Genomic DNA, 57,671 nt, shown 5'->3' on the forward strand with positions numbered 1-57,671 from the left:
ATTATCCAAGCAGCACGCACGCCGCCTACCTGGACACCACCCTGCAGGCCGCAGCCGAAGAAGCGGTGGCGTTCGACAACGGCCTGGGCGCGTTCGCTGCCGACGGCCGCGAATACCGCATCACCCTGGACCCGGGCACGGCCACGCCGGCGCCCTGGTGCAACGTGATGGCCAATGCGCACTTCGGCACGGTGGTCAGCGACAGCAGCCCCGGTTACAGCTGGGCCGAAAACGCGCACGAATTCCGGCTCACGCCGTGGCACAACGACCCGGTCGGCGATGCCTCCAGCGAGGCGTTCTACCTGCGCGACGAAGACACCGGCCAGGTCTGGTCGCCGATGGCGCTGCCGTGTCGCGGCAACGCGCGCTACACGGTGCGCCACGGGTTCGGTTACAGCGTCTACAGCCATATCGAACACGGCATCGGCAGCGAGCTGTGGGTGTTCGTCGATGTGGAACGGCCGATCAAGTTCAGCCATCTGCGGCTGAAGAATCTGTCCGGGCGCCCGCGCCGGCTCAGCGTGACCGGCTATGTGGAATGGGTGCTGGGCGACATCCGCACACGCTCGCAGTTGCATGTGGTCAGCGAGGTGGACCTGGGCAGCAGCGTGCTGACCGCGCGCAACCCGTACAACACCGAGTTCGACGGGCGGGTGGCATTCTTCGATGCCGATGCGCCCAGCCGCAGCATCACCGCAGACCGCAGCGAATTCATCGGGCGCAACGGCAGCCTGGCCGCGCCCGCAGCACTCGGCCGGCAACGCCTGTCCGGGCGCGTGGGTGCCGGCCTGGACCCGTGCGCGGCGATCCAGATTCCGGTGACGCTGGCGGCCGAGCAGAGCTTTGAAACGGTGTTCCGCCTGGGCGCGGCGGTGGATCGCGACACCGCGCTGGCACTGGCACGCCAGAGCCGCGGGGTTGCCGCCGCGCAAGCCGCCTTGCTGGCGGTGCGCGCGCACTGGCAGCAGGTGCTGGGCAGCGTGCAGGTGCGCACGCCCGACCCGGCGGTGGACCTGCTGGCCAACGGCTGGCTGCTCTACCAGACCATCGCCTGCCGGTTCCTGGCACGCAGCGGCTACTACCAGTCCGGTGGCGCCTACGGGTTCCGCGACCAGCTGCAGGACAGCATGGCGATGGTGCACGCGCAGCCGGCGCTGGCCCGCGCGCATCTGCTGCGCTGTGCTGCGCATCAGTTTGCGCAGGGCGATGTGCAGCATTGGTGGCATCCGCCGCAGGACCGCGGCGTGCGCACGCAGTGCTCGGACGATTTTCTGTGGTTGCCGCAGGCGCTGTGCCGTTATCTGGAGGTCACCGCAGATGCCAGCGTGCTGGACGAGCGGGTGAGCTTCATCGACGGGCGCGCCCTCAAGCCCGACGAGGAATCGTATTACGACCTGCCGCAGATCACCGGCAACGTGCAGTCGCTGTACGCGCACTGCGTGCTCGCCCTGCAACGCGGCATGGCACGGCTGGGCGAGCGCGGCCTGCCACTGATCGGCAGCGGCGACTGGAACGACGGCATGAACCGGGTCGGCAAGGACGGCAAGGGCGAAAGCGTGTGGCTGGGCTTTTTCCTCTACGACGCGTTGCTGCGCTTTTCCGCCGTGGCCGCACAACGCGACGATGCAGCCTTTGCGGCAACCTGCCGCACGCAGGCGCAGGCCTTGCGCACCGCGCTGGAACAGCACGCCTGGGACGGGCAGTGGTACCGGCGGGCCTGGTTCGACGACGGCACGCCGCTGGGTTCGAGCGATTCGGACGAATGCCGCATCGATTCGCTGTCGCAGAGCTGGGCGGTGCTGTCCGGGGCGATGGATCCTGCACGCAGTGCGCAAGCGATGGAGGCGATGCACCAGCAGCTGGTGGATGCGGACGCCGGTATCGTCAAGCTGCTGGTGCCCCCGTTCGACCGCACCGGGCATGACCCCGGCTATATCCGTGGTTACGTCCCCGGCGTGCGTGAAAACGGCGGCCAGTACACGCATGCGGCGGTGTGGGCGACGATGGCCTTTGCCCACCGCGGCGACAGCGCGCGCGCCTGGCAACTGGCCGGCCTGATCAACCCGATCCACCACGCCCGCGACGCGGCCGGCATGCAACGCTACAAGGCCGAGCCCTATGTGCTGGCCGCCGATGTCTACGCGGTGGCGCCGCACGCCGGCCGCGGCGGCTGGAGCTGGTATACCGGCGCGGCCGGCTGGATGTACCGGCTGCTGACCGAATCGCTGCTCGGCCTGCAGCGCCACGGCGAGCGCATGCACATCGTGCCGTGCATCCCGGCCGGCTGGCCGGGCTACCAGCTGCGCTATCGCTTCGGCAGCAGCACCTATGTCATCGACGTCACCCAGCGCCCGGACATCGAGGCGCGGCTGGAGATCGACGGCGTGACACAGGCCGAGCTGGCTTTCACCCTGGTTGACGACGGCGCGGTCCACGCTGTGGCACTGGACTGGCCGGCGGACGCGACATGAGCACACGCAGACATACCCATACCAGCCATCAACTCGCCGACCTGGGCAAGATGCTGTCGGTCTGGCCGCAGCGGGTGCGCGACCCCAGCCAGTTCTGGCCGCAATTCGATGCCTTGGCCAAAGGCATTCTCGACGAGGCGGACAAGTCGGACCTGCAGCGGGTGCAGCGCCGCCTGCGGCAGCTGCTGCACCGCCACGGACTGACGCGCGCGCAATAAGCGCGTCGGCAATCTCCACGGCGGCGGCTCGGTGGCGGCATCCATGCCGCCACACGATCCCGCAACCGGCGAGGACACCGCACCAGACAGGTGGTCGGCGCTCATCTGAAAGCTGTCTCTCGTGCGGTGCGCATCAGACGTGGAGCCGATGCTTCACGATTGAACAAGGCGCACCCAGCACTGCTCTTACTTTGCGTACCGACCATCTCGACTGGTCCTTGCCCGCTCACAGTCGCGGGACCTTACGCGGCATGGATGCCGCGTAAGAGCCTACAAGGACGTACTTGCGGCGTGTCCTGCGATGGTGGGCGGGCAAGGGCCCTGCAGCCACAGCTGCCGCATACAGCACTCGATGCCGTCATGATCGACTGCGCGCAGCCAGCACGCTTAGACTCCGCGTTTACACCTGCCAAGGCCGCTGGTGATCGATCTCAATGACATTGCGCTGTACGTGCAGGTGGTGCGCAGCGGCAGTTTTGCCGAGGCCGCGCGCCGCCTGGGCACCGCGCCCAACAGCGTCAGCCGGCGCGTGCAGCAGCTGGAAGCGCAGCTGGACACGCGCCTGATGCAACGCTCCACCCGCAAGCTCACCCTGACCGATGCCGGGCAGGCCTTTTACGAACGTTGCGCCGACGCGGTGGACGGGCTGACCTCCGCCGGGCAGAGCCTGGTGGCAGGTGGCGAGGAAGCGGCCGGCCTGGTGCGGGTGGCGGCGCCGGCGGATTTCCTGGATTTCTTTCGCGTTGAATGGGTGGGCGAATTTCTCGCCGCGCATCCGCGCGTGCGCCTGGAATTCGTGCTCAGCGACGCCAAGGCCGACCTGATCGCCGAGCGCATCGATGTGGCCTTCCGGGGCGGTGTGGTGACGGACCTGGGCTATGTCGGCCGCCAGATCCTGGCCGACACCAACGATGTGCTGGTGGCCAGCCCCGGCTACCTGCAGGCACGCGGCAGGCCGCTGCGGCTGGATGAATTGCCGCGGCACGACTGCCTCAGTTTCCCGCATCCGAGCGGGTACGCCACCTGGACCCTGGTCGGCCCGTCCGGGCTTGCCGAAGACGTCCAGGTGCAGGCGCGCATGGCTGCCACCACCGCCCGCGCGTTGCGGCTTGCGGCGGTGGCCGGGCTCGGCATCGCGTTGTTGCCGCAGGCGCTCACCTGGCCCGATATCCACGAAGGTCGCCTGACCGTGGTGTTGCCGGATTTTCAACGCAAGGGTCAGAGCCTGTACGCGCTGTATCCAAGCCGGCACCATCTGCCGCGCGCGGTGTCGGCGTTCATCCAGGCCGTGACGACGCGATTGAATGCGGCTGAATGCAAAGAGGTGACTGGCTTGGCGAACAGCGTCGCCATGCCGGGCGTGCGGTGAGCGTGGCGATGCGGAGTGCAGCGGTTTCAACGCCTTGATTCGATCCAGTCTTCGCACCGAGCATGCGCGCGAAATGTGGTCCATCCAGCGGCACGCTGTCCGCTCGATGCAGTGTCGGCACGTGTGAAAGATCGGCACCGTGCAAACGGATGACATGATTGCCAGCGCGGGCGATGCCCCCCGGCACGCATCGCCCGCCACATCACTCAGGCAGCAAGCCCATCGATCTGCTGCTGGGCGCTGGCAATCCCCGCCTGGCGGGCGTCTGCGCCAGTGGCCAGGCCTTCGGCCACGATGACCTCGGGGGCGTGCACGCCGACAAAGCCCAGCGCGGTGCGCATGTAGCTCTCTGCATGCTCCAGCGATGCCATCGGCGAGCCGGCGCCATAGAAGCCGCCACGCGCCACCAGCAGGATCACGCGCTTGTTGCCGGCCAGCCCTTCGGGCACGCCCTGCGCGTTGTAGCGGAAGGTCTTGCCGGCCACCAGCACCCGATCGATCCAGGCCTTGAGCTGGGTCGGGATGGTGAAGTTGTACAGCGCCACGCCGATCACCACGGTGTCGGCATCCAGGAACTCCTGCAGCACCGCCGCACTGGTGGCAAGTTCAGCGGCCAGTGCCGGGCTCTGGTCGCCGGTGGGATTCTGCTGGGCCGCCAGATGCGCGCCGGACAGATGCGCCAGCGGCTCGGCGGCCAGATCGCGGTAGGTCACCGCGATATCGCTGTTGCCGGACTGCAACCTTGCGACGGTGGCCGCCGAGAGCTGACGGCTGGCCGAGTAAGCGCCGAGGATGCTGGAATCGAGATGGAGCAGTTTCATGTCGGTACCTTTGGAAACGTGTGGGAGGTGAGGGATTCGGCGACGCGTGGCGCAGGCGCACACGCATCGACGTGGTGGAGGTGGTGATTGAGATGAGCTGCCGAAGGCGCGCCGGTTGGTAAGCGTCGGCAGTGCGTCGGTGTGGCTGGCAACCGGCGCGCTGTGCGCCGGCCACACGGCATGCATGGCCGGCCGCTGGCGTCGGGCTCAGGCCAGGCGGCCGCGCGCGCGCAACTGCTCGCCGATGCGGCGGATTTCCGCCTCACCCTGCGCCAGCGTGGCCTCGCTGGTGTGCACCGAGTAGTGGCCCATCACCAGCGCGTGCGGATGCTTGACCGCCGAGCCCAGTACGAAGGAGGTCGCCCCCACCGCCGCCACCTCGATGGCCTGCTCGGCATCCTTGAACACCGCCATCTGGCCGCTGCCGATGGTCTCGGCCGCCTCCAGCTGGCCGCCGTGCACCGCGATCCAGGCCACCGTGTGACCGGCCGGCGGCACATAGCGCCAGGTCTCGCCGCCGCGCAGCTGCACGCCCAGGTAGGTCATGTCGGCCGGCGCCGGGATCCTGCTTTCCAGCGCGCCGTAGCGACCCAGCAGCACCCGCACCGGGCCGGCTACCGGCACATCGTCGGGCGACAGATACAGGCTTTGCGCCGGGGCATTTTCTTCGCTGGCGGGCAAGGCGACCCACAGCTGGAAGCCCTTAACCGTGGCCTGGCCGGCCAGCCCACCGTCGTGCCAGACGCCGTTGCCGGCACGCATCCACTCCACCCCGCCGGTCGGCAGGATGCCCTGTTCGCCGGTGGAATCTTCGTAGCCCAGCTGGCCACTCATCAGGTAGGTGAGCGTGGCAATGCCCGAATGCGGGTGCATCCCCATCGGCGCACCGCCGATCGACGGCTCGACGGTGAACAGGTCCAGGAACACGAACGGCTTGACCAGCTGGCCCAGGTCGCCCGGGCTCATCAGCCGGGTGATCGGGCCGCGGGTGCTGCCGCGGGTGCGGAACACCACCGGGCGCGGCGCGCCCAGCTCGCTGGGCGTGTGCTGCGGCTGAGCGGGGTCGGCGGTCGCCAGTTGTGCGTGCATGCCAGATCTCCTTGCGGCGATGGTGGGGCGCGCGGCCCCGTGAGGCACACAGTAAAGATCCACCGATTGATGGACTAGCCGGAAGATGTGGAGTGGAGTCGTCCAGAAATCGCAGTAATCGCAGGCGGGCACTGCGGGGCACGCAACAAGGGCCCGGCGCGGCGCCCCGGGCAGCGGCAGGCATGGTGCGTCTTGCACCGCGCCTGCGGCAGTCTTCATGCCACGCCAACGACGGGTTCTTCACGCTTGCCACATTCTTCCGCTGGAGACCCCGATGATCCGCACCCTCGCCCCGCTCGCTGCCGTGTTGTTGCTCTCGGCCTGTGCCTCCAACCAGGTTGCGCAGGTGCAGCCCATCGACGGGGCCATCTCCGGCCAGTGCCATATCGACAAGGTGCGCGGCGCGGTCGGCCTGGCCGCTGCAGCGCAGACCATCGAACGGGCGCGTGTGGACAGCGACAGCCTGCAGGTCAGCGTGCGCCGCGGCGAACGCGCCACCGGCGGTACCACTGCCAGCGGCCTGGCCGACCCGGCCCAGGGCGCCAGCGAAAGCGGCGGCGATCACCTCACCGTCGAGACCGGCCCGAACAACAACATCACCGCGATCTACTGCGGCTAAGACTGGCCCCCGGCAGCGTGGCCGCCCCCCTCGGGCGGCCACGCGTAGCGCGCAGGCACCACGTTGCCTGCAACTGCCGGACCACGGCCCGACCCCACGCTGGCGAACCGGCCAACCGCACCGCTGGGCGCTATCCCATGGGCTGACGGAACTGGCGTTGGCCCAGCCGCCGGTGCGGCAGGCGGCAGCATGCCGCCATTCGTCGCCACGGCGCTGATCACGCCTAGTGGATCAGCAACGTGTTCGATGCGGCGGCCGGATGCAGGCATCTGCCTTGGTTGGCGCCATGGCCGCTCCCCAGGGATCGGCGCTCAGCGCGATCGCGCTGCCGGCCGTGGCGGCTGATCTCGCCCGGCCTGCAGTCCATTGCCAACACCGCACGCCGGATGACGACGCCAGACCATCGTGCGATGGCACGCGTCAATTGGACAGTGCGTGCAAATCGCCTGGATGCGCGCGTGCCTGCACACCCGAGCATGACCTGCCAGTTGTCCGGCGTGCACACGCAACGATGCGCCATCGTTGCTGTCGGTGCGCAGCGTCTGCACGATTGACGCGCTGTGCCCACCGCGCAGTTTGGCTGTCGCCACCTGTGCAATGCAGGCGTTTGTGCAAGCGCGGCGCACTGCACCAGGCCATCGCCTGCAGCGACGATCGCCCAGACACCTGCTCTTTGATGACGTCATCAGTGCAGTGCCCACGTGGCCTTGCCACGGCACCAATGCTGATAAGAACCTGAACTCTTGTGGCCGATTCGCAGTCAGGACAGACGGCGGACAGCGTCTTGCTTTAGCCTTGTTTTTCGCACGATCGCGCATTTGCACCGATATGCGCAGCTACGGTTTGAACGAACTCTTTCAATGTTGTGAGGATAGATGGCTCGTTCGTATATGACGTCGTTTTTTCGCGAATGGCTCACCGCACCCTGCTCCGTTGCCGCGATACTCCCCTCCGGACGCGCACTCGCCTCCGTCATCACATCCGAGTTGTCGGAACAGACCGGCCGCGTTCTCGAACTCGGGCCGGGCACCGGCGTGTTCACTCAGGCAATGATCGACAAGGGCGTGCGGGAAAAGAACCTCATCCTGCTCGAGTACAACGCCACCTTCTCCGCGTTGCTCAGGCAGCGCTTTCCACACGCACGCTTGCTGCAGATGGATGTTGCCGATCTCGAATCGGTACCCCGCATCGATGGAGCCTGCGTCGATGCCGTGGTCTGCGGCCTTGGCTTGTTGAACATGCCGGCGCATCAGGTGGCCGCGATCCTGCGTGGCGCCTTCCTACAGTTGAAGCCCGGCGGCCGGCTGTACCTGTTTACCTACGGATTCAAGTGCTCGGTTCCGGCGCAGATACTCGACGCGCTGGATCTGGAGGCCGTCAGGATCGGGCGCACCTACCGTAACGTGCCGCCTGCGACGACCTACCGCATCCAGCATCGCGCCTGTCGGCGATAGCCTCAGGCCGATGCTGCACGGCGCGGGCGCGCCCCGGCCGCCTTGCGCGGTTTGCTGCTGGTTTTGCCTGGCTTGCTGCGCGAGTCGGTCAGAAAGCGCAGCGTGGCCGCTTCCCACTGGCGCTCGCCGCGCACGCCGGTGGCCATGGCCTGCAAGTGGCCGGCACGCCAGCCTTCGAACACGCATGGGTCGATGTAGGCCTTGCGACACACCGAGGGCGTGTTGCCCAGCGCGTTGGCCACTTCGCGGATGACATCGTTCTGCACCTGGGTCAGCGCGCGTTCGCTCATGCGCTCGGGCAGTGGCAGGCGTGCCAGCCGTTGCAGCGCGGCCAGCGTGCCGCCCCAGGTGCGGAAATCCTTGGCGGTGAAATCCTCGCCCATCGCTTCGCGCAGGTAGTCGTTGACCTCGCCCGAATCCACCGGCTGCAGCTGGCCGTCGTCATCGCGGTACTGGAACAGCGATTGCCCCGGCAATTGCTGGCATTCGCGGATCAGTTTGACCAGCTGCTTGTCGTCCACCTCGATATCGTGATCCTGGCCGCTCTTGCCGCGGAACTTCAGCCGCGCACGTCCGCCGCGCAGGAATTCCATATGCCGGTTGCGCAAGGTGGTCAGCCCGTAGGAACGATTGCTGCGCGCATATTCAGCATTGCCCACGCGCACCAGGGTGTCGGCCAGCAACGCCACCACGATCGCCAGCACCTTCTCGCGCGGAAAGCCCGGCAGGACCAGATCGCGGCGCAGCCGGCGGCGTAGCTTGGGCAATGCCTGGCCGAAGGCGATCACCCGTTCGAACTTGCCTTCGCCACGCACCTGCGCCCAATCGGCGTGGTAGCGGTACTGCTTGCGCCGGCGCGCATCGCGCCCGGTGGCCTGCAGATGGCCGTTGGGCTTGGCGCAGATCCACACCTCGGTATATGCCGGCGGAATGGCCAGGGCGCGGATGCGCTGCAAGGTCTCCGCATCGGCCACGCGTTGCCCGTCTGCGCTGCGGTAACTGAAGCTCTTGCCGGCCTTGCGGCGGCTGATGCCGGGCTGCTGATCGTTGACGTAGGTGAGCCCGGCCGCGCGCGCGGTGGCCTTGGCCTGCGCGACCGCGGCCACGCTCGCCACCGCGGCCGTGGCGGCCACCGCGCCGGCGGCAACGGAGGCCAGCTTGCCGGCCGCACTGGCGGTGCCTGCGGCATTGCGAAGAACACGTTTGGCTTTCATTGCGCATGGATCGAAGGACAGGCGCCGATTGTTGGGCCGGGCGGGACTAGGCCGCGTCAACGCTGCGACAACGCCATGTGGGCAAGCGATGCCCGCGAGCGGGTTTTCTGCTTATGCTTGGGCTTCCCCTCATTGTGCTGGAGTTATCGATGCGCGCTGTCCTGCCTACCGCCCGCCTGGCTTGTACCTTGGTCGTGCTGGCGGCATTGAGTGCCTGCGGCTCGCCGCAACCGGACGAGCAGGAAGCCGTCTCCGCCAAGGCGCAGCAAGCCGCCGAACAAGCCGCCGCACCGGCACCGGCCGCCGCGCCCGAAGCGCCGCCGATCGGCAGCTGCGATGCCACCCAGGTGCAGTCGCTGGTGGGCCAGGCGCTGACCGACGCGGTGAGCGAACAGGCCCGCACCGATGCCGGCGCCAAATCGGTGCGCGTGCTCAAACCCGGCCAGATGACCACGATGGAGTTCAACGGCGAGCGGCTCAACCTGGAAGTGGATGCCAAGAACGTGATCGCCTCGGTGCGTTGCGGCTGAGCGCCACCTGGCGCCTGTTGGCGAACAGGCGCCGAGCTAGCTGGCACAAGGCCTCGCGGCCGCCCTCGTTGCAGCTGTAACGGTGTATTGCGGCACCGCATCAACTGTGGTCTAGTCGATTATCCGGTGACCTCTTCGAAACGCTCCACGGATCGAGCGCTGCAACGTCGTCGCCGCTCTCCCAGATCGCAAAGAGGCAGACATGGCCCCCCGCACTCGCCAAGGGCTCAACGACTACGGTCTCTACAACAGCGCGCGCGATGAGCGCGACGCCTGTGGTTTTGGCATGGTCGCCCAGTTGGACGACCAACCATCCCGCTCGCTGGTGGACACCGCGATTGCGGCACTCTCGCGCATGACCCACCGCGGCGGCGTGGCGGCCGACGGGCTCACCGGCGATGGCTGCGGTCTGCTGATCCGCAAACCCGATGCGTTCCTGCGCGGGCTGGCGCGCGACGCCGGCATCACCGTGGGCACGCGCTACGCGGCCGGCGTGGTGTTCTTGCCGCTGGACGAGGGCGATGCGGCGCGCTGCCGTGCCGAACTGGAAACCCAGCTGCACGCCGCCGGCGTGCAGTTCCGCGGCTGGCGCGTGGTACCCACCGACGACAGCGTGTGCGGCCAGCTGGCGCGCGACACCTTGCCACGCATCGAGCAGGTCTTCGTCGATGCCGGTGCCGAACAGAGCGAGGACGGCTTCACCCTGGCGCTGTTTCTGGCGCGCCGCCGCGCCGAACAGGCGCTGCGCGAGGTGGCGGACTTCTATGTCACCACCCTGTCGCCCAACGGCATCAGCTACAAGGGCATGGTGCTGCCGGACAAGCTGAGCACGTTCTACCCGGACCTGCAGCGCAGCGACCTGTCCTCCAGCGCAATCGTGTTCCACCAGCGCTTTTCCACCAATACGCTGCCGCGCTGGCCGCTGGCGCATCCGTTCCGGCTGCTCGCCCACAACGGCGAGATCAACACCATCGAAGGCAATCGCCGCTGGGCGCAGGCGCGCAGCAAGGTGTGGCAGACCCCGCGCTTCGATATCGCGCAGTTCGACCCGGTGATCTCCATGCACGGCTCCGATTCGCAGAGCCTGGACAACATGCTGGAGCTGCTGATCGCCGGTGGCATGGACCTGCTGCAGGCGCTGCGCATCCTGGTGCCGCCGGCGACCCAGTCGCTGGAGTTCAAGGACGCCGACCTGGCCGCGTTCTATGAGTTCTACGGCCTCAACACCGAGCCGTGGGATGGCCCGGCCGGCATCGTCGCCTGCGACGGCCGCTATGCCGCCTGCATGCTCGACCGCAACGGGCTGCGCCCGGCGCGCTGGATGCTGACCTCCGACCGCCATTTCCTGGTGGCCTCCGAGGCCGGCGTGTGGGAACTGCCGGCCGAGCGCATCACCCGCAAGGGCAAGCTGGGCCCGGGCGAGATGATGGCGATCGACCTCAAGCGCGGCGACCTGCTCGACTCGGACGCCATCGACCGCATCAACCGCGCGCGCGCCCCCTACAAGCAATGGCTGCAGCAGGGCGTGACCTACCTGCAGACCGAACTGATCGACCCCTCGCTGGTGGAAGAACCCTTCAGCGAGCAGACCCTGCGCAGCTACCACAAGCTGTTCCAGCTCAGCACCGAGGAAGTGGAGCAGATCCTGCGCCCGCTGGCCGAGACCGAGCAGGAAGCCACCGGCTCGATGGGCGACGACACCCCGATGGCGGTGCTCAGCCGCCAGACCCGGCCGCTGTACGACTACTTCCGCCAGGCCTTCGCGCAGGTCACCAACCCGCCGATCGACCCGCTGCGCGAAGGCATCGCGATGTCGCTCACCACCCAGCTCGGCAAGGAGACCAACATCTTCCATGCCGGCGCGGAGACGGTGAACCACGTCATCCTCAACTCGCCGGTGCTCAGCCAGCGCAAGCTGCGCCAGCTGCTGAAGATGGAGCAGTACGTCGAGCGCAACCGCCTGATCGACCTGTCCTACAGCGTGGAGGAAGGCCTCAAGGCCGGCCTGGAACGCATCTGCCAGGAAGTGGAAGCGGCCGCGCGCGCCGGTGCGGTGATGCTGTTGCTGTCGGACCGCTACCCGGTGCCGGACCGGCCGATGGCGCATGCGCTGCTGGCCACCGGCGCGGTGCATCACCACCTGTGCAAGGTGGGCCTGCGCTGCGACGTCAACCTGATCATCGAGACCGGCACCGCGCGCGATGCGCACCACATGGCCTGCCTGCTCGGCTTCGGCGCTACCGCGGTGTATCCGTACCTGGCCTACCAGACGCTGTTCGACCTGGGCCGGCGCGGCATCCTGCAGCTGAGCAAGGGCGGCGAGCAGTCGCAGATCGGCCGCCGCTACCGCAAGGGCATCTACAAGGGCCTGTCCAAGATCATCTCCAAGATGGGCATCTGCACCATCGCCAGCTACCGCGGCGCGCAGTTGTTCGAGATCGTCGGGCTGGACCCGGACGTGGTGGAGCTGTGCTTTGCCGAAACGCCCGCCCGCATCGGCGGCGTGGGCCTGGCGCGGCTGGACACCGAGGCGCGCGAGCTCACCGCACGCGCCTGGAACGACCAGCTCAAGCCGGAAGTGGGCGGCCTGCTCAAGTACGTGCACGGCGGCGAGTACCACATGTACAACCCGGACGTGGTCATGACGCTGCAGCGCGCCACCCGCACCGGCGATGCCGGCGACTGGCAGAAGTACGTCGACGCGGTGCATGCGCGCCCGGCCTCCACGCTGCGCGACCTGGTCCAGCTCAAGCGTGCCGCGACCCCGACCCCGCTGGACGAGGTCGCCCCCGCGGCCGATGTGCTGCGCCGCTTCGACACCGCCGCGATCAGCCTGGGCGCGCTGTCGCCCGAGGCGCACGAAGCACTGGCCATTGCGATGAACCGCCTGGGCGGGCGCAGCAATTCCGGCGAAGGCGGCGAAGACCCGGCCCGCTACGGCACCGAGAAGCGCTCCAAGATCAAGCAGGTGGCCTCGGGCCGTTTCGGCGTGACCCCGGAATACCTGGTCAACGCCGAAGTGCTGCAGATCAAGGTCGCCCAGGGTGCCAAGCCCGGCGAAGGCGGCCAGCTGCCCGGCCACAAGGTCAACGAACTGATCGCGCGGCTGCGCTACGCCAAGCCCGGCATCGGACTGATCAGCCCGCCGCCGCACCACGACATCTACTCGATCGAGGACCTGGCCCAGCTGATCTACGACCTCAAGCAGGTCAATCCGACCGCGCTGGTCTCGGTGAAGCTGGTGGCGCATGCCGGCGTCGGCACGATTGCCGCCGGCGTGGTCAAGGCCGGCGCCGACCTGATCACCGTGTCCGGCCATGACGGCGGCACCGGGGCCAGCCCGGTCAGCTCGATCCGCTATGCCGGCGTGCCATGGGAACTGGGCGTGGCCGAGTCGCACCAGGCGCTGGTGGCCAACGACCTGCGCGAGCGCACCATCCTGCAGACCGACGGCGGCCTGAAGACCGGCCTGGACGTGGTCAAGGCCGCGCTGCTGGGCGCCGACAGCTTCGGCTTCGGCACCGCGCCGATGATCGTGCTGGGCTGCAAGTACCTGCGCATCTGCCACCTCAACAACTGCGCCACCGGCGTGGCCACCCAGGACGAGCGCCTGCGCGCGAACTACTTCACCGGCCTGCCCGAGCGCGTGGAGCATTTCTTCCGTCTGCTGGCCGAGGAAGTGCGCCAGTGGCTGTCCTACCTGGGCGTGCGGTCGCTGGACGACGTCGTCGGCCGCACCGACCTGCTCGAACAGCTGGAGGTCTCGCCGCGTGCCGGGGTCAAGGTCGATCTGTCGCGCCTGCTCACCCATGCGCGCTACGACGGCAGCCATTGCGCGGCCCAGCGCCTGTACGAATCGCCCGACAGCCTGGCCACGCAGATGGACGGCCTGCTGGCCGATGCGATCGCCAACAAGACCGGCGGCGACCATCGCTTCCTGATCCACAACACCGACCGCTCGATCGGCGCGCGCCTGTCCGGCGCCATTGCGCGCGTGCACGGCAACCACGGCATGAGCGATGCGCCGTTGAACCTGCGCTTCCGCGGCACCGCCGGGCAGAGCTTTGGCGCATTCAACGCCGGTGGCCTGCAGCTGGAGCTGGAAGGCGAAGCCAACGACTATGTCGGCAAGGGCATGGCCGGCGGCCGGCTGGTGGTGCGTCCGCCGCGCGGTGCGCGCTTCGAGGCGCGCAGCACGCCGATCGTGGGCAACACCTGCCTGTACGGCGCCACCGGCGGCGAGCTGTTCGCGGCCGGCCGCGCCGGCGAGCGCTTTGCGGTGCGCAACTCCGGCGCGCTGGCGGTGGTGGAAGGCGCAGGCGACCACTGCTGCGAATACATGACCGACGGCGTGGTGCTGGTGCTGGGCAAGGTGGGCCTGAACTTCGGCGCCGGCTTCACCGGCGGGCTGGCCTATGTGCTGGATATCGAACGCGACTTCGTGGACCGCTACAACCACGAGCTGATCGACATCCACCGTGTCTCCGCCGAGGGCTTCGAGAACCACCGCCAGCATCTGCACACCCTGATCAGCCGCCACCGCGAGCTGACCGGCAGCATCTGGGCGCAGCAGATCCTGGACGAGTTCCGCGACTACATCGGCAAGTTCTGGCTGGTCAAACCCAAGGCCGCCAGCATCGAGTCGCTGACTGAGTCGCTACGGCGCGCCGCCTAGTCGTGCTCCCCTCTCCCGCTTGCGGGAGAGGGGTCGGGGGTGAGGGCCGGTGGCCCGCAACCTTCATCCGCCCCTTCGGGGCACCTTCTCCCGCACGCGGGAGAAGGGAATCAGCCACGGATTTCTTTTATGAGCCGCAAGCAAGCCTTCCAATTCCTCGACCTGCCCCGGACCATGCCCACGCGCATTCCGGTGGAGCTGCGTACCTCCGGTGACTGGGGCGAGTTGTACGGCAAGTTCGACAAGGCCGACGCGCAGTACCAGTCCGGCCGTTGCCTGGACTGCGGCAACCCGTATTGCAGCTGGAAATGCCCGGTACACAACGCGATTCCGCAGTGGCTGCAGCTGGTGCAGGAAAACCGCATCGAAGAAGCCGCCGCGCTGTGCCATTCCACCAACCCGCTGCCGGAAGTGTGCGGGCGGGTGTGTCCGCAGGACCGCCTGTGCGAAGGCAGCTGCACGCTGGAGGAATTCGGCGCGGTCACCATCGGCGCGGTGGAAAAATACATCGTCGATACCGCGTTCAAGATGGGCTGGCGCCCGGACCTGGGCAACGTGCAGCCGAGCGGCTGGCGGGTGGCGGTGATCGGCGCAGGCCCGGCCGGCCTGTCCTGCGCGGACCGCCTGGTACGTGCCGGGATCGAGGCGGTGGTCTACGACCGCTACGAGCAGATCGGCGGGCTGCTGCAGTTCGGCATCCCCAGCTTCAAGCTGGACAAGTCGGTGATCGGCAAGCGCCGCGAGATTCTCGAAGGCATGGGCGTGCAGTTCCGCCTGGGCGTGGAAGTGGGCCGCGACATCAGCATCGAGCAGTTGCTGGGCGAATACGATGCGGTGTTCCTGGGCACCGGTGCCTACCGCTACACCGATGGCGGGCTGCCCGGGCAGGACCTGAAGAATGTGCTGCCGGCGTTGCCGTTCCTGGTGCAGAACAGCCGCATCGTCAGCGGCAACGACCCGCACGGCCGGCCGATCGCCGGCTGGGAAGACCAGATGGCGCTGCCCGATCTCAACGGCAAGCGGGTGGTGGTGCTGGGCGGCGGCGACACCGGCATGGACTGCGTGCGCAGCGCGATCCGCCTGGGCGCGGCCAAGGTCACCTGCGCGTACCGCCGCGACGAGGCCAGCATGCCGGGCTCGGCGCGCGAAGTCGCCAACGCGCGCGAGGAAGGCGTGCGTTTCCTGTTCAACCGGCAGCCGCTGTCGATCGAATCCGGCGCCGACGACGAGGCCATCGGCGTCACCGTGGTGGAGACCAGGCTCGGCGACCCCGATGCCAGCGGGCGTCGCAACGCGGTGCCGGTGGAAGGCAGCGAATCGCTGCTGGAAGCGGACGTGGTGATCATCGCATTCGGCTTCTCGCCGACCCTGCCCGACTGGCTGGCCTCGCAGGGCGTGGAAGCCGGCAGCAACGGCCGCATCGTCGCACCGGCCGACGACAACGGCCGCCTGCCCTACCAGACCAGCAACCCGCGCCTGTTCGCCGGTGGCGACTGCGTGCGCGGCGCCGACCTGGTGGTCACCGCCGTGGCCGAAGGCCGCGACGCGGCCGGCAGCATCGTGCAGCTGCTGGGCGTCAAGGCGCAGGTCAAGGAACCGGCCGCCGCCTGAGTGTGGCCAGCGCGTGGGCTCGGTGCCCGGCGCTGGCTATCGCGTTGCCTGCAGGCAAGCCGCATGCGGCCTGCGCGGCAAGACTGGATGACGCTGCGCGCTGCAGCGTATCCGCGGCGCGGGAAAACGCCCGCATGCGCGACGCAATGATCGCCTGCGCCTGGCGCAAGACCAGGCGCGCACCTGCCTGCCACGCCGCCAGACGCCTCTAGGCGCCTCCAGGCGCCTCCAGGCGCAAGCCAGCTTCGCCTCCGCACGGGCGTGTCCGGTCCGACCCGCAGCGCGCGACGAACACACCACGTGGCTCCACATTGGCCTCGCGCTCAGCACGCGCCGGCCGGTGCGCGGTGGCGGCAGACGCAAGCGTCCGGCCGCCATTTGACGCGCTGCACGCACGCCAGCGCCCGCAATCGGCATGCCCACAGGGCTGTCGCGATCTGCAGCCTCTACGATTGCACCCCCTGTGGAAGTGTGATTTAAGTCACATATCTTCTGTCGCCACGTAGTACCGGCCCAATCAATCACCCCCGACGCGCAGGACGTTCTGCGCCGACCTGGAGGCGCCGGGCAGTGACGGCAGTCGGTTCCATCCCAGGTGCGGGCAACACCGCCGCCGTGGACTCCAGACCTCGTTCACGTGTCGCCGCGCCACGCGGCGGCGAAGCCGTGGGCCTCACCAAGGAAGCAACCTCATGACGCAGCAACTCGCTACCAGCCAACATGGACGCGACGACTGGGTGGACTGGCTCCGCGGCGCCAGCGTATTGATGGTGATCGTGCTGCACGCCTATGGCTTCGCCTTCGATGCCTACCCGGAACTGCGCGGCGGCGCGACCGAGCAAGCCAGTGCCCTGATGCTGTCCATCGAGCACCTCAACCGCTCGCTGGCACCGCTGCGCATGCAGCTGATGTTCCTGCTGTCGGGCCTGTTCGTCGCGCGCGGGCTGGACAAGGGCATCGCACCCTACCTTGGCGGCAAGCTGCGGCACGTGCTGTACCCGTACCTGCTCTGGTCGGTGCTGATCTTCGCCCTGCGCGAGGCAGGCTCGGTGCTGGCCAAGGCCGAACCCATCGCCTGGCTGGATCTTGGCAAGATCGCGGTCGGCAACGTGGCGCTGACCTGGTTCCTGTTCTACCTGTTCGTGTTCCTGGTGCTGATGCCCTTGCTGCGTCGGCTGCCGCCGCCATTGGTGCTGGCCGCGACCGTGCTGGGCTCGGTCTGCCTGGGTCCGCTGCTGCGCCAGGGCGCAGATCCGTTCTATTACTTTGCGTTCTTCTACATCGGCACGCTGCTGGCTGGCCGGGTGCCGGCACTGCTGCGGCAGGCGCCGCGCTGGATCTGGCCGCTGTCGTGCCTGAGCCTGTGCGCCATCGTGCTGATCGCCAATCTCACCGCGCTGCATGGCATCTGGATCGGCTACCTGCCGCTGGTGGTGATCGCGCTGCCACTGCTGGTCGCTGTGGCGATGTGGGCGAACCGGCAACCGGCCGCGCAGGCGATCCGCTATGTGGGCCGCAACTCGGTGGTGTTCTACCTGAGCCACTTTCCGCCCTTCATAGTGCTGGCCTATCTGCTGCCGCGCTGGATCGACGAGGGAGCGGTGCTGTTCTTTGCCTTGCTGGGGGTCGGCGTACTGGTCCCGGCCGTGCTGTGCCTGCTGCGCGTGCCCGGCCGCCTGCCTGCGCTGAACCTGCTGTTCTCCGCACCGATGCCGGTCCGCCGCCCACGCAGCGCGTTGCCTGCCGTCGGCACGCTGCACGGCTCACCGGTGTCCGCCTAGTGGGCATGCGTGCCGATGGTGCCGCTCACCGGCGCCATCGATCCAACTGATTACGACCGATGTCGTGCGGTCACGCACCACCTGCAGTGCAAAACCCCAGGTGATGCGCGCGAGCATCACCTAGGGCCGAGCGCAGCGCCGGCAAACGCCCTGCCGCCCTGTGACAAGGCGGCAGGTCGGGCCATCAGGCCGCCTTGTCCAGCGTGGCCATGTCGATCACGAAGCGGTACTTCACGTCGCTCTTGAGCATGCGCTCATAGGCCTCGTTGATCTGATCGGCGCGGATGGTTTCGATGTCCGAGACGATGTTGTGCTTGGCGCAGAAATCCAGCATCTCCTGGGTCTGGCGAATGCCGCCGATCAATGAACCGGCCAGCGTGCGGCGCTTCATGATCAGGTTGAACACGCTCGGCGACGGGTGCGATTCCTCGGGCACGCCCACCAGCACCATCGCCCCGTCACGCTTGAGCGCATTGAGGAACGGGTCCAGGTTGTGCGGCGCGGCCACGGTGTTGAGGATGAAATCCAGCGTGTTGGTCTGCGCGGCCATCTGCGCCTCGTCCCGGGAGATCACCACTTCGCTGGCGCCCAGGCGCAGCGCATCGGCGCGCTTGCTCTCGGAGGTGGTGAACAGCACCACCGTGGCGCCCATCGCCTTGGCGATCTTCACCGCCATGTGGCCTAGGCCGCCCAGACCGACCACGCCCACCTTCTGACCGGGGCCGACCTTCCAGTGCGCCAACGGCGAATAGGTGGTGATGCCGGCGCACAGCAACGGGGCCACGGCGGCCAGGTTGTCGCTGTGCGAGATGCGCAGCACGTACTTCTGATCGACCACGATGTGGTCCGAATAGCCGCCGTAGGTGTTCTCGCCACCCCCGAACATCGGACCGTTATAGGTGCCGGTGAAGCCCTGCTCGCAATACTGCTCTTCGCCTTCCTGGCAGGACGCGCAGCTGCGGCAGCTGTCGACCATGCAGCCGACACCGGCCAGGTCGCCGACCTTGAAGCCGGTGACCGCATCGCCAACCGCAGTGACGCGGCCGACGATCTCGTGGCCGGGCACCGACGGATAGCGTGTGTTCTGCCATTCGTTGCGTGCGGTATGCAGATCCGAGTGACACACGCCGCAGTAGGCAATATCGATCTGCACATCGTTGGGGCCGGGCGCGCGTCGTTCGAACACGAATGGTGCAAGCGGCTGATCGGCAGTGTGTGCGGCGTAAGCGTGGGCTTGGCTCATGGGAAAGACTCCGGGATGTGACGTCCCCCGCGACAGTGCGGACGACAAAAGAAATCGGGTTGTAGCTTAAGACAGGCGCCTGTCGCACTCCTGCGACAGTGCGTCTTGCCTGTCGGGTTGCGGACGCGACCGCAGCGGCATGGTGCGCCCTGCAGGTGTTTGTACGCGATCAAATCGCCGTTGCCGGCGTGAATGGTGCGCTAACGCCGGAGCTTCTACGCTGACCAACCACCGTCCTGACCTGCACCATCCCTGCTGGCCGTGCCCTCCCCCTGCGGCCGCCTACGTCGATGCCGAAGGAGGCTTCCATGTTCCGTTCTCCCCCCACGTTCCCATCCTTGCGCAGCGCTGCACTCGCACTGACCCTGCTGGCCGCGATACCGCTGGCGCACGCCAAGGAGCCTGGCCATCCTGACAAGCAGTCCAGCGGCCTGAAGTATGTCGGCGTCAATCTGTCCGGCGCCGAGTTCAACTCACGCAAGAAGCCCGGCACCCTGTTCAAGGACTATACCTACCCGTCCGCATCGGATTTCAGCTACTTCGCCGGCAAGGGCATGAATACGATTCGCCTGCCGTTTTTGTGGGAGCGCCTGCAACCGCAGCTCAGCGGCGACCTGGACCCGGCGCAACTGGCGCTGCTGAAGAAAGCGGTGGCGGCGGCCAAGGCCAACAAGCAGTACCTGATCCTGGATGTGCACAACTACGCCAAGTACAACGGCAAGCGCATCGGCAGCAGCGAGGTGCCCACCGCGGCGGTCGCGGACCTGTGGCGCCGGCTGGCGCTCGAATTCAAGGACGACTCGTCGGTGATCTTCGGGCTGATGAATGAGCCGAACGGCATTTCCGCCACCGATTGGGCAACCGCGGCGCAGGGCGCGATCAACGCGATCCGCAAGACCGGCGCCAGGAACCTGATCCTGGTGCCGGGCACCGCCTACAGCGGCGCACACAGCTGGCGCAGCGCCAGCTACGGCGTCTCCAATGCCAAGGCCCTGGAAATCCTCAAGGACCCGGGCAACAACCTGGCCTTCGAAGCGCATCAGTATCTGGACAACGACTACAGCGGCACCAAGCCGGTGTGCACCAGCGCCACGGTCGGCGAAGAGAAGCTGCGCGGCTTCACCGCCTGGCTGCGCGAGAACAAGCAGAAGGGCTTCCTGGGCGAATTCGGCACCGCCAACAACCCGGTCTGTGACCAGGCACTGGAAGGCATGCTGACCTACATGGAAAAGAACAGCGACGTGTGGCTGGGCTGGACCTGGTGGGCCGCTGGCGCATGGTGGAAGCCGGAGTACTTCTTCACCGTGCAGCCGGGCAAGGACGGCAGCGACAAGCCGCAGATGTCGATTCTGAGCAAGTACGCACGCCGCGCGACCAAGTAGCCCACGCGGGCGGGTCGATCACGGTGGTCGCAGCCTGTGCTGCGGCCACCGTTTTTTTTGCGTGCCATCGTCCATGTCCTGCCACGGAGATGCGATGGGATCCGCCGATGCTTGCCTGCAGCGCGCTGCATCGCTGGCAGACGCCAGCGCACTCAGCGTGTCGCAGGATGCGCATTGGCGGTCCGCTGCCGGACGCATGGCGCAGCCCACAACGCACGCGCTGCACACGGCACATACCAAGTTCCGCGATCGCACCAGGTGACATTTGCGCGTGCCGGCGTGCTGATCCCAGCGCGTCGCACCGCGGTCGCACGCGCCGCGCCTTTGCGTTCCGACGATCGCCCTGCGCAGGGCAGCGCGTCGCGACTGCGATCTGCAGCGCCACCACGCGCGACGCCATCAACGGCAGTGTGGCGATCGCACAACAGCCGCCTCCAGGCAGGCCGGATGCACGGTGTTTCCGCAGCCTTGCGGCGCAGAGTGCACCCGGCCTGCAATGGGCGTGACTGCGTGGCGTCGCTTTACCACAACAAAGCGTGTGCATGTTTGGCAATAACTGCGGAGTGGCTCACAGCTCGAATTAAGTGATATCTCGCATTCGTAGTTTGAATGTCCGGATGCGCTTAGGGTGAAGCGCGATGCAGTGTCTTCATGCCCGTGGCAGGTTCGCCGGGCCATGCATCTCCCCCGCGAATGCTTCAGGAGTCACCCATGTTGCCCTCCCCCACTCCGACGCGCCGGCTGTCCAGCCGTGCGTTGTCATTGCTGCTGCTTGCCAGCGCGCTGCTTGCAGGCGTGCCCTTGGCACATGCACAGAACCGCCTGAAGTACGCAGGCGTCAATCTGTCCGGTGCCGAAATCAAATCCTCGCAAAAGCCCGGGGTGCTCAACGTCGACTACCTGTATCCGGCCGCCAGCGATTACCGCTACTTCGCCGGCAAGCACATGAACATCATTCGGCTGCCGATCCTGTGGGAACGCCTGCAACCCAAGGCCGGCGGCGAGCTGGATGCAGCGCAGCTGGCGCTGATCCGCCAGGCCGTGGCCAACGCCAAGGCCGCCAAGGTCTACCTGATCCTGGATATCCACAACTACGCCAGGTATTACGGCAACAAGATCGGCAGTGCACGCGTGCCGATCAGCACCTTCAACGATCTGTGGCGACGCCTGGCAATCGCCTTCAAGAACGACAACAGCGTGATCTTCGGGCTGATGAACGAGCCTTACGACATCAATCCGCAATCCTGGGCCAACGCGGCGCAGGCCTCGATCGACACCATCCGCAAAACCGGCGCCAATAATCTGATCCTGGTGCCCGGCGCGCTATGGAGTGGCGCGCACAGCTGGTACTCCACCGTTGCCGGCCAGTCCAACGCAGTGGCGCTGGCCTCCATTCGCGACCCGCTCAATCGCTACGCCATCGAAGTGCATCAATACCTGGATACGGACTCCAGCGGCACCAGCGCCGGGTGTGTCAGCAGCACTGTCGGTGCCGAGCGCCTGCGCAGCTTTACCCGATGGCTGCGCATCAATCACAAGCAGGGATTTCTCGGCGAGTTCGGCACCGGCAACAACGCCACCTGCAACAGCGCACTCAACGGCATGCTGGGGTATCTGGAGACCAACCGCGACGTGTGGCTGGGCTGGACCTGGTGGGCCGCCGGCGCGTGGTGGAACCGCACCTACCCCTTCAACGTGCATCCCGATGCGCAGGGCCGCGACAAGCCGCAGATGTCGATCCTGAGCGCGCGCGCAAAACGCATCACCCACTAGTCGAAGCACGCCGCGAGCGAGGGTCACCCGTCGCACGCGGCGCAGCAGGCACCCAGCATCGGCATGCACGCGCAGTGCGTGCCGATGCCAGGCAGCAACCGTGCCCGGCCGCGGTGAGCACAGTCCTTCCGCAATAAAACGCCAGCACACGGCGCGCGCTAGCGCTCGCCATGTGTACGCGCGCAACAACGCTGCCGCGTCAGTGACCCGACGTCGCAGCGTTGACGGCGAGCGCATCCATTCGCCGATTTTTCGACAGCGCCATGCATGCGATGGCGGTGCCGACAAGCGTGCGCGACCGCTTTTCAACGCGGCGCGTTACAGCGTGCTGTTCCAGAACGTGACCCCTGCGGTAAGTGACTGCGACCCAGCCAACACATTTAATTCACACGCGATGTGGTGGGCAATTAGGCACGGCAGATGCATTGGTTACGACAGGTGTGGCGCACCTCGCGCAGATCGCACGCAACCCGCTGCGACACACCATCCCCGTCGTCTAAGGAGTTGTTTTATGTCTGCTGTCTCTCAAACGCTGCGCACCATTTTCCGCTGCGCCCTGCTCTGCGTCCTGTTCGGCACATTCGCACCCGTTTACGCACAAACCCGCGCACTGAAATATGCCGGCGTCAATTTATCCGGCGCCGAATTTGCATCGTCCAAGAAACCCGGTGTCCTCAATAAGGACTATATGTATGCCCCGGCCAGCGATTACACCTATTTCGCCGGCGTTGGCATGAATACGATCCGCCTGCCGGTGCTGTGGGAACGCCTGCAGCCGAGTGCACGCGGCGAACTGGATCCGACCCAACTGGCTCTGGTAAAGCAAGCCGTGGCACGCGCCAAGGCATCGGGCATGTACCTGGTGCTGGACATCCACAATTACGGCAAATACTACGGCTACAAGATTGGCGGCGACCAGGTGTCGAACGCCACCTTCGCCGACCTGTGGCGCCGCCTTGCGCTGGTATTTCCCAGCGACAACGCCGTGATCTTCGGGCTGATGAATGAGCCCAACGGCGTATCGGCCAGCGGCTGGGCAGCCACTGCACAGGCAGGCATCGATGCGATTCGTGCCACCGGTGCGAACAATCTGATCCTGGTGCCTGGCGCATTGTGGACCGGTGCGCACAGCTGGTATTCGCCCACCAACGATGGTTACTCCAACGCAACCGCATTGGTCTCGATCTACGATCCGCTCAATCGCTACGCGTTCGAGGTGCATCAGTACCTGGATGCCGATTCCAGCGGCACCACCAATGTCTGCGTCAGTGCCACCATCGGTGTCGAGCGCCTGCGCAGCTTCACCGAGTGGTTGCGCACCAACCACAAGCGCGGATTCCTGGGCGAATTCGGCACCGGCAACAACCCGGTCTGCAATGAAGCGCTGCGCGGCATGCTCCGCTATATCGATGCCAATGCAGATGTCTGGACGGGCTGGACGTGGTGGGCTGCCGGCTCGTGGTGGAATGTCAGTTACGAGTACAGCGTGCATCCCAACAAGGACGGCACCGACAGGCCGCAGATGTCCATCCTCTCGCCCCAGGCCGTTCGCGCCACACGCGCCATTCCGTGAGGTGAGGCAGAGGGTTGTAGGTCAATCTCGAGCCGCCGCAAGGCGGCTCGCTTTTTTGCGTCCTTCGCACGGATCACATGTCGTCGGACAATGCGAATGATGCGGTTAAGGTAGCGCAACGTGCCACTGCGCAACGCCCTCTTACGAACGTGCGTACCACCGCATGCAGCGCGGGCGCATCATCACCAAAGCTTGAGCTCACTGAACTTTCGCAACGCGTTTGAAGTGGCTTTCACCTGACAGCGATAAAGCCGCGTCCAGCATGGGCGCACTTCACTGCAGGAGCATCACATGGCATATCGACTGATGAAGACCGCGCTGATCGGCGCACTGGCAGTGGCGGCGCAGGGCGCATTTGCGCAAGCGGCCGCCGACAAGCCGGCCAAGGCACTGACCTCCAGCGAGGTCACCAGCATGCTGACCGGCAAGGGCTACACCAAGGTGCACGACGTCAAGTTCGAGCATGGCGTGTGGACCGCTGACGCGCGTAGCGGCGACGGCAAGGACGTGGACGTCCGCATCGATCCGGTCACCGGCCGCGTCTATGGCGACCAGACCACCTCCAAGCTGAGCGAGGCCGATATCCGCGCCGCGCTGTCGACCGGCGGCTATTCCAACGTGCACGACCTCAAGTTCGAAGACGGCTTGTGGAGCGCCGATGCCGAGCGTGGCGGGCAGAAGGTGGAGCTGCATGTCGATCCGGAAGACGGGCACGTGGTCAGCGTGGACAACGACTGACCGGGACGCCAGAAGCCGGTGGCGTAGATGATGCCGCTGGCTTGATGGCAGCGCGTGGCCGGCAGCACGGCTAAAGGCATCGCGTAGTGCATCGATGCACTATTCATCGCAGCACCATCGCGACCGTGCTGCATCGGCAATAAGCGTGATCTGGTCCGCAACCGTCACGACGCACCCAACGCGAAGGGCCTCCACCAGGAGGCCCTTTGCGTTTTTGATCGATACGCGTCTGATCGATGCGCGGACGCACTGCCGCTGCCCTTACAGACCGCGCCACCCGGCCATGCATCGGCTGCATGACGCGTGCCGTCCCGGCGCCGGTCAACGCGTCGGTGCTGCCTTCTTGCCCTCTGCAGCGGTGTCTTTGCCGGTATCGGGCGCCTCGGCGCCCGTAGCGGGCTTGCCGGCCATCATGCGATCGCGCGCCGCCTTGAACGGGTTGCCGGCATACCAGTTGGGCCAGCGCTGCCCGGCGGCCACCTCCTTGCCCACGCCATACACCGCCTGCAGGTCTTCGATGGTGCCATCGAGCTTCCAGGTGGCCGCATCGTATTCGTCGCCAGGGGCGTGATAGCGATTGCGCCCGTAGTCCTCGGCGGCCGCGCGGCCGGCCGCGGTGCCGCCCTCGCGCAGGTCTTCGCCGCCATCGGCATACAGCGCCGGCACGCCGGCCTTGGCGAAGTTGAAGTGATCCGAGCGGAAATACGAGCCGCTTTGCGGCGTGGCCTCGGCATGCAGGGTGCGGCCCTGCATCGCGGCAATCGGCTTGAGGATGTCTTCCAGCTCCGAACTGCCCATGCCCACCACGGTGACATCGCGTGCGCGCCCGGCCACCGACATCGCATCCAGGTTGATCACCGCCGCGATCTTGTCCAGTGGAAAGCTCGGGTTGGCCACGTAGTACTTGGAACCGAGCAGGCCCGATTCCTCCAGCGTCACCGCCACGAACACCACCGAGCGCGCCGGCTTGGGATCCTGATGCGCGAACGCGTCGGCAATTTCGAGAATGCCGGCCACACCGGTGGCGTTGTCCACCGCACCGTTGTAGATGTTGTCGCCACTTTCGCCCGGATGCTTGCCCAGGTGGTCCCAGTGCGCCATGTACAGCACCGCCTCGTCGGCGTGGCTGGTGCCCGGCAACACGCCGACCACGTTGCGCGAAGTCTTTTCGGCGATGCTGCTCTTCAGGTCCACCGACCAGCTGGCCTTCAACGGCACCGGCTTGAAGCCGCGCTTGCTGGCGTCCTTGTAGGCCTGTGCCAGGTCCAGCCCGGCATTGGCGAACAGCTGCTTGGCGGTCTCGGCGCTGATCCAGCCCTGCACCGGCAGGCGCGGATCGGGATCGTCCTTGGCCGGCAGGTCGTATTGCGGGCCGGCCCAGGAGTTCTTCACCACGTCCCAGCCGTAGCTGGCGCCCGGGGTGTCGTGCACGATCAGCGCAGCGGCCGCGCCCTTGCGGGCGGCCTCTTCGAACTTGTAGGTCCAGCGCCCGTAATAGGTCATGCGCTTGCCGTCGAACAGCGTGGCATCGCCGGTCTGGAAGCCCGGGTCGTTGACGAACATCACCACCGTCTTGCCTTTCCAGTCCTGGCCGGCGTAATCGTTCCACTGCTGTTCGGGCGCATCCACGCCGTAGCCGACGAACACCAGCTCGCTGTTGTCCAGCTTGACCTCGGCCTGGCCGGTACGCGTGCCGACCACGATGTCGCTGCCGAAGGCCAGGGTACGGGTCTGCTCGCCGCTGCGCAGGGTCGGCGCGGTGGCCGCATCGGCGGTGGTTTCCACCATCGGCACGTCCTGGAACCAGCTGTCGCCGTTGCCCGGCTGCAGGCCGATGCGCTGCATCTGGTCGCGGATGTAGGTGACGGTCTTCTCTTCGCCGGGAGTCCCGGGGCCGCGCCCTTCGAAGTCGTCCGAGGCCAGCGTCTTGACCAGCTCGGCGAAGTCGCCGGGCGTCAGCTCCGGCGAGAAGGCGTGGCGACTGACCGGGGCGCTGGGCGCGCTGTCGGCCGGCACCTGCGCGGCGGGTGCGCTCGGCGCATCGGCGGGTTCACGCTTGCAGCCGGCCAGGGCCAGCGTCGCGGCCAGGCACAACAGGATCTTGCGGGGCATCGGGACTCCTCGTGCGGCGAAGGTCCCCCGATTCTAGGCGCTGGCCCCGTGGTCGGGGCGTCAGTCCCTGGGTGCCACGTCGCTGTCGAAGCTGCGCGCGGTAGCGCCGGTCACTGCGCCGATCTTCGCGGTGCGGTGCACGTACAGGCTGACCTCGCGCTCGAACTCCAGCGGGCCATCGACCACCGCATCCGGGCCGATCACCACCCGCGGCTTGCGCGCAGGCTTGAACGAGAAGCTGAAATTCGGCTTGGTGACCTCGATCCCGCCACGCACATGCGAGCGCACCCCGACGGTGATGTCGCCGTTGACGGTCTCGATGCCCTTGCCCAGCTCGGTTTCCACCAGGCCGATACTGCCGTTGACCGTTTCCACGCCGCCGCTGATCCGGCTGCCGCGTTCCACCAGCACGCTGCCGTTGACCGTCTCCAGCCCGCCGGACACCACCACCTTCTGGCCCAGCGTGATCGCGCCATTGACCGTGGAGACATCGCCGGTACGGGCGTTGTCGCCGATCTGGATGCTGCCGTTGACCGTTTCCACGCTGCGGGTCTGCGCGCCGGCGCCGATCTCGATGGAACCGTTGACGGTATCCAGCCCGCCATAGACCTTGCCGGCCTCGGCGCTGATGCGGCCGTTGACCTTGCTGATGTCCTCGTCGGCCCAGGCACTTGCGCAGACCAGGGACAACGCCAGAACGAGATGCTGGGCTTTCATGCTGAACCTTGCGCGGCGGCGGCTGTCTTGGGCGTGGCGGCGATCACACCATGCTTGGCTACAATCGCGCACCTGCCTGAAGTCATTGGACCTTTCGTTGCCCCTGTCGCCCGCACCGCGATCGCGCCTGCCGCTTGCCCCCGCCACCGGCCGCCCACGCGCGTGGCTGGCGGTGACCGTGCTGGCCTGTGCGCTGCTGGGCAGCACCGGGGCGGGCGCGCAGAGCCAGCGTGAGGCCGAGCGCAAATTGCAGCAGCTGCGCGACGAACTCAAGACCATCAGCGCCGACCGCCGCGCGCTGGAAGGCAAGCGCGGCAATGCCGCCCAGCAGTTGCGCCAGGCCGATGAGAAGGTGGCCAGGACCTCGCGTGCATTGAGCGAGACCGAATCGGCGATGCGCGAGCAAGAACAGCATCTGGGCAAGCTGCAGCAGGACCGTGCGCAGTTGCAGCGCGGCCTGCAGAACCAGCGCGTGCAGCTGGCCGCGTTGTTGCGCGCCGCCGACCAGGTCGGCCGCAACGCGCCGTTGAAGGTGCTGTTGTCGCAGGACACCGTCGGCGATGCCACGCGCATGCTGGCCGATCACCGCTATGTGCAGAACGCACGTGCGCAGCGCATCCAGGCGTTGACCACGCAGCTGGATGCGCTGGCCAAGGTGGAGCAGGACATCGCCAGCCGGCGCCAGGCGCTGGATGCGGCACGTGCGCAGCAAAAGGCGCAGGCCGCGTTGCTGCAGAAGGATCGCTCGCAACAGGCGGCGACCGTCGCGCAGCTGGACGACCGCTACAAACAACGCGCCGAACGCGAAAAAGCCCTGGGCCAGGACGCCAGGTCGCTGGAGCAGCTTCTCGCCAACCTGCGCGCGGCCGCCGCCAAGGCCGAGGCCGAACGGCGCGCCGCCGCCAAGCGCGCCGCCGCCGAAGCCGCCGCGCAGGCAAAGCGTGGCAATACGGAGCGCCCCGAGCGTCCCGGCAAGACCCCGCCCAAGGTCATCGCCAGCGCGCCGGCACCCAAGGTCGGCGGCCTGAGCTGGCCGGTGTCGGGCAACCTGCTGGCGCGCTTCAATGCCCCCTTGCCGGACGGCCATACCAGCAAGGGCGTGCTGATCGGCGCGCCCAAGGGCAGCACGGTCACCGCGGTGGCCGATGGCACGGTGGTGTTCTCCGACTGGATGACCGGCTACGGCATGATCCTGATCGTGGACCACGGCAACGGCTACATGAGCCTGTACGCGCACAACGACACGCTGTTGCGCGACGCCGGCGCGTCGATCAAGCGCGGCGAGGCGGTGGCCAAGGTCGGCAGCTCGGGCGGGCAGGGCGTGCCGGCGCTCTACTTCGAACTGCGGCGCAACGGGCAGCCGGTGGATCCGTCGAGCTGGTTGCAGCGCCGCTGAGCCCCACCCAGGCCACGCGCGCGCCGGTGCATGACCGTGGCCCGACCTGGCCCTGCCAAGTCAACGCGGATTTACCGCCGCTTCGCGCATAATCCAGGCCGCTCCGTTGCGGGGCGTCTTATCTCTTTGTCGGAGTGCTTCATGCGCGTAGCCGTCCTGTCCGTTGCCCTGTCGCTGGCGTTGTTCGCCTCACCCGGTTGGGCGCAGAAAGCCAGTCCCGCCGCCGCCCAGGCCACTGCGGACGATCCGGAAGCCAACGAAGCCGCCGTGTCCAAGGTGCCGCTGGACGAGATCCGCCGCTTCGTGGCGGTGTACAACGCGGTCAAGCAGGCCTACGTCGACCCGGTCGAAGACAAGAAGCTGATGCACGCGGCGGTGCGCGGCCTGCTCTCGGACCTGGACCCGCACAGCACCTATTTCGACAAGGAAGATGCCGAAGCCTTCGACGAGCAGGCCACCGGCGCCTACGACGGCATCGGCGTGGAATTGCTGCAGCAGCAGGACAACACGCTCAAGGTGATTGCGCCGATCGACGACACCCCGGCCGCGCGTGCCGGCATCCGCGCCGGCGACGTCATCGTGGCCATCGACGGCAAGCCGATCGACGCCAGCAAGGCGATGGAACCGCTGCGTGGCGAATCCGGCAGCAAGGTCGTGCTGACCATCGTGCGCGACAAGGCGCCCAAGCCGTTCGACGTCACCCTGCAGCGCGAGACCATCCGCGTGGCCAGCGTGCGCAGCAAGCTGCTGGAACCGGGCTATGGCTACATCCGCATCAGCACCTTCCAGGCCGACACCGGTGCCGATTTCCAGAAGAACCTCAAGCAGCTGCAGGCCGGCGGCAAGTTGCGCGGCCTGGTGCTGGACCTGCGCAGCAACCCTGGCGGCCTGCTGACCTCGGCGGTGCAGGTGGCCGACGATCTGCTCGACAAGGGCAACATCGTCAGCACGCGCGGGCGCATCTCCATCAGCGATGCCAAGTTCGATGCCACCCCGGGCGATCTGCTCGGCGGCGCACCGGTGGTGGTGCTGGTGGACGCCGGCTCGGCCAGCGCGTCGGAAGTGCTGGCCGGAGCGCTACGCGACAACCAGCGCGCGCGCATCATCGGCAGCCGCACCTTCGGCAAGGGCTCGGTGCAGACCGTGCTGCCGCTGGACAACGGCGACTCGGTCAAGCTGACCACCGCGCGCTATTACACACCCAGCGGCAAGTCGATCCAGGCCAGCGGCATCGTGCCGGAAGTGCTGCTCACCCCGGAACCGCAACCGGGCGACGCCGATGTGCCGGCCAGCCTGACCGACTTCAGCGAAGCCACGCTGCCGGGCCATCTGCGCGGCGATGCCGAAGGCGAGGAGGGCTACAGCGCCGGCGACGTCTTGCCGGGCGATGGCCCGATCGCCGCCGCGCTGGCCGAGCTCAAGCAGCCCGGCTCGGCGGCCAAGGCGCAAGCCGCGCTCAAGGCCAAGGCGCAGGCAGCGCAGAAGGCCAAGGCCGCCAAGCCCGCGGCCGACCCCAAGCCGCCTGCCGCGCGCCCGGCAGCGGCCGACAAGCCCAAGCCTGCCGACAAACCGAGCGAACCGGCGGAAAAGGCCAAGCCGGCCACGCCGGCCCAACCGGCCCAACCGGCTGCGCCTGCGGACAAGCCCAAACCGGCCGAACCGGTCAAGTAATCCGGCCGCAGCGCAGCGGGTGCATCACCCGCTGCGCGCCCGGCGCGATCGATACGCGCGGCCCTGCAACGCATTTGCACTCCTTCCTCAATCATCCATTTGCCACAGCGCAGGCCAGGTTTGACCTTGACCCAGGGCTTTGCCGCAGCGAGGCACTATCGAGCGCCAATGCTTTTGTAGGAGCGACCCCGGTCGCGACAAGCCTTCCCGAACACGCGATCACCACGTCAAACCAGCGTTACCGCGCTACCGCCAGCGCCTCGGGATTGACCAGATTGCGCGGCGTCCCTGCGGCAAATGCCAGCACGTTGTCGAACGCCGCCTCGAAGTACAGCGCATAGCTGTCGCTTTCCACATAGCCCAGATGCGGCGTCGCCAGCACGCGCGGATGCTGCAGCAACGGATCACGCGCATCCAGCACCGGTTCGCGCTCGAACACATCCACCGCCGCCTGTGCCGGTCGGCCCGCATCCAGCGCGGCCAGCAAGGCGCCGGGCGCGATCAGCTCGGCGCGGCTGGTGTTGACCAGCAACGCATCCGGGCGCATCCGCGCCAGATCCTGCGCACCGACCTGGTGGCGGGTCTGCGCGGTCAGGCGCCGATGCAGCGACAGCACATCGCTGCGTTCGAACAGTTCCTCGCGGCTGCCGGCGATGGCGAAGCCGTCGCGCGCGGCCTGTGCGCACGAGGCGTCGCCGCCCCAGACCAGCACCTGCATGCCGAACGCACGCCCGAAGCCGGCCACGCGCTGGCCGATCCGCCCATAACTCCAGATCCCCAGGGTGCGCCCGTGCACTCCGCGTCCCAGGCCGGGATCGCCTAGCGCCTGCCAGCGGCCCTGGTGCAACGCGCGCTGGTACTCGCTCAGGCGCCGGCTGGCCGACAGGATCAGGGCCCAGGTCAGTTCGGCCGGCGCCACCGGCGAGCCGACGCCTTCGGCCACCGCCACCCCGAACTCGGTGCACGCGGCCACGTCCACGTGCGCGCCGATGCGGCCGGTCTGGCTGATCAACTTCAGGCGCGGCAGTCGCCGCAACAGCGTGGCGTCCACGCGGGTGCGCTCGCGGATCAGCACCAGCGCATCGGCTTCGACCAGCCGCTCGGCCCATTCGTTGGGATCGGTGGCCAGTGCGCCCAGCACCTGCACATCGTGGCCGTGCAGGCGCTGCAGGCAGGGCAGGTGACGCACGGCGCCCTGGTAATCGTCGGGCACCAGGATGCGCATCAGCGCGGCTTGGTCGGCAACGGGAACGGCGTGACCACCTTGTCGCCGGTGGTGGCGTCGCGGATCACCGACTGGCCCTTCTTCTCGACTTCCTCGATGCGCACGATGCTCTGCATCGGCAGGTGCAGCGTCTTGGTGTTGCCGAACTCTTCGCGCAGGCGCTCTTCGGTGGGATCGACCACCAGCCCGTCGTGCACGTCGAACACCAGCTCGCCGATCTGGTTGAACCCCCACAGATGGCTGCCGGTGACCTGGCGGGCGTAGAGCTCGTAGACCTTGCCGTGATTGAGGAAGGTGACTTTGTACAGAGGCTTGGACATGCGGCGATTATAGGCGCGCCACTATGCAGCGCGCGGCCGCGCATCACTGCGCCCGGGGGCGCCTTGCCCCGTTGGCGCCGCGCTAGAAGCCGTGGCGCTTGCGCAGCCGCCGCGCGATCGCCGCGCGCACGTACAGCCCGTAGACGATGCCGAACACGAACCCGGCGATATGCGCCGACCACGCCACCATGCCGAAGGCCGGGCCGATGTAGGCGAACACCACCTGCAGCAGCGCCCAGGCGCCGATCAGCAACGGCGCCGGCACGCGGATGAATTCCAGAAACACCCCCAGCGGCAGCACCACGCCCAGCTTGGCGCCGGGAAACAACGCCAGATAGGTGCCGATCAATGCCGACACCGCGCCGGAGGCACCGATGATCACCCGGTCCGGCGTGCCGATCGCGAAGATCGCCGCCAGGTTGGAGGCCGCGCCGCCGACCAGGAACAGCAGCAGCAGGCGCCATGGCCCGAGAATGCGCTCGGCCGGCAGCCCGAAGATCAGCAGGAACACCAGGTTGCCGAGCAGGTGCGACCAGTCGGCATGCAGGAACAGCGCGGTGAACAGCCGCAGCACGCTGCCGTCGCGCAGCGTCGCCCACCAGTCGCCCAGGTTGGACACGCCACTGGACAGCGCGCCCCAGTCCAGCCACAGCGTATTGCGCGCCTCGCCGGGCCGGCTGATCGACCACAGATAGGCCAGCCAGACGGTGGCGAACAGCAACGGCACCGCCCAGCGCGGGGTGGGTTTCTTGCGGGAGGGGAGGGAGACGAACATCGGAGTGGCACTCTAGCGGGTTCACGCTCCTGAACCCACCCCTAACCTGTCCGGCCGATCAATACGCGCTTCGTTATTGTTCGGTTAATTGTCGTGGGTATACTGCGTACGGCGTCGTATGTCGGGGGGGGGTCTCCGGCGCGCTCCAGCAGCCACTTGGCGCTGGGCGCGGGCGCTGTACCGACCACTGCAGTCTTTATCCGGAGAGCACCATCTTATGTCTACCGCTTCCACTCTCAGCCGCGCCACCCTGTTGGCCGTCGGTATCGCCGGCGTACTGGCCGTTGGCCAGGCCCACGGCGCCGCCTTCCAGCTGAAGGAAAACAGCGCCAAGGGTCTTGGCCGCGCCTTCGCAGGTTCCGGCAGCGCCCCGGACGATGCCTCGATCATCGCCAACAACCCGGCCGGCATGCGCCAGCTGGACGGTCGCCTGTTCCAGGCCGACGTCAGCGCTATCAGCTTCTCGGCCAAGTTCCAGCCCGACACCGCCACCTACGCCAATGGCGCCCCGGTCTCCGGCGGCAATGGCGGCGATGCCGGCATGATCGCGCCGGTCCCGGCGATGTACTTCCATGTGCCGTTCGGCGAGAACGACAACATGCACCTGGGCACCTCGCTGACCGTGCCGTTCGGCTTCAAGACCGAATACGACAGCAACTGGGTCGGCCGTTACCACGGCACCAAGACCGAGCTGCAGGCGATCGATTTCAACGTCGCGTTCTCCTACGACGTGAACCCGTACGTGTCCTTCGGTGCGTCGGTGTTCGCCGAGCGCCTGGATATCGAACTGCGCAACGCCGTGGACGCCGGTTCGATCCTGGCGCGTTCGCGGGTGCCGGGTTTCGCACCGGGCAATGCCGATGGCGCGCTGAAGATGAAGGGCCACAGCACCGAAGTGGGCTTCACCCTCGGCGGCCTGTTCAGTATCGATGAGAACACCCACATCGGTTTCAGCTACCGCTCGGAAGTGGAGCACAAGATCACCGGCGCGGACGTCGATTTCACCATGCCCGGCGGCGCCGCTGCGGTCTTCGCAAATGCAGCACCAGGCACCTTCATCGACACCAGCGGCCGTGCAACCGTGAAGTTGCCGGCCAGTGCCACGGCCAGCTTCACCCACAACGTGAACGAGCAGTGGTCGATCATGGCCGACGTCACGCGCACCGCCTGGAGCAAGTTCGACCAGGTCACGCTGGACTTCGCCTCCAACCAGCCCAATACCGTGCTGGACTTCTCCTACCGCGACACCACCTTCGCCTCGATCGGTGCCGACTACCGCATGAGCGAGACGCTGACCCTGCGTGGCGGCCTGGCCTACGACCAGACCCCGACCACCGCAGAGCACCGTGACGTGCGCGTGCCGGATGCGAGCCGCAAGTGGGTCTCGCTGGGTCTGAGCTGGCGTCCGTCGCAGCAGGCCGAATACAACTTCGGTTACACCCACCTGTTCACCAGCGACCCGACCAGCGACACCGTCAGCGCCACCGGCGACCGTCTGGCGGGCAGCTACAAGGTGAAGGGCGACGTGCTGGCCGCTTCGGTCAACTACAAGTTCTGATCGTCGTAGCACCACGCGTGTAACGAAAAACCCCGCTTCGGCGGGGTTTTTTCGTTACTGCCTTGCGCACGCCGCCACCTGCGTTGCAGGCCGGCGGCTGAGTGCGACTGCGCACGCTCCCCCAACGCCATCGCAGCGGCGTACTGGCTGGCATGGCGCGCATAGGCGGGCCGAGGCACTGTCTTTCTGGGCGACGCAACGCCGAGCCACGCAGTGGCGATGCCTCATGGCAACGCGTTGACCGAGGCCGTCTACGCCGCCGGGCGCGCCGTGCAGGCGGCAGCGCGGATTGCTATGGTCGTGCGCATGGACCAACCTGACTTCATCCAGATCACCGACGACGCCGTCTCGCGCGAGGATTGCGCTGCCATCGTGCAGCGCATGCGCGCCAGCCAGCAGCTGCAACCGGGGCGCGTGGGCAGCGGCGTGTTTCCCGAACTCAAGCACAGCCGCGACCTGCGCATCAGCGGCGTGGCCGAATGGGCTGCGGTGGAAAACCGCCTGCAACAGGCCGTGTTCGAAGGCGTGCTGACCTACCTGCGGCAGTATCCACAAGCCCTGATTTCACCGCTGATGCTGCAGGTCACCACCGCCGACGGCAGCCCGCACCGGCTGGTGGCCGAGGACATCGTGCAGATGAGCGACCAGGCGCTGGGCGACCTGGCCCGCACCTGCCTGCGCCCGGGCGCGATCAACCTGCAGTGGTACACCGCCGAGCAAGGCGGCTACCCGTACTGGCATTGCGAACTGTATCCACGCGATGCCAGCGCCGACACGCTGCACCGCCATCTGCTGTGGACGCTGTACCTCAACGAGGAGTTCGAACAGGGCGAAACCGAATTCCTGTTCCAGCAGCGCAAGGCCCGCCCGCGCACCGGCAGCCTGCTGATCGCCCCCACTGCCTTCACCCACACCCACCGCGGCAACCGCCCGGTCGGCGGCGACAAGTTCATTGCCACCAGCTGGATCCTGTTCCAGTCGGCAAGCGCCTTGTACGGCGGGGATTCGTGATTCGGGATTGGGGATTGGTAAGGGCAGGTCACTGCAGTGCGCCGGCTGTTACGAATCCCCAATCCCCAATCCCCAATCTCCGCCCCTAGAACAGACTGCCCTGCGGCGATTGCGGTACCGGCTTGGCCGGTGGAGCAGGGCGCCGGAACTTGCCGGTGTCCAACGCCGGCATGGCGCGGGCGTCGAAACCGCTGCGGCGGTGGGCCAGGGCGAAGCGGCGTGCCAGCAACTCCGCGTACACGCCTTGGCCGCGCATGCGTGCGCCGAAGGCGCTGTCGTAGTCCTTGCCGCCGCGCAATTGCTGAATCGTGCTCATCACATGCGCGGCGCGTTGCGGGTGATGGGTCTGCAACCAGTCGCGGAACAGCGGCGCCACTTCGTGTGGCAGCCGCAGCAGCACGTAGCCGGCACTGTGCGCGCCGGCATCGGACGCGGCCTGCAGGATCGCCTCCAGCTCTTGGTCGTTGATCCACGGGATCACCGGCGCGGCCATCACCCCGACCGGCACGCCGGCCTCGTGCAGTGCCCGCATCGCGCGCAGGCGGGCGTGCGGTGCGGACGCACGCGGTTCCAGCCTGGCCGACAGATGCGGGTCCAGCGTGGTCACCGAAAAATGCACGTTGACCAGGCCCTCGCGTGCCAGCGGTGCGAGCAGATCCAGATCGCGCGTGACCAACGCGTTCTTGGTGATCAGCGTGAACGGGTGCCGCGTCTCCCACAGCACCTCGATCAGGCGCCGCGTCAGTGCGCGTTTGCGCTCGATCGGCTGATACGCATCGGTGTTGATGCCCAGCGCGATCGGGCTGGGTACATAGCCCGGGCGCGACAGTTCGCGCCGCAGCAGCTCCGGTGCATTGGTCTTGGCGAACAGCTTGGTCTCGAAATCCAGCCCGGGCGACAGGTTGAGATAGGCATGCGAGGGCCGCGCAAAGCAGTAACTGCAGCCATGCTCGCAGCCACGGTAAGGATTGACCGATTGCGAGAAGCCGATGTCCGGCGATTGATTGCGGCTGATGATGCTGCGCGCGGTTTCCTCGGTGACCTGCGTGCGTAACGCCGGCGCGGCGAACTCCTCGCTGTCGTCGGCGTACCAGCCATCGTCCACTGCCTGCTGGGTGGTGGTTTCGAAGCGTCCGGGGAGGTGGCCGGTCGCACCGCGGCCCTTGATCGCAGTTGCCATCGCGCCATCGTACGGCCGGCAGGTCTCAGGCAATGCGACCACGCGCAGCGCCACGATGAAGCTTTCAGGCCCGGCGCGGCGATCGTGTTGGTCGCCCGGTCATCGCAGCGGCGCGTGCGGCCCGTAGAATCCGCGCATGCTCGCATCCGTACAGGGCGCGTGGGATCGGCTGGCCACCGTTCCCCACCTCGAAGCGCTACTCCTGGCCGCCTATGTGCTGTACCTGCTGTGGATCGCCAGCTGGATCGTGCTGCAGAAGCGCGAGCCGGTGGCCACGCTCAGCTGGGTGCTGTCGCTGGCCGCGCTGCCGTACCTGGGCCTGCTGATCTACTACTGGCTCGGCCCGCAGAAGGTCAAACGCCAGCGGCTGCGGCGCGGCCGCTCGCGCTCGGGCATGGAGAGCTATAGCAGCGTCTGCCCGCCGGACGCAGACTGCACCGAGCTGGCCAAGATCGCCCAGTCCACCACCGGCCTGGCCCCCAGCAGCGCCACCGAGGTGCACTGGCTGGTGGATGGCGCGGCCACCTATGCGGCCATCATCGAGGCCATCCGCGGCGCGCGCGACCACATCCATCTGGAGTACTACATCTTCCAGCCCGACCACAGCGGCACCGCGATCTGCGATGCGCTGATGGAGCGCGCACGCGCCGGCGTCAAGGTGCGCCTGCTGATGGATGCGGTGGGCTCGTCGGCAATGACCCGGCGCAGCCTGCGGACGCTGCGTGCGGCCGGCGTGGAGACCGCCTGGTTCCATCCGTCCCAGCTGCTCAAGCCGTTCAAGCGGCCGTGGCTGAACCTGCGTACCCACCGCAAGGTGGTCGTGGTCGACGGCAGGATCGGCTTCACCGGCGGCATCAACGTCACCGACGAAGAGAACGAGCAGGTCCGCAGCGATGCCTATCGCGACCTGCACGTGCGCCTGCAGGGTCACGTGGTGCGCAGCCTGCAGCTAGTGTTCCTGGAAGACTGGCTCTACGCCACCGGGCAGGGCCGCGCCGCCTTCCACGGCCAGCAGCTCTGGCCCGAGGACGTGCCAAGCCGCGCGCAGGGCGATGTCGACGCGCAGGTGCTGATCTCCGGGCCGGATTCCTCGTGGGAGTCCATCCACCGGCTGATGGTCGCTGCGATTCACGAAGCCCGGCATCGGGTCTGGCTGGTCACGCCGTACTTCGTTCCCGGCGAGGCCGCGCGCATGGCGCTGACCTCGGCCGCATTGGGTGGCCTGGACGTGCGCCTGCTGGTGCCGCGCGTCAGCGATTCGCGTCTGGTCACCTACGCGGCGCGTTCGTATTTCGACGAGCTGCTCGAGGCCGGCGTGCGCATCTACGAATACGGCCCGCGCATGCTGCACACCAAGGCGCTGCTGGCCGACGACGACGTCTGCATCGTCGGCAGCGCCAATTTCGACAGCCGCAGCTTTCGCCTGAACTTCGAGCTGTCGATGCTGTTCCGCGACCAGGCGGTCGCGGCCGAACTGGCCGGCTTGATCGACGCCGACCTGCAGCACGCGCAGGAAGTGCGCTTTGTCCGCCATCGACCGTTGTGGCGCTCGCGGCTGCCCGAAGCCTGCGCACGGCTGCTGTCCCCGCTGCTGTGACCCGCATCGCCGCGCACACGTGGAACCGTGCCGGGCGCGGCGCTACACTGCCGCCACTGATCGGGGAGCTCGTCATGCACTGGCTGTTTCTGCTTATGGCGTTGGGTGCGCTGGTGCTGGCCTTCAGCACGCCGCACGTGTGGTTGCTGGTGGCTTCGCTGCTGGTGGCACTGCTGTTGCTGTTGCTGTGGACGCGCGGTTGGTTCGCCTCGCGCATGGGCGATACCCAGCGCGACACCAGCAGCCTGATCGACCCGGCCGAGCTGCGCCGCCTGCGCGAGATCGCCGAAGCCCGCAAGGCCGCCGCACTCAACGCCACCCGTGATGGCGAGCCGCAGGCCTGAGACCGACGCAGTGACCACCCAGCTCAGCGTCAACGTCAACAAGATCGCGGTATTGCGCAATTCGCGCGGCGGCCACGACCCGGATGTGGTGCAGGCCGCCCGCACCTGCATTGCCGCCGGCGCGCATGGCATCACCGTGCACCCGCGCCCGGACCAGCGGCATATCCGTGCCGATGATGTGCTGGCACTGAGCGCGCTGACGCGCGAGCACGGCGTCGAATTCAATATCGAAGGCAATCCGTTTGCGCCACCGCGCGACGGTTATCCGGGCCTGCTGGCGTTATGTCGTGCCACGCGGCCCGAGCAGGTCACCCTGGTACCGGATGGCGATGGACAACTGACGTCCGACCACGGGTTCGATTTTGCGCAGGACACCACCCAACTCGCCGCGCTGATTGCCTCGTTCAAGGCAATCGGTGCGCGCGTCAGCCTGTTTGTCGATGCAGGCAATCCCGATATTGCGCAAGCGGCGGTACTGGGTGCAGACCGTATCGAGTTGTACACCGGCCCCTATGCGCAGGCGCATCTGAGCGGCCAGCCGAGTGCTGCATTCAAGCTGTTTTCCGACGCTGCACAACGCGCAGCCGCGGCAGGTCTTGGCGTCAATGCCGGTCATGATCTGTCGCAGGCCAATCTCGGTGACTTTCTCGGCGCCGTCCCGGGCGTGCTGGAAGTCTCGATCGGCCATGCATTGATCAGCGAGGCCTTGTATCAAGGCCTGGATGTGACGGTACGCGCCTATCTGGGGATACTGCGCGGCGCATCGATCGACGCTTGAGATAATCAAGCGGAGTATATAAATGTGCAGCGTCGTTACCGGGCATTGTATCGGAGCAGGTTTTCTGCCCCCGATGCGATGGTTATCGATGACTTTCATCTGTTTACCAGGTGAGTTAATCGCGTATTTACTGCACAAAACCGATGCCATCCCCCTGGGTATTCCTGGCCGCATGCAGCGCCTTGGCCATTACCGCGTATTTGCCATCCGCACTGGCGGCGATGCGCAGCTGCGGCTGATAGCCGCTTGCCTGGCGTATCTGTTCGATCAACCTGTGCTGGAATTCCTGCAGCGTGACCGGGCTGGCATTCCGGAACACCTGGCCGCTGGCGTCCACCCACAACGCGATCGGTGCAGGCGGTTCGGACCCGTGAAAGCGCTTGCCGGCTGCGCTATGGCAGAGCAACTGTGATTAACCGCGCCAGCATCGGCACGGTGACGATGACGATGACGATGATCAACAACACGGCACTGTCGCCTGATCGAGCATAAAAAAACGCCACCGTTTCCGGTGGCGTTGCAGTCGCGTCATGACTGTTGTGTTGCAGTGTTGCGATGTCTTACTGCATGAAGCCAATTTTCTTCATCTGCGAGTTCTTCGCCGCAGCGAGCACCTTGGCCATCACCTCGTACTCCGCATCTTCATTGGCATCGATGCGCAGTTCCGGCTGATTGGTCGGATCGGCCTGCACCACTTCTTCCATCTTCTGCTGCAACTGCGCGACCGGGGTCGGGCTGTTGTTCCAGAACACCTGGTTGCTGGCGTCGATACGCAACTCGATCGGCGGCGGCGGTTCGGTCGTCTGCGGTGGCGGGTTGAGCACCCGTTGCGGCAGATCCACGGCGATCGGGTAGGTCATGATCGGCGCGGTCACGATGAAGATGATCAGCAGCACCAACATCACGTCCACCAGGGGCGTGACGTTGATGTCGGCCATTGGGCCACGGTTTCCACCGGTACTGAATGCCATGGCTTACTGCCCCTTCTCTTTGGTTGCGACGAAGCCGACGTCCAACATGCCCTGACCCTGCGCGATCTTGGTGATCTCGTTGATCGTACGCATCTTGGTCGTGCGGTCGCCACGCAAGTTGAGCGGCGGCTGCGGTGTCTGCTGTGCGGCGGTGGACAGGCGCGATTCCAGGGCTTCCTTGGAAATCGGCTCGTCGTTCCAGTACAGCGACCCGTCTTCCTTGACGGCCAGGGTGATCGGCGCGGCGCGTTTCTCCGCATCTTCCTTCTGGATCAGGTTGGCCTCTGGCAGCTCCACCTTGACCTTATGGGACATCAGCGGTGCCGTAATGATGAAGATGATCAGCAGCACCAACATCACGTCCACGAGGGGCGTCACGTTGATGTCGGCCATCGGGCCACCGCTGTTTCCACTACTGAAGGCCATAACGGGCTCCGTCTAAATCGTTGCGAAGTCGTTCTTTACTACGGATTAGCGAACGCGCGAACCAGTGGCGAAGAAGTCGTGCAGGTCGTGGGCGAAGGTGTCGAACTTGGCGATCACCGAGCTGTTGACCTTGGAGAAGAAGTTGAACGCGAACACGGCCGGGATGGCGACGAACAGACCGATCGCGGTCATGATCAGCGCTTCACCCACCGGGCCGGCAACGGCATCGATGGAGGCCGAACCGGTTGCACCGATCTTGATCAGCGCGCCGTAGATGCCCCACACGGTACCGAGCAGACCGACGAACGGCGCGGTCGCACCGACGGTGGCCAGCAGGGTCATGCCGGACTGCAGCTTGGTGCTTTCGCGGGTCACGGCCTGACGCAGGGCGCGATCGACGAATTCCGAACGGCTCAGGCTCTCGCCCAGGCCACCGGTGCTGCCTTCGGCGCGCTGGTGGTGGGCAGCAGCCTGCGCTGCATCCAGTGCGATCTTGGAGAACGGCTCGGAAGCCGGCTGCTCTTCCATGGCGCGGATGGCGTCCTGTGCATTCGGGGCATCCCAGAACGCGGTGGTGACGCGGTCGGCCGCGCTCTTCAGACGGGTGGCGCGGAAGATGTTGATGACGGTCCAGTACCAGGAGGCAGCGGACATGGCGATCAGGGTGATCAGGACGACCCAGGACACGGCGAAATCGCCGGGGCTGGAGGTCATTTCGGTGATCAAGTGCTCGAAGCCCATCTGCGACAGAGCGGCCGACGGATTGGAGCCCCCTGCAGCGGCGGCGATAAAGAATTCCTGCAGCATGACGCTTACCTTTGTTGTGTGTGGTGATGAAGGGTGGAGCGAAAGGAAGACAGGATCCTGGGCCGGCCGTGGCCGGCCCGTGGGATCAGTTCAGAGCAAAGTTGACCGGGACGCGGACACGTCCGGCGGCTTTCTGCCCGTTGACAGTGGAGGCGTTGAACTTCCACTTGCGTGCTGCGTCCATCGCGGCACGGTCAAGGTCGCGGTTGCGGCTGGACTTTTCGACCGACACGTTGGTCACGTTGCCGCTGGCATCCACATCCACGATCAGGATGACCTCGCCTTGGACACCGGCCCGGAATGCAGCCGGCGGGTACTTCGGCGGGTTCATGTTCTTGGACGAGATATCGACACTGGCGCCGATGTCACTCGGTGGAGCCGGTGGAGCCGGCGGAGCCGGTGGCGTGACGATATCGCTGGGACGCGGTTCGGGAACATCGACGACCGGAGCTTCCGGCGGCGGCGGAACCGGTGACGGCTTCGGCGGCGACAGATTCTTGACCGGCGGTGGCGGCTTGTCTTCCGGCGGCGGCGGCGGCGGCGGCGGCGGGGGAGGAGGCGGTGCATCCACCAAGGTGACCATGGTGGTGCGCTCCTTCTCTGCCGGAGCCTTCGGCGCCACTGCAGGGATCAGCAACATCATCAGTGCAGTGAGGTGCAGGGCAATTACAAAAGCAATGCCGATAATGCGGGCCCAGCTCAGACCCTGGTTCCCGGCATCATAGTCATGCCTGTGGATAACGAGTTGTTCCGTCATGCGCCAATGGCTCTTTCAGTGGGGGCCCCGGATCACTGTGATGATCCCCAGGTTTTCGGACGGCTTTGACACCGCAGGAACCCCCAAGCTTATACCAATCCCGAGTCCTGTAACCACTAAAAACACAGGGATTTCGGGGGTTTATTTTCTTTTTTACTTCAGATTGATGATCTTCTTGGCGTCATCAGGTTTTTTGACACCCTTGGCGATTGCCTGCTGCGCGGCCTGCTTGGCCTCCGGGATGCGACCTTCCGAATGCAGCACCTTGGCCAGATTCAGATAGGTCTCGCCGTCCTTGGAAAGCGGTGCGGCCTTTTGCCAATTCTCGATCGCCTTGGGCACATCTTCGCTGTAGTAATACGACTGTGCCAGCGCAAGGTATGTCTGATAATCGGGTTTAAGGATGCCTTTTTGCATACCTTCATTGATGACCGCGATGACGTCCTTTTCCTTGTTCTCGGTGTTGGCGTAGATGGAATACAACTGCTTGTACTCCTTTTCTTCGGTCAACTGCCCGGCCGCGCGCAGCTTGTCCATCACTGCGGCAGCCTTGTCCATCTGGTCGGCCTGCATATACATGCTGGCCAGGTTGAGCTGGGCCTTCTTGTCGTTGGGCGTCTTGGCGGCGAGCGCTTCGGCAGCGGCCACCGCTTCACCGGTCTGGCCGGCTTCGGCATAGGCCGCCATCAGCAACTGGTTCCAGGTGTCCTTCGGCTCGGGCGAGGCGGCGATAGCCTGCTTCAGCACCGGAATGGCTTCCTTGTAGCGCTCGGCCTGGTACAGCGCCTGACCCTTGAGGATCAGATCTTCCGGGCGCTGCGACTTGCTTTCTTCCAGATACTTGTCCAGCGTTGCCAGGCCTTCGGCCTGCTGATCGTCCTGCATCTGCAACTGCGCCAGCATCAGCATCGACTGGAACTGGCCGTTGTTGTCCAGCGCATTGAGGCCGATGGCCTGCTGCAGATACGTCTTGGCAGCGGCGGTGTCGTCCATGTTGTACGCCGCCTGGGCGGCCAGCTGCGCCGCCAGCGCCTTGTCGGCTTCGTTGGCCGAGCCATTGGCGAGGATCTCATCGGCCTGGGTACGCACGGCCGGGAAGTCTTCGCCCTTGTTGAAGGTTTCGATCAGCTTCTGCAGCTTGCTGCCCAGCTTGGACGAGGGCTTGATCGTCGGCGCGGCGCGGGTGGACTGCGGATACAACTCTTCGGCCTTGCCGCTGCCCTTGGACTTGCGGCTGGCGCGCTCGGACGAACGATCCGACTGCGCGACCGCATCGGCGACGACAGCCCCGCCCAGCGACGCGGCGATGAACAGGGACAACAGGGCTTGCTTGCGGTTGAGCAGTTTCATGTTTCACCTCGGACGAGCCGCCGTCGGGCGGTACGAAAAGCGGAATAAACGCTGTACGAAAAATCTGAGCCGGCAAAGTTAGCAGAAAGTCTCAGTTCCCGAAAACGGTTTCCGTGCTGTGTTGCGACATTCGGTACGTAAGCTCTGCACGATCAGCCGCAGCGCGGCACGCGTCCGTCCTGTCGCGCTTGCTGGTAAACCGGTTCGAGTTGACCGACGTCTGCCTGCAATTCGCGGATGCGATTGGCCGGGTCGGGGTGAGTGGACAGCCACTGCGGCTGGCGGTTGCCGCTGGCGGCCATCATGTTCTGCCACAGCGTCACCGCCTGGGCAGGATCGAAGCCGGCCTGGGCCATCAGGCGCTGGCCGACCACGTCGGCCTCGCTCTCCTGGGTCCGTGAGCCCGGCAGCAGAAACACAGTCTGGGCGGTCATTCCGCCGACCTGGTTGACGGCACTGGCCGCACCGTCGCCATAGGCCGCACCGGCCAGCGCGCCGATGATGCCAAGGCCGGTCTGCGCACCAAGCTGACGGGTGATGCGTTCTTCATGATGGCGCGAGATCACGTGCCCGATCTCGTGCCCGAGCACGGCAGCCAGCTGATCCTGGGTCTTGGCGACGGTGAAGATGCCGGTGTTCACGCCGACCTTGCCCCCGGGCAGGGCGAAGGCATTGGCTTCGTCATCGACAAACAACGCGGTTTCCCAACGGGTCTCGCGCCACTGCGGCGGCAGCTGCGCGACCAGCGCATTGACCACGCACTGCACGTAGGCGTTCTGCTTGCCGTCGGTGCTGACTTTTTCCTTGGCCTTGGTCTGCGCGAAGGACTCTGCACCAAGCTTGTCGAGCTGGTCCTGGGTGACGCCTCCCACCACCTGTCGGCGGCCGGTCGGCGAGGTTGTGGTGGCACATGCCGTCAATGCAAAGACGGCGACAACGATCAACAGCCTGGCTTTCATTCAGTCCCCCTTGAACCCTGGGGGCATTTTGGCAGGCTCGTCTTAACTTTTCGTCAAACGGCTCAGCCGAGGCCAAAAAAGTACAGCGCCGCCAGGGCGGTGGCGTTGTTGACGCCATGCGCCACGATCGGTGCCCACAACGTGCCGGTGCGCCAATACAGCCATGCAAACGCCGCGCCCATGCTGCCGTAGACCAGCCACAGTTGCGCGATGGCGGCCGGGCCGTTGCCGCTGACGCCGGGCACTTCGTGCACCAGCGCAAAGATCGCGCTGCTCAGCACGATGCCCAGCCAGGGCCGGCCGGCGGCGAGCAGGCGGCCGAACAACACGCGTCGGAACAGCAATTCTTCGTACGCCGGGGCGATCGCCACGGCAAACACCACCAGCGCCAGCGGCCATTGCCTGATGGCTTCTTCCATCAGCGGCAGATTGGTCGGCACCGGTTTGATGCCCAACGCGGACGCCGCGACGCTGACCAGATTGCTGAGCAGGAACACGCCGACCGCGATCAGCGCGGTCCAACCCCAGGTGGAGGCACGCCTCGCGGCGGCGCGCGAGGCCCGGTGTTCGTCTGCGGTCGCACGGCGGCGCCAGTAATACAGCAGCAGCGCCGGCGAGGCGGTGCTGACCAACGCGGTGAGCAATTGCACCAGCACGCCGGGTTGGCCGATGGTGGCCATGATCTCGCTCGAGGACAGCGTCAGGCCCTGCGCCTTGGCAGCCTGCACGGCACTGACGCCGCGGAACACGCCCCAGAGCGCGAACCCGGCCACGCTCAGCGACAGGAGCAGGCCGGTGGCGATCAGCACATCGATGCCGAAGCCGAGCAATGGCGGCAACAGCGGGGCGGTGCCGGCGGCCGGCGTCGGTACCGGCCGCGGGGAAGGATCTGCGCTCATCGTCGTCCTGAAAAAACCGCAGGCGTCGACGCAACGCCTGAGCGGTGCGCCGACGGGCAACGGTGACTCAGATGTCCAGGTTGGACACCTTCAGCGCGTTGTCCTCGATGAAGTCGCGGCGTGGCTCGACCACATCGCCCATCAAGGTGCTGAAGATCTGATCGGCGGCCACGGCATCTTCGATACGCACCTGCAACAGGCGACGCGTGTCCGGATTGACCGTGGTTTCCCACAGCTGTTCGGCGTTCATTTCGCCCAGGCCCTTGAAGCGCTGTACCTGGCGGCCGCGCTTGGCCTCTTCCAACAGCCAGGCATGCGCCTGGGCGAAGCTGGTGATCGGGTGGGTCTTGTTGCCGCGCACGATCTGCGCGCCTTCGCGCACCAGGTCGTGCAGGGCCAGCGAGACCTCGCGCAGCGGACGCAGCTCGCCGCTTTCGAACGCGCCCATCGGCAATACCTGGGTGAATTCCTCGCCCATGTGCCTGCGCACCGCCACCAGCGACGCCGAGGCGCCATCGGTGGCCGGGTCGAAGCGCAGCTGGTAGCGCGCCGTGCCGAGGGTGCCGCGGTTGAGCACCGCCTGCAGCGCCTCCAGGGTGGGATGCACCTCGCCTTCGGCCTGCAGCTTGTCCACGTCCAGCGGCGGCAGGTCGATCAGCGCGGTGAGCAGCGCCGGGTCGTAGCGGTGTGCGTTGCGCGCGATCGCCTCGTTGGCGCTGGTGAACAGCATCAACAGCTTTTCCAGCGCCTCGCCGGTGATCGGCGGCTCGTCGGTGGCGGGGATCAGCGCCGCGCCTTCGACCGCGTTGCTGGCCAGGTAGGCGTTGAGCGCCGCGTCGTCCTTCAGATACAGCTCGCTCTTGCCCTGCTTGAGCTTGTACAGCGGCGGCAGGCCAATGTAGATGTAGCCGCGCTCGATCAGCTCCGGCATCTGCCGGTAGAAGAAGGTCAGCAGCAGGGTCCGGATGTGCGAGCCGTCGACGTCGGCGTCGGTCATCAGGATGATGCGGTGGTAACGCAGCTTGTCCGGGTTGTACTCGTCGCGGCCGATACCGGTGCCCAGCGCGGTGATCAGCGTGCCGACCTGGTCGGAGGCCAGCATGCGGTCGAAACGCGCGCGTTCGACGTTGAGGATCTTGCCGCGCAGCGGCAGCACCGCCTGATTCTTGCGGTTGCGGCCTTGCTTTGCCGAGCCGCCTGCCGAGTCACCCTCGACGATGAACAGCTCGGACAGCGCCGGGTCTTTTTCCTGGCAGTCGGCAAGTTTGCCGGGCAGGCCGGCGATGTCCAGCGCGCCCTTGCGGCGAGTCAGGTCGCGCGCCTTGCGGGCGGCTTCGCGCGCACGGGCGGCGTCGACGATCTTGCCGGTGATGGCCTTGGCTTCGTTCGGATTCTCCTGCAGGAACTCCTGCAGGCGCGCACCGAAGGCGTTTTCCACCGCCGGACGCACATCCGAGCTGACCAGCTTTTCCTTGGTCTGCGAGGAGAAGCTGGGGTCGGGCACCTTGACTGAGAGCACCGCGATCATGCCTTCGCGCATGTCATCGCCGGTGAGCGCGACCTTGGCCTGCTTGGCGATGCCGTTCTGCTCGATGTAGGTGCTCAGCACACGCGTCAGCGCGGCGCGGAAGCCGGCCAGGTGGGTGCCGCCATCCTTCTGCGGGATGTTGTTGGTGAAGCAGTACATGGTTTCCTGGTAGGCGTCGGTCCACTGCAGGGCCACGTCCACCACGATGCCATTATGCTCGCCGGTCACCGAGATCACGTTCGGGTGCAGCGGCGACTTGAGCTGCGCCAGATGCTCGACGAAGCTGCGGATGCCGCCTTCGTAGTGGAAATCGTCGCGACGGCCGTCGCCGCGCTCGTCGATCAGGGTGATCTTGACGCCCGAATTGAGGAACGACAGCTCGCGCAGGCGTCGCGCCAGGATGTCGTAATGGAACTCGACGTCGCTGAAGATCGCCACGGACGGCTTGAAGCGCAGCGTGGTACCGCGCTTGGTCGAGGCTTCCAGCTGCTTGAGCGGGTACTGCGGCTCGCCCAGCGCGTATTCCTGCTGGTAGTGGAAGCCGTCGCGCCAGATGTCCAGCCACAGGTGCTCGGACAGCGCATTGACCACCGACACGCCCACGCCGTGCAGGCCGCCGGATACCTTGTAGCTGTTGTCGTCGAACTTGCCGCCGGCGTGCAGCACGGTGAGGATCACCTCCGCCGCGGAGACGCCTTCTTCCTTGTGAATGTCGACCGGTACGCCACGGCCGTTGTCGGATACCGCAACCGATCCATCGACCAGGATCTTGACCACGATGTCGTCGGCATGCCCGGCCAGGGCTTCGTCGACCGAGTTGTCGACCACCTCGAACACCATGTGATGCAGGCCGGTGCCGTCATGGACATCGCCGATGTACATGCCGGGGCGCTTGCGGACGGCTTCCAGGCCACGCAGCACGGTGATCTTGCTGGAGTCGTAGGTGCCGTTGGGGGTGGGCGAGGTGTTTTGTTCGTCGGTCATGCGTGTGCCGTTAGCTCCACAACACGGGCGCAGGCGGCAGGAGCCGCATCGCACCGTGGGAAAAGGGGGATAGCCCGGAAATTATACCAGTCGGCCCACCTGCGCCGCGGATGGCTAGGCCACGGGCCTCAACACGGCGACAGTGCCATGTTCCACGTGGAACTGGTGCAGCAGCTTTCCGGAGTCGAGCAGGCCGGGCGGCACTTCGGTGGCGGTGATCAGCACCTGGGCCGGTGCGGAGGCCAAGCGGTGCAGCACGCGCGCCTGGTGGTGGCGATCCAGCTCCGAACCCAGGTCGTCCAATGCAATCACCGGCCATTCGCCACGCTCATGGGCGAAGTCTTCGGCCTGCGCCAGCAGGCAGGCGAGGGCGGTGAGCTTTGCCTGGCCACGCGAGAGCGCATCCTTGCCCGGGAGCGCGTCGAAGGCGGGTGCCCAATCGGCGCGGTGTGGCCCCTGCGAGGTGTAGCCGTTCTGACGGTCACGCTCGCGTGCCAGGAGCAGCGCATCGGCAAGCGAGACCTCATGACGTTTCCAGCCCGGCACGAATGTCAGCGCGGACAATCCCAGCGACGGGGCGATGGCAGCGGCGACCGGGATCAACCGTTCCTGCAGCCGCTCCAGGTAGCGAAGGCGACGCGATGTCAGCGTTTCGCCGGATTCGGCAAGTTCGTGATCCCAGGCATCGAGCATCCGCGGCTGTGCGCCCTGCTTGAGCAAGGCATTGCGCTGCTTGAGCGCCCGCGCATAGCGCCGCCATAGCGCCAGGAAGTCAGGTTCCACGTGGAACAGGCCCCAATCCAGGAACCGTCGCCGCGGTTCACCGCCACCACTGATCAACACATGGCTCCCGGGCTCGAAGGTCACCACAGCCAGTGCGGCACACAGGGCGCCGAGCTGTGCGACATCCTCGCCGTCCAGCCGGCCGGTCCATTCCTGCCCGCTATGGCGCAGACCTGCCCGACGCGTGCGTTCGCCCGTCTCGGCCGTGCCCTCGTGCCACTCCACGAAGACTTCCAGATCGCTGGCGCCTTGCTGGATCAGTCCGTCGCGCACGCGGCCACGAAAGCTGCGGCCGTAGGCCATCAGGTGCAGTGCTTCCAGCACGCTGGTCTTGCCTGCACCGTTATCGCCGGTCAGCAGGTTCAAGGAACGGGCGGGGTGAAGGTCGACGGTCGCGAAACGACGAAGTCGATGGATGGACAACCGCACTACGTGCATCGATCGGTGTGCTCTGCGCTGTGATCCGGCATCCCGGTCGGAGCGGAGGATACGTGATCGATGCGGATCCTGCGCGTGGCCACATGAAGCGATCCACGGACAAGCAGGGGACAAGCTGTGGATAAAAAACAGGCCTGAAGAGCGCCGCATGCTTATCCACAGGTTGCTGACCCTTCCACAGGGGTCTAGACACAGGGTTTCGATGCAATAAAATCCTTTCAAAACATAGAGATAGGCTGGTTTCTGGCGAAATCTGGCCCTACCATCACCACCAAGCTCTTAAATTAATTATAGATTTAAAAGCAAAGCTCGATGTGCATAAGTCAAAAACGGGGCAAGGAACTACGTCAACCGGGCGCTGCCGAGCAATTGAGTCTGGAGCAGCAAATCTTGGACTCAGGTGAAGTCGTTCAGGCCAACCGAGCTTCGCACGATGTGGATTGGGGCACCGAAGAAGCGCCCCGACTAAAAAGCCAATCTCACCACCAAGTGCGACGCGCGGTATCGCCAATCCTCGAAGGGCGACGACCTGGGTCAGGTCAACTCTGGGGGATTCCACCGACAGCATGCATCGGGAATAGCCTGCTCTAGAACCGGCGGGTGGTCCAACCCAGGCCCCTAGCGTTCACAGCAATGCGGTAACGAGACAGCTCGCTGCCTGTCGCAAGGATGTGGCGCAGCACTGCACCCATCGTCCCGACGTCCACGTCGATGACAGCGGCCGAATAGCTGCACGATCGTGGCCTGCGAATGCCTGGGCCGCTTCAGCGGTCGTGGCTTCAAGGAAGCGAGCTGACGCGCGTACCACTCGATCCTCGACCGCCGGAAAAGCCGCGTGGCCATCGAGCCTCGCCTGGCCTACTGCCTGGCGATCGGCTCCGGCGACCTCTTCGGCCACTCAGCACGCCATAGGAGGCGCTTCAGGGCAACGTCCCGAGGCAGCGACGCAGGCAATGCCGCTCCTGCGCGGCCGGTGATTGCCAGCGCTTAGAAAGCTTGACTCAGCAAGGGAGTCGTCCTTTCGCCGCACAAAACAAAAAAGCCCGGCAATCGCCGGGCGTCTCGTGTTCCACGTGGAACGCAACGTCAAAGACGTAGCGGCATCACCACATGGCGCGACTTCTCGCTGCTGGCTTCACGCACCAGTGCCGACGAATTCGCATCCCGCAACTGGATGACCACGTGCTCATCGCGCAATGCCGACAGCGCATCCAGCAAGTAGTTCACGTTGAAGCCGATGGCCAGGTCATCGACCTTGGTGTCGGCCTCGATTTCTTCCTGTGCTTCTTCCTGCTCGGGGTTATGTGCGCTGATCTTCAGCTGGCCCGGCGAGACTTCCACGCGCACACCACGGTATTTCTCGTTCGACAGGATCGCCGCACGCTGCAGCGACGCACGCAGCGCTTCGCGATCGACCTTGACCTCGCGGTCGGCACCGATCGGAATCACTGCTTCGTAATCCGGGAAGCGGCCGTCGATCAGTTTGGAGGTGAAGGTCACATCGCCACGCTTGACGCGGATATGGCTACGACCCACTTCCAGTTCCACGTCGCGATCTGCCGCTTCCAGCAGGCGCAGCAGTTCCGTCACGCCCTTGCGCGGAACGATGATCTGGCGCTTGGCGCCGCCGGACTTCTCCAGTTCGGTCTCGCACAGCGCCAGGCGGTGGCCGTCGGTCGCAACGCAACGTAGCAGGCCCTCGCGCAGGTCGAACAGCAAGCCGTTGAGGTAGTAGCGCACGTCCTGCTGGGCCATGGCGAACGCAGTGCGCTCGATCAGCTCCTTCAATGCCGCTTCCGGCACTGCGACGCGCTCGGTGGCTTCGACTTCATCCACCGACGGAAAATCGTTGGCAGGCAGCGTGGCCAGGGTAAAGCGGCTACGTCCGGCCTGCACCGTGACCTTGTCGCCGGTCTGCGAAATGGTGACGCGGCTGCCGTCGGGCAGGGCTCGCAGGATGTCGAACAACTTGCGGGCCGGAATCGTGGTTTCGCCGTCCTGCGCGTCTTCCACCATCGTGCGCGAGATCATTTCCACTTCCAGGTCGGTACCGGTCAACGAGACCTGTCCGTCCTTGACCTGCACCAGCAGATTGGCCAGAACCGGCAGGGTTTGACGGCGTTCGACCACATTGACCACCTGGGCCAACGGTTTGAGGAAGGCTTCGCGCTGCAGTGTAAAACGCATGTGGTTCCGTGCCCCTATGCTTTAAAAGATATGGAATAAATCAAAAGCTTGGTGGTGATGGTAGGGCCGTTTTCAGCGGATAACCACCGTAACTCTTTGTTTCCAAAGAAATTTTCACGCCTAAAAGTCGTTGGACTAGTGCCCCTGGTCTAGCGGTAAAACCTGTGGATAGTTTTCCGCTCAACCTGCGAGGCAACGTTATCCACAGATTCTCCCGCATTTGACCCCAACGTTTCCACGCTTTTCTCCACGCGGACCGTCGGGGCCGTCCCCGGCCTACTCGCTGAGCTTGCGAATCAGCTTTTCCCAGTCCTCGCGCAGCTTGCCGTCGGCCTCCATCAGCGTGCGGATCTGTCGGCAGGCATGCAGCACGGTGGTGTGGTCGCGGCCGGCGAAGGCATCGCCGATCTCCGGCAGGCTGTGTTCGGTCAGTTCCTTGGCCAGCGCCATCGCCACCTGGCGCGGACGCGCCAGCGAGCGGGTGCGTCGCTTGGAGAGCAGATCCTTCATCTGCAGGCCGTAGTAGTCCGCCACGGTCTTCTGGATGTTGGGGATGCCGATCGCCTGCTGCTGGGCACGCAACAGGTCGCGCAGCGTCTCCTGGGCAAATTCCACCGTGATCGAGCGGCCGGTAAAATTGGCGCGTGCCACCAGGGTGTTGAGCGCGCCTTCCAGATCGCGCACGTTGGAGCGCATCTTCTTGGCGATCAAAAACGCCACGTCGTCCGGAATCTCGGCACCGCGCTCACGCGCCTTGGCCAGCACGATCGCCGCACGGGTCTCGAAATCCGGTGGGTCGATCGCCACCGACAGGCCCCAGGCCAGGCGCGACTTCAGCCGCGGTTCCAGGCCTTCGACCTCGCGCGGGTAGCGGTCGCAGGTCAGGATGATCTGCTGGCGACCATCGAACAGCGCGTTGAAGGTGTGGAAGAACTCCTCCTGCGTACGGTCCTTGCCGGCGAAGAACTGAATGTCGTCGATCAGCAGCGCATCGATCTGCTGGAACTGGCGCTTGAACTGGTCCATCGCCTTGTCCTGCAGCGCCCGGATCATCGCGCTGAAGAACTGTTCCGAGCGCAGATACATCACCTTGGCGGCCGGGTTGGCCTGGCGCAGCGCATTGCCGGCGGCGAACATCAGGTGGGTCTTGCCCAGGCCGGTGCTGCCGTACAGCAGCAGCGGGTTGTGCGCGCGGTCGCCGGGCTTTTGCGCGGCCTGGATCGCGGCGGCCAGCCCGAGCTGATTGCTGCGGCCTTCGACGAAGTTGGCGAAGGTGTAATGCGAATCCAGATTGCCGGCAAACGGCACGATCGGCGCGGCAACCGGGGCGCTGGGCGCGGCCATCGGTGCCGGCTGTGGCTCCGGCGCGCGTGGGCGCGAGCCGACCGCCAGCGCCACTTCGCCATTGCCGACGAAATACGCAACCAGTTCGCGGATGCGCGGCAGGTAACGTTCGCGGACCTGGTCGACGATGAAGGCGTTGGGCGCATACAGCACGATGCTGTCGCCGCGGTCTTCGGCTTGCAGGGGTTTCAACCAGGTATGGACGTCTTCGGGCGGGAATTCGGCTTCGAGACGTTCCAGACAGCGGGGCCAAGCATCCATCAAAGTATGATCATCTGTTGCTGGCTGCGGCGCGCAGAAAAGCGCCGTGCTCGCAGCCCGGTAGTGAAAAGAGGATGGGCCAGACTAGCACCGAGGGCAGGGTTTTCCCAGACTTATTCACAGGTCCATCCACAGGGCGCCACCGCCGTCACCTCCGGTAAAGCGTGCGGGGAGTTGACCCGGACGCGGGTGGCCCTATAGAATTGCCGGTTCTATTCGTCTCCATTCATGCAGAGGGCCCCATGGCCACCAAGCGTACTTTCCAACCCAGCAACCTCAAGCGAGCACGCGACCATGGTTTCCGCGCACGTATGGCAACCGCCGACGGCCGCAAGATCCTGGCTCGCCGCCGCGCCAAGGGCCGCAAGCGCCTGAGCGCTTGATTGCCGCGCCGCTCACTGCGGCCGAGGCAGTCCCTAACGTGAACGCATCGAACCCGTGCAGGCGATTTCCTCGCTCTGCGCGGGTTCGTACGCGTGCGCAATATACGGTCGTTTTCGATACGGCACGTCGTACCTCGGACCCGTTGCTCAGCCTGCACTGGCGGACCGGCGATACGCCGCCGCGCCTGGGCATGGCGGTGTCGCGCAAGGTCGATACGCGTGCGGTGGGCCGTAACCGGATCAAACGCGTCCTGCGCGATGCCATGCGCCATCTGCTGCCCGAGCTTGCCGGCGGCGACTACGTGATTGTGGCGCGCTCGGCGGCCGCAAAAGCGACCAATCCACAGATTCGCGATGCCTTCGTGCGTCTGCTGCGCCGTGCCGGCGCATTGCCCCTGCCTGCCGCGCCCGGCACAATGCCGCCCGCCAGGACGATGCACCCATCCTCCCTTTCCCCGACAGAGCCGGAACCCAGTTCCGACTGAGCGAGTTGCTGCCCGATGAACCAGACCCGTGTTTTCCTGATTTTTGCCTGGCTGATGGTCGCGGCGCTGCTGTGGATGGAGTGGGGCAAGGACAAGGCGGCCGCCAATGCGCCGGTGGCCGCGGCGACCCAGTCGGTGCCGGCCGCGCGTGACCTGGACGCAGCTGCGACCGCGGCCAATGTGCCGGCGGCACAGGCCATCCCGCAGGCGGGCGCGCCGGGCGCCGTGCCGGCGACCAGTACCACCGCCGCGACGCCGGCCGCTGCCGGCGCTGCGCCGGTAATCACCCTGACCTCGGACGTGCTGCGTCTGAAACTGGACGGCCGCAGCGTGCTCGATGCCGAATTGCTGCAGTTTCCGCAGACCAAGGACGGCACCGCGCCGGTCAGCCTGCTGACCGAAGATGCCGCGCACCCCTACAACGCCACCAGCGGCTGGGCCAGCGAGCATTCGCCAGTTCCTGGCGTGGGCGGCTTCCGCGCCGAACAGCCGGGCACCGCGTTCGCACTGGCCAAGGGCCAGAACACCCTGGTGGTGCCGTTCGTGTGGAATGGCCCCAACGGCGTGTCGATCCGCCGCACCTTCACCCTGGAACGCGGGCGCTACGCGATCTCGATCAAGGACGAGGTGATCAACAACAGTGGCGCGCCGTGGAACGGGTACGTGTTCCGCAAGCTGAGCCGGGTGCCGACCATCCTCAGCCGCGGCATGACCAACCCGGATTCCTTCAGCTTCAACGGGGCGACCTGGTACAGCCCGCAGGAAGGCTACGAGCGTCGCGCGTTCAAGGACTACATGGACGACGGCGGCCTCAATCGCCAGATCACCGGCGGCTGGGTGGCGCTGCTGCAGCACCATTTCTTCACCGCGTGGATTCCGCAGAAGGACCAGGCCTCGCTGTATGTGCTGAACCAGGACGGCCCGCGTGACGTGGCCGAACTGCGTGGCCCGGCCTTCACTGTCGCGCCGGGTCAGACCGCCACCACCGAGGCACGCCTGTGGGTCGGCCCGAAACTGGTCAGCCTGATCGCCAAGGAAGATGTGAAGGGGCTGGACCGTGTGGTCGATTACAGCCGCTTCTCGATCATGGCCATCATCGGCCAGGGCCTGTTCTGGGTGCTGAGCCATCTGCACAGCTTCCTGCACAACTGGGGCTGGGCCATCATCGGCCTGGTGGTGTTGCTGCGCCTGGCGCTGTATCCGTTGTCGGCGGCGCAGTACAAGTCCGGCGCCAAGATGCGCCGCTTCCAGCCGCGCCTGGCGCAGCTGAAGGAGCGCTACGGCGACGATCGCGTCAAGTATCAACAGGCGACGATGGAGCTGTTCAAGAAGGAAAAGATCAACCCGATGGGCGGCTGCCTGCCGCTGCTGATCCAGATGCCGATCTTCTTCGCGCTGTACTGGGTGCTGGTGGAATCGGTGGAACTGCGTCAGGCGCCGTGGCTGGGCTGGATCCAGGATCTGACCGCGCGCGATCCGTACTTCATCCTGCCGCTGCTCAACATCGCCATCATGTGGGCCACGCAGAAGCTCACCCCGACCCCGGGCATGGACCCGATGCAGGCCAAGATGATGCAGTTCATGCCGCTGGTGTTCGGCGTCATGATGGCCTTCATGCCGGCCGGCCTGGTGCTGTACTGGGTGGTCAACGGCGGCCTGGGTCTGCTGATCCAGTGGTGGATGATCCGCCAGCACGGCGAGAAGCCGAGCAAGATCATCCAGGCCAACGCCAAGTAAGCAGTTGCACAGAGCCCGCCGCAAGGCGGGCTTTGTGTATGTGCGCCCGGATGTCGTTTTTTTAGCTATGCCACGGATGCTGTCGTGATGTCATCGCTGTTGCATCGCTTGCGATGCACCTCGTTGCGCCAGCGTGTTGGCGTGGCCGGCTATCGCAAGCAGCGTGCAGGCAACACTGGATCGGTGTCTTGAAGATCGATCCATCGTGCGCAAGGCTTACGGCATATCCGTGAAATGCAGCCATACCGCCGCCACGCGCGCAGGCGCATGCGAGCCACGTCTTTGACCACACGCCTTACCATCTGCCTATGTCTTCTTCGCCATCGACCATTGTTGCCATCGCCAGCGCCGCCGGAGCCGGAGGCATCGGCATCGTGCGTCTGTCCGGGCCGCAGGCCGCGCAGATCGCCGCCGAGTTGGGCGTCCCGACTCTGCAACCACGGCAGGCGAGATACGCACGCTTTCGCGATGCGCGGGGCGAGGTGATCGACGATGGCATCGCCTTGTGGTTTCCGGCGCCGCACAGCTTCACCGGCGAAGCGGTGGTGGAGTTGCAGGGCCATGGCAGCCCGGTGCTGCTGCGGCAGCTGGTGAACCGCTGCATTGCGCTGGGTGCGCGGCACGCACGCGCGGGTGAATTCAGCGAACGCGCCTTTCTCAACGGCAAACTCGATCTGGCGCAGGCCGAGGCGATCGCCGATCTGATCGCCGCCGGCGATCTGCGCGCGGCACGTGCTGCGCGCAGATCGCTGGACGGTGTGTTTTCGCAGCGTGTGGATGCAGTCAGCGACGGCCTCACCCGGCTGCGCATCCACGTGGAAGCAGCCATCGACTTTGCCGACGAGCCGCTGGACACGCTGGGCGGGGCGCAGGTGCGCGATGGATTGACCCAGGCTCGCAGCCTGCTTGCGCAGTTGCTGCGCGATGCCGAGCGCGGGCGCAAGCTGCGCGACGGCCTGCATGCGGTGCTGATCGGCCCGCCCAACGCCGGCAAGAGTTCCTTGCTCAATGCGCTGGCCGGTAGCGAGCGCGCCATCGTCACCAATGTCGCCGGCACCACCCGCGACACCTTGCAGGAAGCCATCCAGCTCGATGGCTTCGACCTGACCCTGGTCGACACCGCCGGCTTGCGCGAGGGTGGCGATGCGATCGAGCGCGAGGGCATGCGTCGCGCACGTGTCGAACTGCAGCGCGCCGATCTGGCGCTGGTGGTGCTGGATGCACGCGACCCGCAGGCCGCACGCGATGCGATCGGCGATGCCATCGATGCGGTGCCGCGTCAGCTGTGGATCCACAACAAATGCGATCTGCTGGCCGACCCCGCAGCGCTCGATCGCGACGCGATCGCAGTATCGGCAGTGACCGGGCAGGGACTGGAGCAGTTGCAAGCCCGGTTGCGCGAACTCGCGCTGGGCGATGGAATGGAAAGCGTGGAAGGTGAATTCTCCGCACGCACGCGGCATGTCGACGCACTGCGTCGTGCCGAACAGCACGCAGATGCGGCGGATCTGGAGCTGGGTTTCGAACAACTCGAACTGGCCGCCGAAGAACTGCGTCTGGCACAGGAGGCCCTCGGCGAGATCACCGGCAAGCTGAGCGCCGACGAGTTGCTGGGCAAGATCTTTTCGAGTTTTTGTATCGGCAAGTGACGCGGCGCGGCACCACGTGCAGCGATGAATGCAGCATTCGCCAAATAAAAATCCGGCCTCTCACGAGGCCGGACATCGTATGTAAGACACGGATACTGCGATTTAGAAGTCGTAGCGAGCAGTCAACCGGAACGAACGAGGCGTCTGATAGTTCTGATCGTTCAAATAGTTCGGGCTGATCACATCGCGAGACGCTTCACTGAACTCGTTGTACTCGGTGACGCGGTCATTGTTGAACAGGTTGAAGACATCCAGCTTGATACGCAGCTTGTTATCAGCCCAGTTCGGCATGTACACCGCAGCCAGGTCGAACGTCCAGGTCCAGGGTGTCCGCCCCTCATCACCACGCTGACGCAGCACACGCGTGCCTTCAGCATCCAAGCAATAGAAACTTGAACCACTGTAGTTGGTCAGCGTTCCTTGGTCGGGCTGCGGGATGTCGTCCAGCGGGATATAACCTTGGCAATTGACCGGACGG

General features: G+C 66.0%; 47 protein-coding genes (2 of these 47 cut by a window edge). 24 read left to right on the forward strand and 23 right to left on the reverse strand.

Annotation, left to right across the window (positions count from 1 at the left end; all coding sequences use genetic code 11):
• The 3 genes from EO139_RS03810 to EO139_RS03825 all read left to right on the forward strand — a co-directional run.
• On the forward strand, nucleotides 1–2,471 hold the final stretch of the coding sequence (locus EO139_RS03810) for a glucoamylase family protein (RefSeq protein WP_206515117.1). It extends 6,058 nt beyond the left edge of the window; 2,471 of the gene's 8,529 nt are visible here — the last part of the coding sequence; the start codon falls outside the window, past its left edge; the stop codon is at nucleotides 2,469–2,471.
• Nucleotides 2,468–2,689: a hypothetical protein gene (locus EO139_RS03815; RefSeq protein ID WP_126969373.1), complete on the forward strand. Its 222-nt coding sequence runs from the start codon at nucleotides 2,468–2,470 to the stop codon at nucleotides 2,687–2,689. The genes EO139_RS03810 and EO139_RS03815 overlap by 4 nt, the downstream gene beginning before the upstream one ends.
• A gap of 421 nt (nucleotides 2,690–3,110) precedes the next feature.
• Nucleotides 3,111–4,058, forward strand: coding sequence for a LysR family transcriptional regulator (locus tag EO139_RS03825; RefSeq protein ID WP_104650095.1), 948 nt, complete (start codon nucleotides 3,111–3,113; stop codon nucleotides 4,056–4,058).
• A 206-nt stretch (nucleotides 4,059–4,264) separates the two neighbouring features.
• Here EO139_RS03825 and EO139_RS03830 read toward each other — a convergent pair whose 3' ends face one another.
• Both EO139_RS03830 and EO139_RS03835 read right to left on the reverse strand, forming a co-directional pair.
• The gene (locus tag EO139_RS03830) at nucleotides 4,265–4,879 is read right to left on the reverse strand and encodes an NAD(P)H-dependent oxidoreductase (protein WP_119130028.1); all 615 of its coding nucleotides are present in this window, start codon (nucleotides 4,877–4,879) and stop codon (nucleotides 4,265–4,267) included.
• 207 nt (nucleotides 4,880–5,086) lie between these two features.
• Entirely contained in the window at nucleotides 5,087–5,968 is an 882-nt protein-coding gene (locus EO139_RS03835) for a pirin family protein (protein ID WP_126969375.1), read from the reverse strand.
• A 274-nt stretch (nucleotides 5,969–6,242) separates the two neighbouring features.
• Between EO139_RS03835 and EO139_RS03840 the strand changes: the two genes are divergently transcribed.
• Both EO139_RS03840 and EO139_RS03845 read left to right on the forward strand, forming a co-directional pair.
• On the forward strand, nucleotides 6,243–6,587 hold the full coding sequence (locus tag EO139_RS03840; RefSeq protein ID WP_016901594.1) for a hypothetical protein: 345 nt from the start codon (nucleotides 6,243–6,245) through the stop codon (nucleotides 6,585–6,587).
• An 890-nt stretch (nucleotides 6,588–7,477) separates the two neighbouring features.
• A complete protein-coding gene (locus EO139_RS03845) occupies nucleotides 7,478–8,041 on the forward strand; it encodes a methyltransferase domain-containing protein (protein ID WP_232099144.1) in 564 nt (187 codons plus the stop codon).
• Between the two features lie 2 nt (nucleotides 8,042–8,043).
• Here the strand turns inward: EO139_RS03845 and EO139_RS03850 are convergent, their stop codons facing one another.
• Nucleotides 8,044–9,345: a DNA topoisomerase IB gene (locus EO139_RS03850; RefSeq protein ID WP_241235909.1), complete on the reverse strand. Its 1,302-nt coding sequence runs from the start codon at nucleotides 9,343–9,345 to the stop codon at nucleotides 8,044–8,046.
• A 59-nt stretch (nucleotides 9,346–9,404) separates the two neighbouring features.
• Between EO139_RS03850 and EO139_RS03855 the strand changes: the two genes are divergently transcribed.
• The 4 genes from EO139_RS03855 (at nucleotide 9,405) to EO139_RS03870 (ending at nucleotide 17,852) form a co-directional block, all read left to right on the forward strand.
• A complete protein-coding gene (locus EO139_RS03855) occupies nucleotides 9,405–9,785 on the forward strand; it encodes an I78 family peptidase inhibitor (protein ID WP_104586236.1) in 381 nt (126 codons plus the stop codon).
• A 202-nt stretch (nucleotides 9,786–9,987) separates the two neighbouring features.
• Nucleotides 9,988–14,460 (forward strand): glutamate synthase large subunit, encoded by a 4,473-nt coding sequence (gltB, locus tag EO139_RS03860; RefSeq protein ID WP_126969379.1) that lies wholly within the window; start codon nucleotides 9,988–9,990, stop codon nucleotides 14,458–14,460.
• 129 nt (nucleotides 14,461–14,589) lie between these two features.
• Nucleotides 14,590–16,071: an FAD-dependent oxidoreductase gene (locus EO139_RS03865; protein WP_115675515.1), complete on the forward strand. Its 1,482-nt coding sequence runs from the start codon at nucleotides 14,590–14,592 to the stop codon at nucleotides 16,069–16,071.
• A gap of 692 nt (nucleotides 16,072–16,763) precedes the next feature.
• The gene (locus EO139_RS03870; protein ID WP_115675514.1) at nucleotides 16,764–17,852 is read left to right on the forward strand and encodes an acyltransferase; all 1,089 of its coding nucleotides are present in this window, start codon (nucleotides 16,764–16,766) and stop codon (nucleotides 17,850–17,852) included.
• Between the two features lie 184 nt (nucleotides 17,853–18,036).
• Here the strand turns inward: EO139_RS03870 and EO139_RS03875 are convergent, their stop codons facing one another.
• Nucleotides 18,037–19,095 (reverse strand): NAD(P)-dependent alcohol dehydrogenase, encoded by a 1,059-nt coding sequence (locus EO139_RS03875; protein WP_104586240.1) that lies wholly within the window; start codon nucleotides 19,093–19,095, stop codon nucleotides 18,037–18,039.
• A gap of 308 nt (nucleotides 19,096–19,403) precedes the next feature.
• Between EO139_RS03875 and EO139_RS03880 the strand changes: the two genes are divergently transcribed.
• The 4 genes from EO139_RS03880 (at nucleotide 19,404) to EO139_RS03895 (ending at nucleotide 24,561) form a co-directional block, all read left to right on the forward strand.
• Nucleotides 19,404–20,477 carry a glycoside hydrolase family 5 protein gene (locus EO139_RS03880; protein WP_126969381.1) on the forward strand — a complete coding sequence of 358 codons (1,074 nt, stop codon included), beginning with the start codon at nucleotides 19,404–19,406 and terminating at the stop codon, nucleotides 20,475–20,477.
• Between the two features lie 783 nt (nucleotides 20,478–21,260).
• Nucleotides 21,261–22,250, forward strand: a complete 990-nt coding sequence (locus EO139_RS03885) for a glycoside hydrolase family 5 protein (RefSeq protein ID WP_206515118.1) — start codon at nucleotides 21,261–21,263, stop codon at nucleotides 22,248–22,250.
• 511 nt (nucleotides 22,251–22,761) lie between these two features.
• Nucleotides 22,762–23,823: a glycoside hydrolase family 5 protein gene (locus EO139_RS03890; protein ID WP_104536613.1), complete on the forward strand. Its 1,062-nt coding sequence runs from the start codon at nucleotides 22,762–22,764 to the stop codon at nucleotides 23,821–23,823.
• 291 nt (nucleotides 23,824–24,114) lie between these two features.
• On the forward strand, nucleotides 24,115–24,561 hold the full coding sequence (locus EO139_RS03895) for a PepSY domain-containing protein (RefSeq protein WP_164739720.1): 447 nt from the start codon (nucleotides 24,115–24,117) through the stop codon (nucleotides 24,559–24,561).
• 321 nt (nucleotides 24,562–24,882) lie between these two features.
• Here the strand turns inward: EO139_RS03895 and EO139_RS03900 are convergent, their stop codons facing one another.
• Nucleotides 24,883–26,673, reverse strand: coding sequence for a M28 family metallopeptidase (locus tag EO139_RS03900; RefSeq protein ID WP_126969385.1), 1,791 nt, complete (start codon nucleotides 26,671–26,673; stop codon nucleotides 24,883–24,885).
• Between the two features lie 60 nt (nucleotides 26,674–26,733).
• Nucleotides 26,734–27,390, reverse strand: coding sequence for a hypothetical protein (locus EO139_RS03905; protein WP_104586254.1), 657 nt, complete (start codon nucleotides 27,388–27,390; stop codon nucleotides 26,734–26,736).
• A 97-nt stretch (nucleotides 27,391–27,487) separates the two neighbouring features.
• On the opposite strand from EO139_RS03905, the gene EO139_RS03910 reads away from it, so the two are divergent.
• Both EO139_RS03910 and EO139_RS03915 read left to right on the forward strand, forming a co-directional pair.
• The gene (locus tag EO139_RS03910; protein WP_180496827.1) at nucleotides 27,488–28,786 is read left to right on the forward strand and encodes a peptidoglycan DD-metalloendopeptidase family protein; all 1,299 of its coding nucleotides are present in this window, start codon (nucleotides 27,488–27,490) and stop codon (nucleotides 28,784–28,786) included.
• 141 nt (nucleotides 28,787–28,927) lie between these two features.
• Complete coding sequence (locus EO139_RS03915; protein WP_104650084.1) at nucleotides 28,928–30,457, forward strand: S41 family peptidase; 1,530 nt, start codon at nucleotides 28,928–28,930, stop codon at nucleotides 30,455–30,457.
• Nucleotides 30,458–30,695: 238 nt separating this feature from the next.
• On the opposite strand, the gene EO139_RS03920 is transcribed toward EO139_RS03915, so the two are convergent.
• The 3 genes from EO139_RS03920 to EO139_RS03930 all read right to left on the reverse strand — a co-directional run bounded on the left by EO139_RS03920 (nucleotide 30,696) and on the right by EO139_RS03930 (nucleotide 32,777).
• Entirely contained in the window at nucleotides 30,696–31,682 is a 987-nt protein-coding gene (locus EO139_RS03920) for a D-2-hydroxyacid dehydrogenase family protein (protein WP_115675510.1), read from the reverse strand.
• Nucleotides 31,682–32,002, reverse strand: coding sequence for a DUF1820 family protein (locus EO139_RS03925; protein ID WP_016901574.1), 321 nt, complete (start codon nucleotides 32,000–32,002; stop codon nucleotides 31,682–31,684). Before EO139_RS03925 ends, EO139_RS03920 begins: the two co-directional genes overlap by 1 nt.
• 82 nt (nucleotides 32,003–32,084) lie before the next feature.
• Entirely contained in the window at nucleotides 32,085–32,777 is a 693-nt protein-coding gene (locus tag EO139_RS03930) for a rhomboid family intramembrane serine protease (protein ID WP_003482177.1), read from the reverse strand.
• 217 nt (nucleotides 32,778–32,994) lie between these two features.
• Between EO139_RS03930 and EO139_RS03935 the strand changes: the two genes are divergently transcribed.
• Together EO139_RS03935 and EO139_RS03940 are read left to right on the forward strand one after the other, a co-directional pair.
• Nucleotides 32,995–34,335: an outer membrane protein transport protein gene (locus EO139_RS03935; protein WP_104586250.1), complete on the forward strand. Its 1,341-nt coding sequence runs from the start codon at nucleotides 32,995–32,997 to the stop codon at nucleotides 34,333–34,335.
• A gap of 294 nt (nucleotides 34,336–34,629) precedes the next feature.
• On the forward strand, nucleotides 34,630–35,346 hold the full coding sequence (locus EO139_RS03940) for a 2OG-Fe(II) oxygenase (RefSeq protein WP_164739723.1): 717 nt from the start codon (nucleotides 34,630–34,632) through the stop codon (nucleotides 35,344–35,346).
• 85 nt (nucleotides 35,347–35,431) lie between these two features.
• Here EO139_RS03940 and EO139_RS03945 read toward each other — a convergent pair whose 3' ends face one another.
• The gene (locus tag EO139_RS03945; RefSeq protein WP_126969389.1) at nucleotides 35,432–36,526 is read right to left on the reverse strand and encodes a PA0069 family radical SAM protein; all 1,095 of its coding nucleotides are present in this window, start codon (nucleotides 36,524–36,526) and stop codon (nucleotides 35,432–35,434) included.
• 136 nt (nucleotides 36,527–36,662) lie between these two features.
• Here EO139_RS03945 and cls point away from each other — a divergent pair, with 136 nt between their 5' ends.
• The 3 genes from cls to EO139_RS03960 all read left to right on the forward strand — a co-directional run bounded on the left by cls (nucleotide 36,663) and on the right by EO139_RS03960 (nucleotide 39,245).
• Complete coding sequence (gene cls, locus EO139_RS03950; RefSeq protein WP_104586248.1) at nucleotides 36,663–38,123, forward strand: cardiolipin synthase; 1,461 nt, start codon at nucleotides 36,663–36,665, stop codon at nucleotides 38,121–38,123.
• 74 nt (nucleotides 38,124–38,197) lie between these two features.
• Nucleotides 38,198–38,467, forward strand: coding sequence for a hypothetical protein (locus EO139_RS03955; RefSeq protein ID WP_024939143.1), 270 nt, complete (start codon nucleotides 38,198–38,200; stop codon nucleotides 38,465–38,467).
• A gap of 10 nt (nucleotides 38,468–38,477) precedes the next feature.
• Nucleotides 38,478–39,245, forward strand: a complete 768-nt coding sequence (locus EO139_RS03960; RefSeq protein ID WP_126969391.1) for a pyridoxine 5'-phosphate synthase — start codon at nucleotides 38,478–38,480, stop codon at nucleotides 39,243–39,245.
• Between the two features lie 127 nt (nucleotides 39,246–39,372).
• Here the strand turns inward: EO139_RS03960 and EO139_RS03965 are convergent, their stop codons facing one another.
• The 12 genes from EO139_RS03965 to dnaA form a co-directional block, all read right to left on the reverse strand.
• Nucleotides 39,373–39,582, reverse strand: a complete 210-nt coding sequence (locus EO139_RS03965; RefSeq protein ID WP_241235906.1) for a hypothetical protein — start codon at nucleotides 39,580–39,582, stop codon at nucleotides 39,373–39,375.
• 223 nt (nucleotides 39,583–39,805) lie between these two features.
• Nucleotides 39,806–40,216, reverse strand: coding sequence for a biopolymer transporter ExbD (locus tag EO139_RS03970; protein WP_011035269.1), 411 nt, complete (start codon nucleotides 40,214–40,216; stop codon nucleotides 39,806–39,808).
• A gap of 3 nt (nucleotides 40,217–40,219) precedes the next feature.
• Nucleotides 40,220–40,642, reverse strand: coding sequence for a biopolymer transporter ExbD (locus EO139_RS03975; protein WP_011035268.1), 423 nt, complete (start codon nucleotides 40,640–40,642; stop codon nucleotides 40,220–40,222).
• Between the two features lie 45 nt (nucleotides 40,643–40,687).
• Nucleotides 40,688–41,449, reverse strand: coding sequence for a TonB-system energizer ExbB (exbB, locus tag EO139_RS03980; RefSeq protein WP_005912445.1), 762 nt, complete (start codon nucleotides 41,447–41,449; stop codon nucleotides 40,688–40,690).
• Between the two features lie 85 nt (nucleotides 41,450–41,534).
• The gene (locus EO139_RS03985; RefSeq protein WP_180496974.1) at nucleotides 41,535–42,092 is read right to left on the reverse strand and encodes an energy transducer TonB; all 558 of its coding nucleotides are present in this window, start codon (nucleotides 42,090–42,092) and stop codon (nucleotides 41,535–41,537) included.
• 267 nt (nucleotides 42,093–42,359) lie between these two features.
• Nucleotides 42,360–43,556: a tetratricopeptide repeat protein gene (locus tag EO139_RS03990; protein ID WP_104586347.1), complete on the reverse strand. Its 1,197-nt coding sequence runs from the start codon at nucleotides 43,554–43,556 to the stop codon at nucleotides 42,360–42,362.
• Between the two features lie 152 nt (nucleotides 43,557–43,708).
• Nucleotides 43,709–44,515 (reverse strand): M48 family metallopeptidase, encoded by an 807-nt coding sequence (locus EO139_RS03995; RefSeq protein ID WP_104586348.1) that lies wholly within the window; start codon nucleotides 44,513–44,515, stop codon nucleotides 43,709–43,711.
• Nucleotides 44,516–44,577: 62 nt separating this feature from the next.
• Nucleotides 44,578–45,414, reverse strand: a complete 837-nt coding sequence (locus EO139_RS04000) for a CPBP family intramembrane glutamic endopeptidase (RefSeq protein WP_126969393.1) — start codon at nucleotides 45,412–45,414, stop codon at nucleotides 44,578–44,580.
• A gap of 67 nt (nucleotides 45,415–45,481) precedes the next feature.
• The gene (gene gyrB, locus EO139_RS04005; RefSeq protein ID WP_126969395.1) at nucleotides 45,482–47,926 is read right to left on the reverse strand and encodes a DNA topoisomerase (ATP-hydrolyzing) subunit B; all 2,445 of its coding nucleotides are present in this window, start codon (nucleotides 47,924–47,926) and stop codon (nucleotides 45,482–45,484) included.
• 114 nt (nucleotides 47,927–48,040) lie between these two features.
• Nucleotides 48,041–49,147, reverse strand: coding sequence for a DNA replication/repair protein RecF (recF, locus tag EO139_RS04010; protein ID WP_126969397.1), 1,107 nt, complete (start codon nucleotides 49,145–49,147; stop codon nucleotides 48,041–48,043).
• 1,086 nt (nucleotides 49,148–50,233) lie between these two features.
• Nucleotides 50,234–51,334: a DNA polymerase III subunit beta gene (gene dnaN / locus EO139_RS04015; protein ID WP_104650390.1), complete on the reverse strand. Its 1,101-nt coding sequence runs from the start codon at nucleotides 51,332–51,334 to the stop codon at nucleotides 50,234–50,236.
• Between the two features lie 276 nt (nucleotides 51,335–51,610).
• Nucleotides 51,611–52,939 carry a chromosomal replication initiator protein DnaA gene (gene dnaA, locus EO139_RS04020; RefSeq protein ID WP_016901843.1) on the reverse strand — a complete coding sequence of 443 codons (1,329 nt, stop codon included), beginning with the start codon at nucleotides 52,937–52,939 and terminating at the stop codon, nucleotides 51,611–51,613.
• Nucleotides 52,940–53,181: 242 nt separating this feature from the next.
• On the opposite strand from dnaA, the gene rpmH reads away from it, so the two are divergent.
• The 4 genes from rpmH to mnmE all read left to right on the forward strand — a co-directional run bounded on the left by rpmH (nucleotide 53,182) and on the right by mnmE (nucleotide 57,193).
• Nucleotides 53,182–53,322, forward strand: coding sequence for a 50S ribosomal protein L34 (gene rpmH, locus EO139_RS04030; protein ID WP_002805908.1), 141 nt, complete (start codon nucleotides 53,182–53,184; stop codon nucleotides 53,320–53,322).
• 38 nt (nucleotides 53,323–53,360) lie between these two features.
• Entirely contained in the window at nucleotides 53,361–53,807 is a 447-nt protein-coding gene (gene rnpA / locus EO139_RS04035; RefSeq protein WP_104650389.1) for a ribonuclease P protein component, read from the forward strand.
• Nucleotides 53,808–53,822: 15 nt separating this feature from the next.
• On the forward strand, nucleotides 53,823–55,544 hold the full coding sequence (gene yidC / locus EO139_RS04040) for a membrane protein insertase YidC (RefSeq protein WP_104650388.1): 1,722 nt from the start codon (nucleotides 53,823–53,825) through the stop codon (nucleotides 55,542–55,544).
• Nucleotides 55,545–55,852: 308 nt separating this feature from the next.
• Nucleotides 55,853–57,193: a tRNA uridine-5-carboxymethylaminomethyl(34) synthesis GTPase MnmE gene (gene mnmE, locus EO139_RS04045; protein ID WP_126969399.1), complete on the forward strand. Its 1,341-nt coding sequence runs from the start codon at nucleotides 55,853–55,855 to the stop codon at nucleotides 57,191–57,193.
• A 102-nt stretch (nucleotides 57,194–57,295) separates the two neighbouring features.
• Here mnmE and EO139_RS04050 read toward each other — a convergent pair whose 3' ends face one another.
• Nucleotides 57,296–57,671 carry the end of a carboxypeptidase regulatory-like domain-containing protein gene (locus EO139_RS04050; RefSeq protein ID WP_126969401.1) on the reverse strand. 2,684 nt of this gene lie beyond the right edge of the window, so the window shows 376 of its 3,060 coding nt (coding positions 2,685–3,060); the start codon falls outside the window, past its right edge — the gene reads right to left on this strand; it ends in the stop codon at nucleotides 57,296–57,298.

It is taken from the genome of Xanthomonas sp. BRIP62411 (assembly GCF_003993525.1).
Lineage (GTDB): Bacteria > Pseudomonadota > Gammaproteobacteria > Xanthomonadales > Xanthomonadaceae > Xanthomonas > Xanthomonas euroxanthea.

Coding starts and splice junctions, on each gene's coding strand:
- EO139_RS03840 (WP_016901594.1), top strand. CDS start 6,243: ATGATCCGCACCCTCGCCCCGCTCGCTGCCGTGTTGTTGCTCTCGGCC.
- EO139_RS03890 (WP_104536613.1), top strand. CDS start 22,762: ATGTCTGCTGTCTCTCAAACGCTGCGCACCATTTTCCGCTGCGCCCTG.
- EO139_RS03955 (WP_024939143.1), top strand. CDS start 38,198: ATGCACTGGCTGTTTCTGCTTATGGCGTTGGGTGCGCTGGTGCTGGCC.
- EO139_RS03995 (WP_104586348.1), bottom strand. CDS start 44,515: ATGAAAGCCAGGCTGTTGATCGTTGTCGCCGTCTTTGCATTGACGGCA.
- EO139_RS03945 (WP_126969389.1), bottom strand. CDS start 36,526: ATGGCAACTGCGATCAAGGGCCGCGGTGCGACCGGCCACCTCCCCGGA.
- EO139_RS03835 (WP_126969375.1), bottom strand. CDS start 5,968: ATGCACGCACAACTGGCGACCGCCGACCCCGCTCAGCCGCAGCACACG.
- EO139_RS03855 (WP_104586236.1), top strand. CDS start 9,405: ATGCGCGCTGTCCTGCCTACCGCCCGCCTGGCTTGTACCTTGGTCGTG.
- gyrB (WP_126969395.1), bottom strand. CDS start 47,926: ATGACCGACGAACAAAACACCTCGCCCACCCCCAACGGCACCTACGAC.
- exbB (WP_005912445.1), bottom strand. CDS start 41,449: ATGCTGCAGGAATTCTTTATCGCCGCCGCTGCAGGGGGCTCCAATCCG.
- EO139_RS03985 (WP_180496974.1), bottom strand. CDS start 42,092: ATGATGTTGCTGATCCCTGCAGTGGCGCCGAAGGCTCCGGCAGAGAAG.
- EO139_RS04000 (WP_126969393.1), bottom strand. CDS start 45,414: ATGAGCGCAGATCCTTCCCCGCGGCCGGTACCGACGCCGGCCGCCGGC.
- EO139_RS03930 (WP_003482177.1), bottom strand. CDS start 32,777: ATGTTCGTCTCCCTCCCCTCCCGCAAGAAACCCACCCCGCGCTGGGCG.
- EO139_RS03975 (WP_011035268.1), bottom strand. CDS start 40,642: ATGGCCTTCAGTAGTGGAAACAGCGGTGGCCCGATGGCCGACATCAAC.
- EO139_RS03905 (WP_104586254.1), bottom strand. CDS start 27,390: ATGAAAGCCCAGCATCTCGTTCTGGCGTTGTCCCTGGTCTGCGCAAGT.
- EO139_RS03970 (WP_011035269.1), bottom strand. CDS start 40,216: ATGGCATTCAGTACCGGTGGAAACCGTGGCCCAATGGCCGACATCAAC.
- EO139_RS03815 (WP_126969373.1), top strand. CDS start 2,468: ATGAGCACACGCAGACATACCCATACCAGCCATCAACTCGCCGACCTG.
- dnaN (WP_104650390.1), bottom strand. CDS start 51,334: ATGCGTTTTACACTGCAGCGCGAAGCCTTCCTCAAACCGTTGGCCCAG.
- recF (WP_126969397.1), bottom strand. CDS start 49,147: ATGCACGTAGTGCGGTTGTCCATCCATCGACTTCGTCGTTTCGCGACC.
- EO139_RS03875 (WP_104586240.1), bottom strand. CDS start 19,095: ATGAGCCAAGCCCACGCTTACGCCGCACACACTGCCGATCAGCCGCTT.
- EO139_RS03830 (WP_119130028.1), bottom strand. CDS start 4,879: ATGAAACTGCTCCATCTCGATTCCAGCATCCTCGGCGCTTACTCGGCC.
- EO139_RS03990 (WP_104586347.1), bottom strand. CDS start 43,556: ATGAAACTGCTCAACCGCAAGCAAGCCCTGTTGTCCCTGTTCATCGCC.
- gltB (WP_126969379.1), top strand. CDS start 9,988: ATGGCCCCCCGCACTCGCCAAGGGCTCAACGACTACGGTCTCTACAAC.
- EO139_RS03900 (WP_126969385.1), bottom strand. CDS start 26,673: ATGCCCCGCAAGATCCTGTTGTGCCTGGCCGCGACGCTGGCCCTGGCC.
- yidC (WP_104650388.1), top strand. CDS start 53,823: ATGAACCAGACCCGTGTTTTCCTGATTTTTGCCTGGCTGATGGTCGCG.
- EO139_RS03935 (WP_104586250.1), top strand. CDS start 32,995: ATGTCTACCGCTTCCACTCTCAGCCGCGCCACCCTGTTGGCCGTCGGT.
- cls (WP_104586248.1), top strand. CDS start 36,663: ATGCTCGCATCCGTACAGGGCGCGTGGGATCGGCTGGCCACCGTTCCC.
- dnaA (WP_016901843.1), bottom strand. CDS start 52,939: ATGGATGCTTGGCCCCGCTGTCTGGAACGTCTCGAAGCCGAATTCCCG.
- EO139_RS03880 (WP_126969381.1), top strand. CDS start 19,404: ATGTTCCGTTCTCCCCCCACGTTCCCATCCTTGCGCAGCGCTGCACTC.
- EO139_RS03845 (WP_232099144.1), top strand. CDS start 7,478: ATGACGTCGTTTTTTCGCGAATGGCTCACCGCACCCTGCTCCGTTGCC.
- EO139_RS03895 (WP_164739720.1), top strand. CDS start 24,115: ATGGCATATCGACTGATGAAGACCGCGCTGATCGGCGCACTGGCAGTG.
- EO139_RS03920 (WP_115675510.1), bottom strand. CDS start 31,682: ATGCGCATCCTGGTGCCCGACGATTACCAGGGCGCCGTGCGTCACCTG.
- EO139_RS03865 (WP_115675515.1), top strand. CDS start 14,590: ATGAGCCGCAAGCAAGCCTTCCAATTCCTCGACCTGCCCCGGACCATG.
- EO139_RS03925 (WP_016901574.1), bottom strand. CDS start 32,002: ATGTCCAAGCCTCTGTACAAAGTCACCTTCCTCAATCACGGCAAGGTC.
- EO139_RS03940 (WP_164739723.1), top strand. CDS start 34,630: ATGGTCGTGCGCATGGACCAACCTGACTTCATCCAGATCACCGACGAC.
- rpmH (WP_002805908.1), top strand. CDS start 53,182: ATGGCCACCAAGCGTACTTTCCAACCCAGCAACCTCAAGCGAGCACGC.
- EO139_RS03915 (WP_104650084.1), top strand. CDS start 28,928: ATGCGCGTAGCCGTCCTGTCCGTTGCCCTGTCGCTGGCGTTGTTCGCC.
- EO139_RS03870 (WP_115675514.1), top strand. CDS start 16,764: ATGACGCAGCAACTCGCTACCAGCCAACATGGACGCGACGACTGGGTG.
- mnmE (WP_126969399.1), top strand. CDS start 55,853: ATGTCTTCTTCGCCATCGACCATTGTTGCCATCGCCAGCGCCGCCGGA.